Origin of the sequence: Mesobacillus maritimus (genome assembly GCF_019749255.1) — a bacterium.
GTDB classification, from domain to species: Bacteria; Bacillota; Bacilli; order Bacillales; family Cytobacillaceae; genus Mesobacillus_B; species Mesobacillus_B maritimus_A.
Genome location: NZ_JACWFH010000016.1, coordinates 1 through 57671, shown reverse-complemented (window position 1 = coordinate 57671; position 57671 = coordinate 1). Strand labels below are relative to the sequence as shown.

Genomic DNA, 57671 nt, shown 5'->3' with positions numbered 1-57671 from the left:
GGCTTTCATGCCTAAACGTTCCTTTGAGGCATTGAACAAGGCGAAAGCTGAAAAGGGCGAAGAGCCATTTGCAAACCCACGCAATGCAGCGGCAGGCTCCTTGCGTCAGCTTGATCCGAAAATAGCTGCATCTAGAAATTTAGATGTCTTTTTATATGCGATAGCAGAACTCGGAGAGATTGGGGTTTCTTCGCACAGCGCTGGATTGGATTATCTTGAAACATTAGGGTTTAAAACAAACCCTGAACGTCGTAAAGCAGCGAATATTGATGAAGTGATTGAATTCATCAATGGATGGGTTGAAAAACGTCCCAATCTCCCTTATGAGATTGATGGAATTGTCATAAAAGTAGATTCACTTGAGCAACAACGTCAGCTTGGTACGACAGCAAAAAGTCCTCGTTGGGCGATTGCTTATAAATTTCCTGCAGAGGAAGTCATTACGACCTTAAAGGCTATTGAATTAAATGTTGGCCGCACGGGTGTGATTACGCCAACAGCTATCTTAGAACCTGTTCAGGTTGCAGGAACCACTGTCCAACGTGCATCCCTTCATAACGAAGATCTGATTCGTGAAAAGGATATTAAACTTGGGGACCAGGTTGTGGTCAAAAAAGCGGGAGATATCATCCCAGAAGTCGTGAATGTCTTGGCTGACAGGCGTACTGGGGATGAAGTGGAATTTAAAATGCCAACTCACTGCCCAGAGTGTGAAAGTGAACTTGTCCGCATTGAAGGCGAAGTAGCGCTTCGCTGCATCAATCCTAAATGCCCTGCGCAAATCAGGGAAGGGTTAATTCACTTTGTTTCACGGACGGCAATGAATATTGATGGACTTGGTGAAAAAGTGATTTCTCAGTTATTCGCGGAGAAGCTAATTGAGGATGTCGCTGATTTGTACAAGCTGACGAAAGAGCAGTTGCTCGGACTTGAGCGAATGGGAGAGAAATCCGCTAATAACCTTTTGACTGCCATCGAAGCATCCAAAACAAACTCATTAGAGAAACTAGTCTTTGGCTTAGGTATTCGTCTTGTCGGAGCAAAGGCAGCAAAGACACTTGCCCAAGAATTTGAAACAATGGATTGTTTAATGGAGGCAACACTAGAAGATTTGGTTGCCATCAATGAAATTGGCGATAAAATGGCCGACTCAGTTGTCACTTTTTTCGAAAGTGAAGAAGTTCAAGAGTTGGTAGCTGAATTAAAAGCGGCAGGTCTTAATATGGAATACAAAGGTCCAAAACCGGTAGCGGCTGAAGAGTCTGATTCCTTCTTTGCTGGTAAAACAGTTGTGCTAACAGGAAAGCTTGAACAAATGGGCAGAACAGAAGCGAAAGAGAAGATTGAGGCTCTAGGTGGCAATGTCGCGGGCAGTGTTAGTAAGAAAACCCACTTAGTGGTTGCCGGTGCCGATGCAGGTTCTAAGCTTGCTAAAGCGGAAAGCCTCGGAATCGAAGTGTGGGATGAAGAGAGACTGCTCGAGGAACTAAGTAAATAGGCTAAAGCAGGCTTTGATAAAAAAATAATGTTTGGCGATTAAAATGAGGTGGAAACGGCATGAATAAATTCTTCACGGTAATCGCTGTTTCTGTAGTCCTGCTCCTCGCAGCTTGCGCACCTAATTTTCAACAAGAAGATAAGATTGTTCAAGAAGAGGACGCAGAAACCAGTGAAAAAGCGATTATTCCTAAATATAAAATATCGGATGACTATTACCGGACTTTTATGCCATTTGAACCAGGGGAAGCACGTGGTTTGGTCGTAAATAATCTTAATACTCGTTATGATATTCATGAGTTTGAAACAGGTTTGTTGCGCATCGCTCAAAATACCTTTGATACAAACAAATTTGTTTTTAAAGAAGGGCAGTATCTTGATAGTGCAACCGTCAGTTCCTGGCTCAACCGAAAGTACACAAAAGAACAGTTAAAAGACCGTGACATGAAGGAAGAGAACAATGTTGGGTTAAACCCAGTTGATCCTGGTTCTGGAGATATCGATACTCGGAATGAGGAAAACCCAATCTACCTCGCACACATCCTTGAGCACAACTATCTCGAAGAAGTGGGTGGAAAAGAAGGGACTTATAAGCTGGGTGGAGTGGTCATTGGTCTTGCGATGAATTCTATTCATTATTATCAAAAAGAGGCCTATGGAGCAACGTACGATACTGAAATTCCGCATTCAAAATTGGAAGCGGAAGGGAAGAAAATTGCTGCAGAGGTGATCAAACGTTTAAGGAAGATGGATGATTTAAAAGAAGTGCCTATCACCATCGCCTTATTTGAACAGAAAAGCAGGTCGTCAGTGGTACCAGGAAACTTCTTTGCATATGCAGAAGTGGGCAAGGGAAGCAGCGAGATTGGCGGCTGGCAGAATGTAAAGGAAAAGTATATCCTATTTCCTTCTGAAACAGCCTTGCAAAATCATCGTGAAGACATGACCTGGTTCCAAAACTTTAAACAAGATGTCGAGGAGTTTTTCCCAAACTACAACGGTGTTGTGGGCAAAGGTTTTTACCTCGATGATCAGTTGCAGACTTTAACGATTAGCATCCCTATCCAATTCTATGGAAAATCTGAAGCAATTGGATTCACCCAATATGTAACGGGACTCGTAATGGAACACTTTCCAGATTACGTCGCCGTCGAGGTCAATGTATCCTCCGTCTACGGACAAGAAGCCGTAATCGTACGAAATCCAAACCAGGACGAACCATTTGTCCATGTATATCAATAAAGGGGAAGAGCCTGACTATTTAGTTGGGCTCTTTTTTCTGTTTTTGAAATAGGAAATTGGAAGGTGCAAATAGAAGGTCTGAAGGTGCAAATAGGGTAGGGTTTTCTGCAAATAGGAAGGGGGGAAGTGCAAATAGAAAGAGTGTCTGCAAATAGAAATGGGATTGTTGCAAATAGGAGGAGTAAAGGTGCAAATAGGGTAGGGATTTCTGCAAATAGGAAGGGAGAAAGTGCAAATAGAAAGAGTGTGTGCAAATAGAAATGGGATTGTTGCAAATAGAAGGAGTGAAGGTGCAAATAGGGTAGGGATTTCTGCAAATAGGAAGGGAGAAAGTGCAAATAGAAAGAGTGTCTGCAAATAGAAGAGGTGAAGGTGCAAATAGGGTAGGGATTTCTGCAAATAGGAAGGGAGAAAGTGCAAATAGAAAGAGAGTCTGCAAATAGAAATGGGAATGTTGCAAATAGGAGGAGTAAAGGTGCAAATAGGGTAGGGATTTCTGCAAATAGGAAGGGAAAAAGTGCAAATAGAAAGAGTGTCTGCAAATAGAAATGGGGTTGTTGCAAATAGAAGGAGTGAAGGTGCAAATAGGGTAGGGATTTCTGCAAATAGAAAGGGGGGAAAGTGCAAATAGAATGGGGGTCTGCAAATAGACTGGGGAATGGTGCAAATAGAAATGGGTTTTCTGCAAATAGGAAGGGAAAAAGTGCAAATAGAAAGAGTGTCTGCAAATAGAAAGGGGATTGTTGCAAATAGAAGGATTGAAGGTGCAAATAGGGTAGGGATTTCTGCAAATAGAAAGGGGGGAAATGCAAATAGAATGGGGGTCTGCAAATAGACCGGGGAATGGTGCAAATAGGATTGGGATTTCTACAAATAGGAAGGGGGAAGTGCAAATAGAATGGGGGTCTGCAAATAGACCGGGGAATGGTGCAAATAGAAATGGGTTTTCTGCAAATAGGAAGGGGAAAAGTGCAAATAGAAGTGGGAATTCTGCAAATACCCCCTGCCACTCACGAACACCTTACACTAGAAAACTACCTTCCATCCAAAAAAGTCTTAGTTTATACATAATTCTACCAAAACAATGCAGGTGATTCTTTTTCAAACAACGAACCTCATAAATATAAAAAGGAGGTTTGTTTTATTTGATAGTAAAACCTAGAAATGTTCCACTCATAATGCAAAAGACCAAAACATTACTCCGTAGATTGCCAGAACACCATCCTACACGTCCTGAAATTGAGCAAGATTACTCGTGGAGAAAGGCAGGGTTGAAAGGGGAAATAGAGATTGACTATTATATTAGTCTCCTTCCAGAGGCGGATTATCTAATTTTTAATGGACTTCGTCTACCGTATGGTTCACATCACTTCCAAATAGATACTCTTCTTCTTTCCTCAAATTTTGCTCTTCTTATCGAAGTAAAGAATCTCGCAGGAGAACTCTTTTACGACCAACATACCAAACAATTAATTAAAACACTTAATGGAAAGGTGGAAGCATTGTCGGATCCAATTGCCCAAGTAAAGCGACAGAAGTATCAATTCAAGCGAATGCTTGCTAATTTGTTACCAAATTCCTATCCAATAGAGCATCTAGTGGTGCTGAGTAATCAAACTTCTATTCTTAAAACAAATCCAGGAGGAGAATCGATTTTTAAAGAAATTATGTTTGGTGAGAGTCTCATTTTTCGGATCTCTGAAATGGAGAAGTCTCATAAAAAACAACTACTAACATCTCCCCAATTGGGAATAGTGAAAAACAAATTAACAGAGTGTCACCAGCCATTTGACCAGGATATCCTTGAGCATTATTCCATTATGAGTAAAGATGTTTATTCAGGAGTACGATGTCCCAATTGTGACAGTCTTCCTATGGAGTGGAATAGGGGTCTTTGGTTATGTGCTACTTGCAAACATTCTTCGAAAACAGCACATTTAACCTCCATACAGGATTTTGTCCTGTTATATAACGAGCCTTTTAAAAATTTTCAAATACGTAGGTTTCTCCATATTCCTTCCATCTATCTTACTTCAAGGCTTCTCTCCAAAGCCAACCTCCCTTCCACCGGTGAAAAAAGACATCGTACCTATCACCTAGAACTAAATGATTAACAAAGAATACCAAATTGCCAACCTTTGAACTGGGAATTTGTCCCATGCTACACTTAAAGTGGAAAATTGGAAACGCTACAACAACAGGAGGGGATCATGTGGTTCAGCCTTACAGACACGAGCCTTTTACTGATTTTACGATTGAGGAAAATCGGAAGGCGTACTTGGCAGGGCTAAAGACAGTTGAGAGGTATTTAGGCAATGAATATGACCTTTTAATCGGCGGCGAGCGTGTGACAACGGCGAAAAAACTAGTTTCCTATAATCCTGCAAATAAGAATGAAGTCATTGGGCGGGTGTCCCTGGCAAACAGAGGCTTAGCAGAAACTGCCATGCAGGCAGCTCAAGAAGCCTTTAAAACTTGGAGAAAAACGAAGGCTGAAGTGCGCGCAGATATTTTATTTAAGGCTGCAGCAATTATTCGCCGCCGAAAACATGAGTTTTCCGCATTGTTAACAAAAGAAGCCGGTAAACCTTGGCGGGAGGCTGATGCCGATACGGCTGAGGCCATCGATTTTCTTGAGTATTATGCAAGGCAAATGATAAAGCTTAAGGACGGCGTCCCGGTCGAAAGTCGTCCAAACGAATATAACCGTTATCACTATATCCCCCTTGGAGTTGGGGTGATTATCCCTCCTTGGAACTTTCCTTTCGCGATAATGGCGGGAACTACTGTGGCTGCTATCGTGACGGGGAATACCGTTCTACTAAAACCAGCCTCCAACACGCCAATTGTTGCGGCAAAGTTTGTTGAAGTCCTACAGGAGGCGGGACTTCCAAAGGGGGTACTCAATTTTATTCCTGGAAGTGGCTCGGAAATTGGGGATTATCTAGTTGACCATAAAAACACTCGATTTATCTCGTTTACCGGCTCACGTGATGTAGGGGTTCGAATCAATGAGCGTGCCTCCAAAGTGCAAGAAGGACAGATATGGCTAAAGCGAGTGATTGCCGAGATGGGTGGGAAGGACACGATCGTAGTTGATAGTGAGGCCGATTTAGAGTTGGCCGCGCAGTCTATCGTTACGTCTGCCTTTGGCTTTTCCGGTCAAAAATGTTCGGCATGTTCTAGAGCCATTGTGGTCGAGGAGGTTTATGAGAAAGTATTAGCTCGTGTTATTGAATTAACAAAGGCGCTAAAAATGGGGGACCCGACGAATGTCTCCAATTTTATGGGGCCGGTTATAGACCAGAGTGCATACGAGAAAATTATGAACTACATTGAGATCGGAAAAAGCGAAGGAAGACTCGTTGCTGGAGGAAAAGGCGATTCTTCAACAGGGTACTTTATTGAACCAACTGTTGTTGCGGATCTAGCACCAGATTGTCGCCTCATGCAAGAAGAGATATTTGGTCCTGTTGTTGGGTTTACAAAGGCCAAAGACTTTGATCAGGCAATCCAAATGGCCAATCAAACAGACTATGGTTTGACAGGAGCGGTCATCACTCGAAACCGTGAGAAGATTCAAAAGGCCCGTGAAGACTTTCATGTAGGGAATCTCTATTTTAACCGCGGATGTACCGGTGCGATTGTTGGGTACCAGCCATTTGGAGGATTTAATATGTCTGGAACGGACTCGAAAGCAGGAGGACCAGATTATTTGCTCCTTCATATGCAAGCACAAACCACCTCAGAAATGTTTTAGTTAAAAAAGGAAGGTTGTTGGCATGATGCCCAACAGCCTTCTTTTAAGTATTCTCCCTTTTGTCAATTCAATATTTTGGGGGCCGGATAAACGGTAACTCCGGACTGTCTTTAGACTGAAATTTATTAAAATATTGAATGATTAGCAAACTTAAAATATAATGGTAGTTATATTTAAAAAATTCTGTCACTATACCTTCCGCTTATCTGCTTTAATAAGAGCGTTTTTGAAAGGTAGGTATTTTTACTACTTCCAGATACCCAGATAGGAATTGGCTACATCTCATCATCCTAGATTGGATGGGAGAAAGACACTTAATCTATTACTCTTTTTCTTTTTAAAAAGTATTTGCCCTCACATAATTGACTCTTTTACTCATCTTTAATTATTTACTAATTTCATGAAAGGCGTGTTGTTATGAAGAAAATAAATAAGGTGTTAGTAGCAAATCGTGGCGAAATTGCGATTCGGGTGTTTCGGGCCTGTACGGAGTTACATATTCGCACTGTAGCGATTTATTCAAAGGAAGATTTAGGAGCTTACCACCGTTATAAGGCGGATGAAGCGTATCTTGTAGGAGAAGGCAAAAAGCCGATTGATGCCTACTTGGATATCGAAGACATTATTCGAATTGCGAAACAAGCTCAAGTTGATGCCATCCATCCAGGTTATGGATTTTTATCAGAAAACATTGAGTTTGCGAGAAGATGTGATGAAGAAGGAATTATTTTTATTGGACCTGAAACAAAGCATTTAGACATGTTTGGTGACAAAGTTAAAGCAAGAACGCAAGCACAATTGGCAGGTATTCCTGTTATCCCAGGAACGGATGGGCCGGTATCCTCTGTGGATGAAGTCATCTCCTTTGGTGCTCAACATGGTTTCCCAATCATCATTAAAGCTTCACTCGGTGGCGGTGGCCGGGGAATGCGGATTGTAAACAAGATTGAAGATGTTAAAGAAGCATATGCACGAGCAAAATCAGAAGCAAAGGCTGCTTTCGGAAATGACGAAGTATATGTTGAAAAATTAGTTCAAAATCCAAAGCATATTGAAGTACAAATTTTAGGGGATCACGAAGGGAATATCGTTCATCTATATGAGCGCGATTGTTCTGTACAGCGTCGTCACCAAAAAGTGGTTGAAGTGGCTCCATGTGTGTCTTTGCCAGAGAATCTGCGGAATGAGATTTGTGATGCAGCTGTTAAACTAATGAAGAATGTTGACTATTTAAACGCAGGAACAGTGGAGTTCCTTGTATCTGATAATCAATTTTACTTTATTGAAGTCAACCCGCGCGTTCAGGTTGAGCATACAATCACGGAAATGGTTACTGGAATTGACATTGTTCAATCCCAAGTGTTAATTGCGCAAGGACATGCATTACACAGTGAAAAGGTTGGAATCCCAGCGCAAAAGGAGATCTTTACACATGGCTATGCGATTCAGTCACGTGTGACAACGGAAGACCCATTGAATGATTTTATGCCAGATACAGGAAAAATTATGGCTTACCGTTCTGGTGGTGGCTTTGGCGTTCGTTTGGATGCAGGGAATGGCTATCAAGGTGCCGTCATTACCCCTTATTACGATTCGCTTCTTGTAAAAGTGTCTACACATGCGATGACATTTGAGCAAGCAGCTTCGAAAATGCTTCGAAACTTAAAAGAGTTCCGAATTCGTGGAATCAAGACGAATATTCCGTTCCTCGAAAATGTTATGGTTCACGAGAAATTTATTACCGGAAATTATGATACGTCCTTTATCGATACTACACCGGAACTGTTTATTTTTCCTAAGCGAAAAGACCGCGGAACCAAATTGCTTAGCTATATTGGCAATGTTACGATTAACGGTTTCCCGGGGATTGAAAAGAAACAAAAGCCTATGTTTGATGAGCTTTACATTCCAAAGTTTGAAACGTTAGATTCAGCACCTGCAGGAACAAAGCAAATTTTAGACGAAAAAGGGGCAAGGGGACTGGCAGAATGGGTGAAATCACGTAAAGAAGTGCTGTTAACAGACACGACGTTCCGTGATGCCCATCAGTCCTTACTTGCAACTCGTGTACGGACCAATGATCTAACACATATTGCTGAGCCAACCTCAAAATTGTTACCAGACTTATTTTCACTTGAAATGTGGGGTGGGGCAACGTTTGATGTATCTTACCGCTTCTTGAGTGAGGACCCTTGGAAAAGGCTGATTACATTAAGACAGCAAATTCCGAATGTGCTATTTCAAATGCTTCTACGCGCATCAAATGCGGTAGGATATAAAAATTACCCTGATAACGTCATCTATGAGTTCGTCAAGCAGTCAGCTGATGCTGGAATTGACGTATTCCGTATCTTTGATAGCTTAAACTGGGTAAAAGGAATGGAAACCGCCATTGATGCGGTGCGCCAAACAGGAAAAATTGCTGAGGCGGCGATCTGTTATACAGGGGATATCGATGACCCAGCACGTCCTAAATACAATATTCAGTATTATAAAGACATGGCAAAAGAACTTGAAAATCAAGGGGCACATATTTTAGCGATTAAGGATATGGCAGGTTTATTAAAACCACAGGCAGCATACAGGTTGATTTCGGAGTTAAAAGATACGGTTGACCTTCCAATTCACCTACACATGCATGATACAAGTGGAAACGGGATTTACACGTATGCTAAGGCAATTGATGCCGGTGTAGATATCGTTGATGTCGCTGCAAGCTCAATGGCAGGAATGACGTCACAACCAAGTGCAAATTCACTTTATTATGCACTTAAAGGCACCGAGCGAGAGCCTGCTTTAAATATCGATAACTTGGAACAGGTAACAAAATATTGGGAAGGTGTCCGCAAATTTTATCAGGACTTTGAAAGTGGCATGATTGCGCCACATCCTGAAGTTTATCAGCATGAAATGCCTGGTGGACAATATAGCAATCTGCAGCAACAAGCAAAGGCTGTAGGTCTTGGCGAACGCTGGGAAGAAGTAAAAGAGATGTATAAGCGTGTTAATCTCATGTTTGGCGATATTGTGAAGGTAACTCCTTCGTCAAAAGTAGTCGGAGATATGGCTTTATTCATGGTGCAAAATGATTTATCAGAACAAGACGTCCTTGAAAAAGGAGACAAGATTGACTTTCCTGACTCTGTCATCGAAATGTTTGAAGGCTATTTAGGGCAGCCGGCAGGAGGATTCCCTAAGGAACTCCAAAAGGTGATTTTAAAAGGAAAACAGCCAATTACGGTTCGACCTGGTGAGCTTCTAGAGGAGGTTGATTTTACAGCACTACGAAATCAACTTTATCAAGAGCTTGGTCGTCAAGTTACAGACCATGATGTCATCACGTATGCTCTATATCCAAAGGTGTTCCAGGACTACACCAAGAAAATAGAGAATTTCGGAGATGTCTCTAAGCTTGATACCCCAACGTTCTTCTACGGCATGAATTTAGGAGAAGAAATTGAGGTTGAAATTGAAACAGGTAAGACTTTAATTGTAAAACTAGTTTCCATCGGTCAGGCACATGCTGACGGTACTCGCGTTGTTTATTTTGAATTGAACGGGCAGCAGCGGGAAATTGTCATCAAGGATGAAAGTGTGAAATCCTCAGTGACATCTAAAGTAAAAGCGGATCCTAAAAATGAACAGCATATTGCAGGTACAATGCCTGGTACTGTCATTAAAGTTCTTGTTGAAAAAGGAGAAAGTGTGAGTCAAGGGGATCATTTAATCATTACAGAGGCAATGAAGATGGAAACAACCATTCAGGCACCTTTTTCAGGTGTGGTCAAAGATATTTACGTTCAAGGTGGCGATTCCATCGCACCTGGGGATCTGCTTATTGAGGTAGACAAACAAGCTCAAGCTGTGGCAGAATCGAAACCGAATCAAGACGTACTAAGCACAATTTAAAAAGTTTTATAGATAGCCAAAAAAGCGTGTAAGGGACTCCCTTATACGCTTTTTTTCGCCTCGAAATAGCATGTTGATTCTTAGCCCGATTGAAAATTGTTTCCCTAACTCAAACAATTGTCGAATGAATATTCAAAAAAAATAGTGTAAAACCGTTGCAATTTAAATTACCTGTTATATAATACAAATAGTTAAACAATTAACTGTAATATAACAACATGAACTTACTGATTAGTTGGTTAATCTAAACAGAGACTTTAAGCCGTTTCTGTATTTTAACCAAGATTAATAGAATTATATTTTGTTAGGAGGAATTATTGATGACAGATTTAAGAGCAAAGCAATTACAGGAAAGCTGGGAAATGGATGCACGTTGGAAAGGGATTGAAAGACCTTATTCTGCCGAAGAGGTTATTAAACTACGAGGATCTATTGACATTGAATATACATTAGCGCGTCGTGGTGCAGAGAAGCTATGGAAGCTTGTGAACGAAGAGGACTTCGTAAACGCACTTGGCGCTTTAACAGGAAATCAGGCTGTTCAGCAGGTGAAAGCTGGGCTAAAGGCCATTTACTTAAGCGGGTGGCAGGTAGCTGCCGATGCCAACCTTTCAGGTCAAATGTATCCAGACCAAAGTTTATATCCAGCAAACAGTGTTCCATCTGTAGTAAAGCGAATCAACCAAGCGCTTCAACGTGCAGATCAAATTACTCATTCTGAGGGAGACGACTCTATCGACTGGTTCGCTCCAATCGTGGCTGATGCTGAAGCAGGTTTTGGTGGCCAGTTGAACGTTTTCGAATTAATGAAGGGGATGATTGAGGCAGGAGCAGCAGGCGTCCACTTTGAAGATCAGCTTTCTTCTGAAAAGAAATGCGGTCACCTTGGTGGAAAAGTATTGCTTCCAACTCAAACAGCGGTTCGTAACTTAATCTCTGCCCGCCTTGCAGCTGATGTAATGGGAACGCCAACACTTGTTGTTGCTCGTACAGATGCAAATGCAGCTGACTTAATCACAAGTGATGTGGATCCAGTTGATGCACCGTTTATCACTGGCGAGCGTACTCCGGAAGGCTTCTTCCGCACAAAAGCTGGTCTTGATCAGGCAATTGCTCGCGGGCTAGCATATGCGCCATATGCAGACTTAATCTGGTGTGAAACTTCTGAACCAAGTCTTGAAGAAGCAAAACGTTTTGCTGAAGCTATCCATGAGAAATTCCCTGGTAAGCTTCTCGCATATAACTGCTCTCCTTCTTTCAACTGGAAGAAGAAATTGGATGACGAAACGATTGAGAAGTTCCAAAGAGAGCTTGGAAAAATGGGTTACAAGTTCCAATTCGTTACACTTGCAGGTTTCCATGCGTTGAACCACAGCATGTTCGAATTAGCTCGTGGCTACAAAGATCATGGAATGGCTGCATACTCCAAGCTTCAACAAGCTGAATTTGATAGCGAGCAATATGGCTATACAGCTACAAGACACCAACGTGAAGTTGGAACAGGTTATTTCGATCAAGTAGCTATGACCATCACTGGCGGAACATCTTCAACGACCGCCCTTAAAGGCTCAACTGAAGAAGAGCAATTCACCACTTCTTCTAAGTAATCTTTTCGTCTGAACTAGTTGTTATACAATCACTACGTTGTGTTATGTTGATTTTCACCTATATATCTCCTATTTGCCTTCTCCAGTATGGAGAAGGTTTTTTTTCTTCCTTAATAGGTTAAAATTAGGAAGCGAGGGGTAGGTTAGAGACACCTATAAAAGGATTCTGATGAAAACTGTAGTAGCGTGAGTGAACAGCGAAAAGATGTTAATGGAGAGCAGGAATCTAGTGAAGCTAGTGGGGGGGATGAACCTGGAATCGAGCTGAGAAACAGGAAGAACCCCACTTCATAAAGGCGTATGAACCTGGAATGCAGCTGAGAATCAGGAGAAACCCTGCTTCATAAGGTGCATGAACCCGGAATCCAGCTGAGAATCACAGGGAATCCCGCTTCATAAACCATATAAACCCAGTACGTGGTTTAGTGCCAAAGCAAAGCAAGAAGCACTTACCAACAATTACTATAGTTAGACCTAACTAGTTGAAGGTGTGCACCTTTTTTGTTTAACATCATAAATAAATAGGGAGATATTGGGGGTGACAAAGTGGGCAAGCAAAATTTGGATGATATCCTACAGCAGGGAATTCATGGGGCGAAGCAGACTAAACCTGACGAAAGACGGAAATTTCTTGGAACAATCCGCGAGAGGGTGGTCGTCGCGCTGTCAAAGGCAGAGGTTAGAAAAAAGCAAATTGAACCTGAGTTTAAACAACTACTAGAAAGCAACAAAGGTGCCCAGATTTACCTAAATGGAAATATGAATTATACTTTTTATTCAAAATACATTGCGTTAGCAGATGGCATGAAGGTTCCCTATAAAATTGTGACCAACAAAGAGCATGACTCTGAGTACGGTCTTGTACTTGCTTATGATTATGCAATTGATAAAGAGGATATAAGTTTATCAAAAAAACCAATTGTAAAAATAGAGGAAGCACCACATGAAGGTACTGGTTTTTTTACCAAAGTGAAAACGCTGTTTAGCAAAAAATAAAACTGACCTCACCCTGGCCTAGCGATCGATGCCGGGGATTATTTTTGAAAACATAAAGAGGTTCAAAGTAAATACCAATATAGAGGGTAGATTATGTTGCTTTAGTGTGGAAAAGTCTGATATCATCAGTATTATTGCGTATTGTGCGAATTTTCAAGGAGGTGGCATTTTATGTCAAGGATTTCAACCGATCAAGTAAAACATGTAGCAAATTTAGCAAGGTTGGCGATAACGGAGGAAGAGGCGAACACTCTCACTCAGCAGCTAGATAAAATTATTACATTTGCCGAGCAGTTAAATGAAGTAGATACGGATCATGTAGAGCCAACTTCTCATGTCCTCGAAATCAAGAATGTCATGAGAGAAGATGTTGCGAAGCCAGGCCTTCCAAATGAAGAAGTGTTGAAAAATGCTCCAGAACATCAGGATGGTCAGATCAAAGTACCACCGATTATTGAGTAAGGAGGAGAAGCCATGAGTTTATTTGATCAGAAGGTATCAGATCTTCATGAACTATTACATAAAAAAGAAATTACTGTTTCAGATCTTGTTGAGACTTCTTATAAACGAATCAGCGAGGTAGAAGGGAAAGTCCAAGCTTTTCTAACATTAGATGAAGAAAATGCTCGTAATAAGGCAAAAGCTTTAGATGAAAGAATTGGCCAAGCAGATGAAAAGGGTCTTTTATTTGGGATGCCAATCGGGATCAAGGATAATATCGTGACTAAGAATTTGCGGACAACCTGTGCAAGTAAAATTCTTGAAAACTTTGACCCCATTTATGATGCGACGGTTATGGGGAAATTGCATCAGGCAGAAACTGTTACAATCGGTAAGCTGAATATGGATGAGTTTGCTATGGGTTCCTCAACAGAAAACTCAGGATTTAAAGATACAAGGAATCCGTGGAATCTTGACAGAGTTCCTGGAGGATCTTCTGGTGGTTCGGCAGCGGCTGTTGCTGCTGGCGAAGTGTTATTTTCTTTGGGGTCTGATACAGGTGGGTCTATTCGTCAGCCTGCATCATTCTGTGGAGTTGTTGGCATGAAGCCAACATACGGTCTTGTATCCCGTTTCGGATTGGTTGCCTTTGCGTCTTCCTTAGATCAAATTGGACCGGTGACAAGAACAGTTGAAGATAACGCTTATCTTTTAAAAGCAATTGCTGGTCATGATGAAATGGATTCAACCTCTGCGAACGTTGCAGTTCCGGATTATGTTAGTGCTTTGTCAGGAGATATTAAGGGGTTGAAAATTGCCGTTCCGAAGGAGTACCTCGGTGAAGGGGTCAAAGAGGAAGTAAAACAATCTGTTCTGGATGCCTTAAAGGTGTTGGAGAAGCTAGGCGCCTCATGGGAAGAAGTATCACTGCCTCATTCCAAATATGCATTATCCACTTATTATCTATTATCTTCTTCAGAAGCATCGGCGAATCTTTCACGTTTTGACGGAGTTCGTTATGGCTATCGTTCACCAGATGCGCAGAACTTATTGGATATGTATAAAATGACCCGTGAGCAAGGCTTCGGAGATGAGGTCAAACGCCGGATTATGCTCGGAACCTTTGCGTTAAGCTCTGGTTATTATGATGCCTACTATAAAAAGGCACAAAAAGTACGTACTTTAATCAAGAAAGACTTTGAAGATATTTTTCAAAAGTATGATGTCATTATTGGACCAACAACACCAACGCCTGCTTTTAAGATTGGTGAAAATCTTGCAGATCCAATGACGATGTACGTGAACGATATTTTAACCATTCCAGTCAATCTTGCTGGTGTACCTGGAATCTCTGTGCCATGCGGCTTTTCAGAAGGACTTCCATTAGGGTTGCAAATCATTGGAAAGCATTTTGATGAAAGCTTAGTGTATAAAGTGGCGCATGCATTTGAACAAGCAACAGACTATCATAAACAAAAACCACAATTGTAAGGGGTGAAAAACAATGGAATTTGAAACGGTAATTGGACTTGAGGTCCACGTTGAATTGAAAACAAACTCAAAGATCTTTTCAAGCAGCCCAAACCATTTTGGAGCAGAGCCGAATACCAATACAACGGTTATTGACCTTGGATATCCAGGGGTATTGCCTGTTGTAAACAAAAAAGCGGTCGACTATGCGATGAAGGCATGTATGGCTTTGAATTGTGAAGTTGCAACGGAAACAAAATTTGATCGGAAGAATTATTTTTACCCAGACAACCCTAAGGCTTATCAGATTTCTCAGTTTGATAAACCTATTGGCGAGCACGGTTGGATTGAGATTGAAGTTAACGGTGAAAAGAAGAAAATTGGCATTACTCGGATCCATATGGAAGAGGATGCGGGAAAATTAACACATGGAAATGGCTATTCCTTAGTAGACTACAATCGTCAAGGAACTCCGTTAGTAGAAATCGTTTCTGAGCCAGATATCCGCACTCCTGATGAAGCCTATGCTTATCTCGAAAAATTAAAATCAATTATTCAATATACAGGGGTATCCGATTGTAAAATGGAGGAAGGGTCACTTCGTTGCGATGCCAATATTTCTCTTCGTCCGGTAGGTCAAAAAGAATTTGGTACAAAGACAGAGTTAAAGAACCTGAACTCATTTAACTTTGTTCGTAAAGGGCTCGAATATGAAGTAAAGCGTCAGGCTGAGGTTTTACGGGCGGGCGGTGTCATCGAGCAGGAAACACGCCGTTTTGATGAGGCAACCAATACAACTGTCTTGATGCGTGTTAAAGAAGGCTCCGATGACTACCGTTATTTCCCTGAGCCAGATCTACCCGACCTTTATATTGATGAAGAGTGGAAAGCGCGCGTTCGTGCTGAAATCCCTGAACTTCCAGATGCTCGTAAAAAGCGTTATATAGAGGAACTTGGTTTACCTGCCTATGATGCAAATGTTCTAACTGTCACAAAGGAAATGTCCGATTTCTTTGAAGCAGTATGTGCGGCAGGAGCAGAGCCGAAACAAGCTTCAAACTGGGTAATGGGGGATGTTTCAGGTTACTTAAATGCAGAAGGCAAGGAATTGCATGATGTCCCATTAACCCCTGAAGGCTTAGCTGGAATGATTAAGCTGATCGCTGATGGTACAATCTCATCTAAAATTGCCAAGACCGTTTTTAAAGAATTAATTGAAAATGGCGGAGATGCTGAGAAAATCGTCAAAGAAAAAGGCCTAGTTCAGATTTCAGATGAAGGCGAATTAACGAAAATCATCAACGAAATCATTGATGCCAATCCAAAACCATTAGAGGACTTTAAAGGTGGAAATGAAAAGGCAAAAGGCTTCTTTGTTGGACAAATTATGAAAGCGACAAAAGGTCAAGCCAACCCACCACTGGTAAACAAGCTGTTAGTACAAGAACTAAATAAAAGGTAAGCAAGAAAAGCTGGCGGATCATCGTCAGCTTTTTCTTATGGACTTTTTCATGTGAAATTTTTGTTTAAAGTGATGATTAAAGCGTTGATTGGAAAGGATCTACAAAGATTACATCACTAAAGATTATGGTGAAGAGAGTGATAATGATTATCAGTATCTACAATCATTATTAAATTATAATTATTATTGTTTATTGGTGATTCCTGTGTTAATATATTCTTATGAAAGCTTGTTAGAATCAATTTTCTTCTGTTAATTCATTTTATTAGGATAAAAACAATTAAAGGTAAATAATACTTACTCTCAATTAGGGAAAATCAAGTGAGAATAATTATCGGTTTAGAACAAGATAAGGAGGAATCTTCATGCTCGCAGAAACGAAATCATTACACCAGCCTACCCAAGTCGATACGAATAGGTTTGAAAAAGTGAAACCACATCTTGAACTGATTGCAGCACTCTTTAGTGGGGTGTTAATTATAGCAGGCTGGCTTATGGCAAAATATGATCTTGGAACGGCATCGGTCATGACCTATGTTGCAGCCTATGTCATCGGTGGATTTGCGAAAGCAAAAGAAGGTATTGAAGATACAATTGCTGATAAAGAATTAAACGTGGAGATGCTGATGATTTTTGCAGCAATAGGGTCAGCGCTTATTGGTTATTGGACTGAGGGAGCTGTGTTGATTTTTATCTTCGCTTTAAGTGGTGCTCTTGAAACGTATACGATGAACAAAAGTCATAAAGAAATTTCAGCTTTAATGGATTTACAGCCTGAGGAAGCAATTCGCGTTCAAAACGGTGTAGAGGAAGTTGTTCCTGTTGCTACCTTGACGGTGGGGGATTTTATTTTAGTAAAACCTGGTGAAAGAGTCCCTTCAGACGGAAGAATCATTGAAGGACATACGAACCTAGATGAAGCTGCGATCACCGGGGAATCGATCCCTGTTAGTAAATCCTTAGATGATGAAGTTTTTGCGGGAACGGTTAATTTACGAGGATCCATTACGGTGAAAATTACGAAACCGAATAATGAGACACTATTTCAGAAGATCATCAATCTTGTTCAAACGGCTCAAAGTGAAAAATCTCCTTCCCAACAATTTATTGAGCGCTTTGAAGGAAAGTATGTTAAAACCGTGTTGGTTATCGTTGGGTTAATGATGTTTGTTCCTCATTTTGCGCTTGGTTGGAGCTGGCAAGAAACATTTTACCGTGCGATGATTTTACTTGTAGTTGCATCACCTTGTGCTCTAGTGGCTTCAATTATGCCAGCCACTTTATCAGCCATTTCCAACGGAGCACGTCATGGAATTTTATTCAAAGGTGGAATGCATCTTGAAAATCTCGGAAACTTAAAAGCAATTGCTTTTGATAAAACAGGTACCTTAACGAAGGGAAAACCCGAAGTAACGGATGTCATCGTAAGGGGCGATTTGACGGAGGAAGACCTACTACAGAAGGTGGCTTCCATTGAAAAGTTTTCAAATCATCCGCTCGCATCGGCCATCGTGAACTTTGCAAACGCAAAAGGTAGCAGGTTAATTAAGCCAGAAAATATGCAGGATGTCGCAGGTTTTGGCGTTCAGGCAACTATAGATGGTGTTGAATGGAAAGTCGGGAAAACAGATTTTGTTGGTCGAAATGAAGCTGAGCAGTTCCAGAATGGCAAGGCTCTTGCTTTTGCGGATGAAGGCAAGACCGTCGTTTTCGCTAGAGATGAAAAAGGAATCGCCGGGGTTCTGGCATTAAAGGATACTGTTAGGGAAGAAACAATCCGTGCAATTCAAGCCTTAAAACAAGAGGGAATTCACACCGTTATGCTGACTGGAGATAGTAAAAAAACAGCGTTAGCAATCGCTTCAGAAACTGGTATGGATATGCATATTGCTGAGTGTCTTCCTGAGACGAAGGTCGAGGAAATGAAAAAGTTGAAAGAGAGATTTGGAACGGTAGCGATGGTTGGGGATGGGATTAATGATGCCCCAGCGCTAGCGACAGCTTCAGTGGGAATCGCGATGGGAGAAGGAACAGATGTTGCGCTAGAAACAGCGGATATCGTGTTAATGAAAAATGACCTGCCTAGAATTGCAGAGGCAGTGAAGCTATCCAAAAAAATGAACAAAATCATAAAACAAAACATAATCTTCTCCATTACCGTTATTATGATTTTGATTGCCTCAAACTTTATGCAATCTCTGGCCTTACCAATGGGAGTCATCGGACATGAAGGAAGTACCATCTTAGTGATCTTGAATGGGCTTAGATTATTACGATCATAGAATAACAAACGGCGGCTGTTTAGCTGCCGTTTGTCAATTTTAGTAGGGCCTATGGGGCTTTTAACGTTAATAGGTCAATTCTGTTTTAATCAAACGTTTGATTAGCGAGTAATAACGAAGAAATAGTAGTATAATACCTCAGGCAGATACTTCCCAATGCTATATAAGGAACTACAAATTTAACAGGTAATAGTCCAAGCTTTTTATCTTCTATCTACATAGAATACTGAAAGAGAACCTAGATTGAAAATTGCTAAACAGGTAACTTTTAGGATATGATGATATGGATGAAAAAGATTACGTTGAAAAACAAAACTATTTACTTATAGGATGATGGGATATGAAAAGAGCGAGAATTATATATAATCCTACATCAGGACGGGAAATTTTTAAGAAACATTTGCCTGAGGTTTTAATGAAACTTGAAAAGGCAGGATACGAAACTTCCTGTCATGCTACTACTGGTGCAGGTGATGCAACCTCTGCCGCCTTAGTAGCGGTGGAAAGACGATATGATTTAGTCGTAGCTGCCGGAGGAGACGGAACGATTAGTGAAGTGGTCAATGGGTTTGCGGAACAAGAATATCGCCCTAGACTTGGGATTATTCCGACTGGGACAACCAATGACTTTGCCCGTGCCCTTCATATTCCACGGGATATCGAGCGAGCTACGGATATTATTGCTAAAGGTGAGAGCATTCCAGTAGATGTTGGGCGCATGAATGATAAATATTTTATCAATATTGCCGGAGGCGGACGGATTACCGAATTAACGTATGATGTTCCGATTAAATTAAAAACAATGCTTGGTCAACTGGCCTATTATTTAAAAGGCGTCGAGATGTTACCATCGATTCGAGCAACAGAAGTGACCATTGAATATGATGGGAAACTGTATGAAGGGGAGACGATGTTATTCCTTATTGGTCTAACGAATTCAGTTGGGGGCTTTGAAAAGCTTGCCCCGAATGCTTCCATTAATGATGGAATGTTTACCCTCCTGATTTTAAAGAAAACGAATCTTGCTGATTTTATTCGTATCGCATCGCTTGCCCTTCGCGGAGAACATCTCAATGATTCAAAAGTGATTTATACAAAGGCCAATCGAATTCGAGTAAAATCGAAAGATCGTGTTCAAATTAACTTAGATGGGGAATATGGTGGCGATATCCCTGCCGAATTTGAAAATCTTTACCGCCATATTGAGGTTTGTGTACCACTTGATCAGATACGTCCGGAAGACCGCCCGGAATCCTTGGAGGACATTGCGAACGAAGAATAGCTGTGAGCCGCTCCTAATGGGTGCGGTTTTTTCTAATCGAAAAGCAATAAGCATACAATTAAAAAAGGAAGATGGGGACAGTATAAAACTAAGCAGGTAAAAGGGAGTGTCGGCTTTGGAGAAGAAGGCATTGATCAATATTGACTACACATTTGACTTTGTTGCAGATGAAGGTGCATTAACTTGTGGCCAACCTGGTCAGGAGATTGAAGGGGAAATTGTACGCCTAACAGAAGAGTTTATCAATCATGGGGACTATGTTGTATTTGCGATTGATGTACACGATGAAGGAGATCAATTCCACCCTGAAACAAAACTCTATCCTCCTCATAACATCCGTGGAACGAAGGGCCGAGAGTTATATGGTCGCTTAAAAGATTTATATGAGGACCATCAGGATAAAGCGCATGTTCAATACTTAGATAAAACGCGTTATTCGGCATTTGCAGGTACAGACTTGGAAATTAAGCTGCGTGAACGTGGGATTACTGAAGTTCATCTTGTCGGTGTATGCACCGATATTTGTGTCTTACATACGGCCGTTGATGCCTTTAATCGGGGATTTAAGATTGTTGTCTATAAGGATGCTGTTGCCTCGTTTAACCAGGATGGACATACTTGGGCACTAGGGCATTTTGAAAGTGCGATGGGGGCAATGGTAAAATAAAAACTTCAACTTGAATAGAAGCTGAAGCTGACGTTGAAATCGGAGGAGTATAATGGCTACGAACTATAATGATGATAGCTTTTTAATTCATACAGACTTATATCAAATTAATATGGTCGAAACTTACTGGCGGGACGGAAAGCACAATCGGAAGGCAGTATTTGAACTGTTTTTTCGAAAGCTCCCTTTTGGGAATGGTTATGCGGTGTTTGCTGGACTAGAGCGAGTGATTAATATTGTAGAGCAATTTAAATTTAGCCAAGATGATATTGAATATTTGAGGACCGAAGGAGGTTTTCAAGAAGATTTCCTTGATTATCTAACAGACTTGCGATTTACAGGAAAGATTCGCTCAATGAAGGAAGGGGAAATTGTTTTTGCCGGAGAACCTTTATTGCGCATAGAGGCACCGTTGGCAGAGGCGCAGCTGGTTGAGACGGTTCTGTTAAATATTGTAAATTACCAAACGCTTATTGCGACCAAAGCTTCTAGAATTAAGCATGTAATTCCCGATGAATCGGCATTGGAATTTGGTTCGCGCCGAGCACAGGAGTTGGATGCAGCAGTTTGGGGAGCGCGAGCGGCCTATATTGCTGGGTTTGATGCAACAAGTAATGTTCGAGCTGGGAAACTATTTGGTATTCCAATTTCAGGAACTCATGCCCATTCCATGGTTCAAGCCTATCGAGATGAATATACAGCGTTTCATAAATATGCCGAAACTCATAGAGATTGTGTTTTCTTGGTTGATACATACGATACGCTCCGCTCAGGAGTTCCGAATGCCATTCGTGTGGCAAAAGAATTTGGCGATAAAATTAATTTTATTGGGATCCGTTTGGATAGTGGAGACCTGGCTTATCTGTCAAAAGAAGCTAGAAGAATGTTAGATGAAGCAGGGTTTAAGGATGCAAAAGTCGTGGCATCAAGTGACCTTGATGAATATACGATTATGAACCTAAAAGCTCAGTCAGCTAAAATTGATGTTTGGGGAATTGGGACCAAGTTGATTACCGCATTTGAGCAGCCAGCACTTGGAGCTGTTTATAAGATAGTCTCGATTGAAGACGGGAACGGGCAGATGAACGATACAATTAAAATTTCCTCCAATCCAGAGAAAGTGACGACTCCTGGGTTGAAAAAGGTTTATCGTATCATAAATGGAACAAATGGAATGTCTGAGGGCGATTATATTGCCATGGAAGATGAAAATCCGCAAAAAGAAGAACGTCTAAAAATGTTCCATCCAACGCATACCTACATTAGTAAATTTGTCACGGATTTTGAGGCAAGAGACCTTCACCATGATATCTTTGTCGATGGGAAGCTTGTTTATGATCTGCCTTCCTTAGAAGAAATCAAGAATTATTCTAAGGATTCCCTTGGATTACTTTGGGATGAATACCAGCGGTCCTTAAATCCAGAAGAGTACCCTGTCGACCTGAGTGAAAAATGCTGGGAAAACAAAATGCGCAACATTGATGAAGTAAGGAAAAAAGTCAAAGCGTTAAAAGGTACGTTGGAATAAATGTTTCTTTGAAATAGAGCTCTCATGATGAACGATGTCATGAGGGCTTTTTATTTTAGGGTGGATGGTTACCTAGAAAGAATGAAGAAGGGGGGGGAAGGGTATCAATGGGTTTGATAGGTGACCTAACTTGGAGGAAGAAGAGCAAGAAGGGTGGCCAATAGTGTTGATAGGTGACCTAACTAGGATGGAGAAGAGCAAGAAAGGTGGCCAATAGTGCTGATAGGTGCCCTAACTAGGAGGAAGAAGAGTAAGAAAGGTAGCCAATAGTGTTGATAGGTGACCTAACTAGTAAGAAGAAGAGCAAGAAAGGTGTCCAATAGGTGTGTTAGGTTACCTAACTATGGAGAAGAAGGGCAAGAAGGGTCATCAATAGGTGTGATAGATGACCTAACTAGGATGAAGAAGAGCAAGAGGGGTGGCCAATAGTGTTGATAGGTGACCTAACTTGGAGGAAGAAGGGCAAGAAGGGTCGTCAATAGGCTCGATAGGTGACCTAACAGGGATGAAGAAGAGCAAGAAAGGTGGCCAATAGTGTTAATAGGTGACCTAACTAGGAGGAAAAAGAGCAAGAAAGGTCATCAATAGGTTCGATAGGTTACCTAACTATGGAGAAGAAGGGCAAGAAGGGTCATCAATAGGCTCGATAGGTGACCTAACTGCGCTGAAGAAGAACGAGAAACGTCATCAAATACAGGTCCGAATCTAGTATGCACTGAATCAACCACGATTACGAATCCCAGCCGCCCCATAGTGATAAAGCCAATAACATGTTAAAATAAATCAATAAAAATAAAACAAACTCCTCAACCCAAATTCCTCTTAAAAAGAAAGGAGCCTATCATTTTGTTAGAAAAAGCTCGTGAATTACTACAAACCTATTTTGGTTACCCTTCCTTCCGTATTGGCCAGGAACAGGCTATTTCATCTGTTTTACAAGGAAACAACACAGTCTGTGTTATGCCTACTGGTGGCGGCAAGTCGATTGTCTACCAAATCCCAGCACTCATTCTACCAGGAACAACTCTCGTGATCTCGCCGCTCATTTCCCTCATGAAAGATCAGGTTGATACACTACATCAATTAGGAATCTCAGCTGCTTTTATCAATAGCTCGCTTAGTGCCCAGGAGGCTGCGGAAACGATGGAGGAGGCCGTGCATGGTGGGTACAAGCTATTGTATGTGGCTCCAGAGCGACTTGAATCTTATGAATTTCAGGAAATGCTAAAGAACCTTCAAATTCCACTAGTTGCCGTCGATGAAGCGCATTGTATTTCGCAATGGGGCCATGACTTCCGCCCAAGCTACTTGCAGATTGCTCGATTGATGGACAAGCTTCAAGATAATACGGTGGTGCTTGCTTTAACAGCCACAGCGACACCGAAGGTTAGAGATGATATTTGTGATTCACTAGACATTGATCCTACAAATTCAGTTCTAACAGGGTTTGAACGTGAAAATCTATCTTTCTCTGTGATTAAAGGCCAGGACCGGTTAGCTTTTTTAAAAGACTATGTTAAAAAGAATCGGAATGAAGCGGGAATTATTTATGCTGCGACAAGGAAGACCGTTGATCAGTTGTACGAATGGCTCAAAAAAGAAGGAATTGATGCTGCGCACTATCATGCGGGGATGAAAGATATTGACCGAGCAAATGAACAAGAACGATTTCTTAAAGATCAGGCGGATGTTATGGTTGCGACCTCTGCGTTTGGAATGGGGATCGACAAGTCCAATATTCGTTATGTGGTCCATTACCAAATGCCAAAGAACATGGAAAGCTACTATCAAGAAGCTGGTCGTGCTGGTCGAGATGGACTCCCAAGTGAATGTACCATGCTGTATTCACCACAAGACGTACAGATTCAACGTTTTTTAATTGATCAATCATCTGAACAGGGAAGAATGTCGCAGGAGTTGGAGAAACTGCAACAAATGGCAGATTACTGTCACACTGAGAATTGTCTCCAAGCTTATATTCTCGAATACTTTGGTGAAAGAGAAGCAGAACCCTGTGGGCGATGTGGAAATTGTACGGATACCAGGACCAGCGTTGACGTGACAAAAGAAGCGCAAATGGTGTTAAGCTGTATTATTCGGATGGGACAGAAATATGGAAAAGCCATAACCGCTGCCGTACTAACAGGATCACGTAATAAAAAAGTATTGGATTTTGGATTTAACAAGCTTAGCACCTATGGCATTTTAAAAGAGCAGAGTGTAAAACAGGTTACAGAGCTTATTGAATTTCTGATTTCTACCAATCTAATAGGTGTTGAACATGGGGCCTATCCAACGATTTATGTTTCTCCGGCGGGCAAGGAGGTTCTAACAGGAAAGCAGCAGGTTTTCCGAAAAGAAGCGGTGCAAATTAAACAAGTATCTAATGATGATCCCTTGTTTGAAGAGCTTCGTCAGTTGCGTAAAACTGTTGCGGAAGCTGAACATGTTCCACCATTTGTCATATTCTCAGATTCCTCTTTAAAGGATATGTGTGCTCGGTTACCTCAATCGGAAGAAGAATTTCTGCAAGTGAGCGGTGTTGGGCAACACAAGTTAGAGAAGTATGGAGAAACCTTTATTAAAGCAATTAGTGAATATGTAGAGGCAAATCCAGATAGGGAAAGAGTCCTTACAGCTGCCACTCCTTCAGCAAAAACAACAAAGCCCGTTAAAAAGGGAATAAATGACTCGTATCTAGAAACATACAAGCTCCATCAAGAGGGCCTTACGGTGACTGAAATTGCAGCAAAACGAGAATTAGCTGTGAGCACAATGGAAACTCATTTACTTCAATGCATTCAAAATGGAATGAACGTAAATTTCTCTTTGTTAATCCCGGATGAATATCTTGCTGATCTAGAAAAAGCCGTTTCAGAAGCAGGACGTGACCGGTTAAAACCAATTAAAGAAAGACTACCAGATGAAGTCAGTTATTTTATGATAAAAGTGTTTTTATACAGTTTACGAAAACAAGAAAAACTAAGCGTGGAATAACAGGTAGAGCGTTTTTCGCATTCTAAGCGCCAGTGTGTTAAAATCTTCCTTAGCGAAATCACTGTAAAGGAAGATCATATGAGCAAAACATTGCCAGTTCAGAAAAACGATTATATAGATGTAGAATTTGAAGATTTAACCCATGATGGTGCCGGTGTCGCCAAGGTGGATGGATATCCTATCTTTGTACAAGGTGGGCTGCCCGGTGAAAAGGCGAATATTAAAATCATCAAAGTGAACAAAGGCTATGGGATTGGCCGTCTGATTCAAATAAAAGAACAAAGCCATTTTAGAGTGGAAATTGCCAAAGAAGATAGCCATAAATACGGCGGCTGTCAGATCCAGCATATTAGCTATGAAGGACAGCTTAAATTTAAGGAAAACCAGGTACGCCAAGTGCTAACGCGAATTGGGAAGCTTGAAGATGTGAACGTCCATCCTGTATTGGGAATGGAGCATCCATGGCAGTATCGAAATAAAGCTCAAGTTCCTGTTGGAGAAAAAGATGGGAAGTTGATTTCAGGGTTCTTTAAACCGCGCAGTCATGAAATTGTTGATACAAATGAAAGCTTAATCCAGCTAGCTGAAGTGGATGAAGCGATTCAGGCTGTAAAGGAAGTTTGTCGTGAGCTAGGTGTCAAAGCGTATAATGAAGAAACCCATAAGGGCGACCTCCGCCATATTATGGCGCGCTATGCGAAGCAAACGGGAGAGTTAATGGTTGTGATGATCACAAGAACTGCAGACCTTCCATCCAAAAATAAACTTGTTGAAGAAATCGTTTCTCGTCTTCCAAAGGTGAAGTCAATCATTCATAATATCAATTCAAAAAGAACAAATGTCATTATGGGGGATAAAACGAAAGTCCTTTGGGGCAGTGAAGTTATCTACGACTATATTGGTGATGTGAAGTTTGCCATCTCTGCATTGAGTTTTTACCAGGTTAACCCTGACCAAACAAAGGTACTCTATGATAAAGCTTTAGAGTATGCAGAGCTAAATGGGGATGAAACCGTGATGGATGCTTATTGTGGAATAGGTACGATTTCTTTGTTTCTCGCCCAAAAGGCTAAAAAGGTATACGGAGTGGAAATTGTTCCTGAAGCGATTGAGGATGCAAAGCGTAATGCAGAGCTGAATGCTATCACCAATGCTGAATTTGCTGTTGGCAAAGCGGAAGAAGTTATTCCTAAATGGTATGACCAGGGAATTCGAGCGGATGTTCTTGTCGTCGACCCTCCACGTAAAGGCTGCGATGAAGCTCTGCTCCACACCATTATTGAAATGAAACCCAATAAGGTTGTCTATGTTAGCTGTAACCCAGCAACATTAGCAAGGGACCTTCGTATTTTAGAAGACGGTGGATACAAAACAGTAGAAGTACAGCCTGTCGATATGTTTCCTCAGACGACGCATTGCGAAGCTGTCGCGAAGTTGGTCCTAAATTCTTAACCATAGAAAACTTTATCAGTAATCCTACCCTGAATTCACCGAATTCGGGGTGTTTTTTTGCCTCAACCCTTGCATTTCAAGCTTCAATTAAAATTCTTTTGAGATAGATTGTTGCAATCAAAATTAAGGAAAGAGACTTACTATTAGTAAAGATAATTTATGAGGTAACTAAGTATTTTAAGCTTATCTACATATTTCTGATGCAAAAGTACCGTGTAGGGATAGTTATTTATGTCCTTTTTTTACAAATTCATAATTTTTTACAATTAATTTACAGGTTCTGTGCTACTATTATCTCCGTACAAGATTTGCTATAAAGCTTTAAACAACAGCGTGCATCTTTCAAAGGTTGATCCTTTTATGGAATTGGGTCAGCAATTTTACTAGTTTGGAAGGATATAAAATATGGGGCAGAAGATAAAAAAGTTAATGCTAGTAAATATTCTCTTTTACATAAATAATTTTATTTTAATCATTCTTTCAAATACCTCTGGACTAGAGGATCTTGCAGCGATTTGGTTTTTTACACCCTTCGTGTTAATCTTATTTACCACTTCTATGCTTGAAAGTTCAAGGAGAACACAGGTAAAACAACTAAAAAGGTTCTCATTACTGGATTTCATATTAAGATGCATCATTGTCATTATAAACTTTCTCGTTATTAGTGGATTCATTAAGCTTGAGTATCTTTATTTAATTGTCTTAGGAATCATTTTTATGATTGTGAATCTCTATTTGGAACGGAAAATAAATAAACAAATACAACTTCATCATTTACAAAATAAAGATGAAATTGGGTTAACGAAAAAAGAAATCGATGATTTGTGTGAAGACTACGCCACTGACCAATCGATTCTATACAATAAAACCCCTAATGAAAAAGAGGAAATTAAAGGCGTTTATAAATCAACCTTCTTTGTAGGTTATTCGTATGTGTTGATCTTTTTATTAATAGGTATAGGGACTTTTGCCTTTAACTTTTTTGGTGAGCAAAATAGAATCATAATCTTAACCATCGCTTTTCTTTTATTAGGAATCTATTTTTACCTAACAAATAAAAAATTTACGTTGTTTTTAACGGATCGTAAACAACGGAAAAAAATAAGTTTGAGAGATAACATAAGCTTTATCGTTGGATTATCTATTATCTATATCATGCAGGGGTATATCCATATAGGAACAGGGACTTTTAATTTCTTAGGAATCTTTGTTGCAATAATATTCTTTATTCCAACGATAAAAACAAATCAGTTGATAAGAGATGAATTTTACAAAATTAACAATAAATATCTTAATAGATAATGTTCCTTTATGTTCTTATCAATATTGAAAAGCCTCCTCTCCTGCTTTATCAGTATACTTATTTGTCCCAGTAGATAGCTGGGTCTTTTTGTGTTCAATAAAGACTTGTTTTCGTATAAATTATGGTTCGCCAGAGTTTGTAAATCTAGTTAAAAGGTTTTGATTTCACTCACAAGCTCTTCTCTCTCTTTAAAATAAAGAGGTTTAAGTAAAATTCAATATCTATCCTACAAAAACAATAAAGTCTGAGAAAAGATCCTGAATAAACAACAGGAAATTTTATGCTTATCACGAAATGAATAAAGTACGCATCAAACCTGATACTGTGTCTAATTACATATTCAATTCAAATCAGAATAAAAGAGGGGATTTTATTGAAACCAAAAGTACTTGTCTATTCGAAAGTTGACCCGAAAGTGCTAGATTTTGTTAAACAAACCTGTGAGGTTGTTTATTTTGAAGGATTAGAAGAAGAGACCTTTCCTACGTTCCTACATGAGTTAAAAGATGCACATGGCATTCTTGGAGCTGGGTTAAAAGTAGATGATGATTTACTAAAGAATGCTCCCCAATTAAAAGTAGTAAGTAATATTTCGGTAGGTTATGAAAATCTACATTTACCGGCAATATCAGCTCGAGGTGTTATGGCCACGAATACACCTGGTGTATTAAATGATACTGTAGCTGACCTGATTATGGGGTTAATGCTATCTACTGCTAGAAGGCTACCAGAGTTAGATCAATTTGTGAAAACAGGACAGTGGGATTCAAACCTAGGAGAACAGTATTTTGGACTTGATATCCATCAAAAAGTTTTAGGCATTATTGGGATGGGAGGAATTGGCTCTGCGGTGGCAAAAAGAGCGCACCATGGATTTGATATGGAGATCCTGTATCACAACCGTTCTAGAAAACCGGATGCAGAGGAAAAGTATGCAGCTAGCTATTGTACGATGGAAGAACTATTACAGAACTCCGATTTTGTTTTACTCATGACACCACTCACACCTGAGACGGAAAAACTTATGGGAGAAAAGGAATTTTCACTCATGAAAAAGTCAGCCATCTTCATTAATAGTTCAAGAGGAAAAACAGTAGATGAAGAGGCATTAATACAAGCTCTCCAAACAGGCGAAATTTATGGTGCAGGATTAGATGTGTTTGTAAATGAACCGGTAGAAGTGGACAATCCTTTACTTTCTATGAAAAATGTCGTTACTCTGCCGCATATTGGGTCCGCTACGTACGAAACGCGCTATAAAATGGCAATGAGTGCAGCTACTAATCTTGTAGCTGGACTAAAAGGTGAAACACCAACAAATTTGTTAAATAAACCAGTGAATATTTAGATTAAACAGGTGAATAATAGAGTTAGATTTGGCCCAGGTGATATGAACCTGGGCTATTTTTCATAGAATCTACTTCCGCTGTTTCTTTTGTTTTTACAGAAACAGGAAGATATCTGATGCTTGAATAGGAAAAGTAGTCTTAAAATTCTACATAAAGTTACAATTATATTACATTATCGACTGATTCATTGTTTTTTAGTCTACTAGGAAGATAAACTAGTAATATCGAATTAGATTGAGAAACAAAGAGGAGATAATGTGATGATTAAAAAAATTATTAAATATACAGTATCAGCAGCTATTCTCGCCACAATGATTCAGGTAACGCCAGCTTTTGCAACTCCAGATGATTCACAAGAAGTGACACAAGAACAAATTGCTAATACACAAGGACAAATTCAGGCATTTGAAACGAAGATGCAACAATTAGATGATCGCATCTCTGTCTCTATGGATAAGAGTCAAAAGTTAAACGATGAAATTAAAAAACAACAAGGAAAAATTGAAGAAGCTGAGGCTGAAATTGACAAATCTAAAAAGGATTTGCTTGCCCATGAAGAGATTCTTGCTGAACGCCTAAAAAGTCTACAGTTGGACGGACAACAGTCAGTAGTCGCATATGCAGATGTTTTATTATCATCAGGGAGCATCTCAGAGTTTTTCAATCGTTTTACGGCAATTTCACAAATTATCCAAAGTGATAACGATTTAATGAGTGGTCTTAAGGAAAAACAGCAAGCGTTAGTAGCTGCAGAGGACCAATTACATAAAGAACTTGAGCAACTAAATAAGAATCAAGATGAATTAGCGTCTGAACAAAATAAGATTGCAGAAGACAAAAAGAAAATTGAAAAAGAATTAGCGGTTGCAGAGAAATTATTACAAACGCAAGAGGCTAAACTTGCACAACAAGCCCTAGAAGCGCAACAGGCTTTAGAAGCTCAACGTGCTCTAGAAGCGCAACAAGTGCTAGAAGCGCAACAAAATCAACCAGCTCAACAAAACAGCCAACAAGTTCAACAAGTCCAGCAACCACAACAACAGTCCGAACAGGCTCAACAACCAGCTCAACAATCAACAACAAAAAGCAAAGCATCAAATTCAGTTTCAACTGCATCGGCTCCTGCTGTTAAAGCAACAAACGCTGATGCGGCAAGTCAAGTGATTGCTTATGCTAAACAATTTTTGGGCGTTCCTTATGTTTGGGGTGGGTCAAGCCCTAAAGGATTTGATTGTTCAGGATTTGTTCAATATGTGTATCGTAATTCAGTTGGCACTAGCCTACCGAGAGTATCACGTGACCAGCAAAATGCAGGGACAAGAATTTCTCCTAGCCAAGTTCAACCCGGAGATTTAGTGTTCAATGGTTCTCCTGCTTATCATGTTGGGATTTATATTGGCGGAGGAAAATATATCCATGCGCCGCAAACAGGCGATGTTGTGAAAATTGCTTCATATAATCCGTCTAAGTTCTCTAGTGCTGCTAGAGTATTGCGTTAATGAAGGAAGTCATAATCTACTGCTAAATCACATCCTAGAAGAGGATAAAGATTTTTTATATTTGCTTGCTCGTGTTAAGCTAATAAGGCTCTGAGGTCGCAAAATTCACTTTGCGACTTCAGAGTCCTTTTTCATTTTCATGGCCACATTCCTATATGTTCAGTTCATAGCCATGTATGAACGATGAGCGTTAAATGAATGTAAAACCGTGAAAAATGATTATACTTGAACATATGGGCATGATCATTAAAACTATAATTAGACAGAGGGACGTGCACCTTGTCCCACTTAGGAGGTTTATTCATGGAGAATAATGATATATTAATTCGATTAAGATATGCGCTTGATATTAAGAACAAGGATATGGTTGAAATTTTCAAACTTGGTGGGGTTGAAGTTACAAAGGAAGAAGTGTTAAAGATACTTACAAAAACAGATGACAGCTATGATTATGACGAGGACGAGCCTATAGCTGAAGATGAGAACATAATAAAATGTAATAATCGGATGTTTGAATCCTTCTTAAATGGTCTTATTACATTTAAACGAGGGAAACAGGAGCCAAAGCCAGGACAACCTGAACGACCAGCGTTTTCAAATGAAAGTGTGAACAATATCCTGCTGAAAAAGGTGAAAATAGCATTGGCCTTAACGAGTGAAGATATGATTGATCTCTTAGCCAAGGCAGGGGTTACCATTACCAAGGGTGAGTTAAGCGCGATTTTAAGGAAAAAAGGACATAAGAATTATAAAGAATGTGGCGATAAATATGCTAGGAATTTCCTGAAGGGGTTAGCAATAAAATATAGGGGATAAGGATGCTCTTATAAGTTTCTAAATAGATAAGAACTCTTTAATAAAAATCAATCAGCCCAGTTTCTGACTGGGTTTTGATTTGTTTTCGACCCAATTCTTGCGATAAAAATTCGAGAAAGTAGCCAAATCCTTCCGCCCAAAAATTGAACGGTTTAGGTGGTTTAACCATAAATTACAATGTTCACTTATTAAAATAATGGATGGCAAAGTCCTAAAGTCGATGTTAACGAACGAAAAGCTACTTTTAAGGTTAAAGGTAACTTTGTAAGCTCTTTTCTTATTGTTACCCTAGTTCTAGCTTACCTTAATGATAAGAAAAGAGCCTAAAAAGATGAGGTGAAGAGTGTGTCGAAACAGATGATTACCCCTGCAGCTTACAAATCCAAGTTAGGTATAGTGGAAACCGAAATGGCCATTAAAAAGGTAAAGGATTATTTTGAGAGCAAATTATCTGAAGTGTTAAAGTTAGTTCGAGTTTCTGCTCCGTTATTTTTACAAGAGGGAACAGGGCTTAATGATAATTTGAACGGAACAGAACGTGTGGTATCCTTTGATGCGTTAGATATAAAAAATGAAAAACTAGAGATTGTTCAATCCCTTGCAAAATGGAAAAGGAGTGCCCTAGCTAAATATCAATTCCCGGTCGGAACCGGCTTATACACAGATATGAAGGCAATTAGACGAGATGAAATCCTTGATAATTTGCATTCCATGTTTGTGGATCAATGGGATTGGGAAAAAGTCATTGTACAGCAGGACCGTACAGTTGGGACATTAAAGGATGAGGTGGAGAAAATATATAAAGCCTTAACCGCTACTGAACAATATGTACACCAATTGTATCCATCCCTTCAACCGATATTACCAAAATCCATTCACTTCGTTACCTCTCAAGAACTTGAAAATATGTACCCATCCCTTACACCTAAGGAAAGAGAAGATAAAATAGCGAAGAAACATGGAGCTGTTTTTCTTATGCAAATTGGAGGCATGTTGAATTCCGGAAGAAAGCATGACGGACGTTCTCCAGATTATGATGATTGGTCATTAAATGGAGATATCATCGTATGGTTTCCCATCCTCGAAAGAGCATTCGAATTATCTTCAATGGGCATAAGAGTAGATAAAAAGGCGTTGTTAAAGCAACTTAAAGAATCCAATTGTGAAGATCGTAAAAATTTAGCTTATCACCAAGCCGTTTTACGAGGAGAGCTCCCGTTTACAATAGGCGGAGGAATCGGCCAATCAAGATTATGTATGTTTTTTCTTCAAAAGGCTCATATTGGGGAAGTTCAAGTTTCGGTTTGGAATGACGAAATCCTTAAAGAATGTAAAGAAGCAAATATTCAGCTTTTATAAAGGGAAAACTAAAAGGGTCTTGTATATTGATATAGAATAGTAACAGAAGACATGAATGATCTTAACAGTAGAAAAGGAGATACAATGACAATCAATCAAGAAACAGGATGGAACTTTGATAATAGTTATACCCGGTTACCAAAACCCTTTTACACTAGTCAAAACCCTGCGCCAGTACGTTCACCAGAACTTGTGATTTTTAATGAAGCGCTAGCCCAATCTCTAGGGCTTAACCCAGTGGCGTTGCAAAGCGAAGCGGGAGTTCAAGTGTTTGCCGGAAACCAGGTCCCTAAAGGCTCATCCCCTCTTGCTCAAGCTTATGCAGGCCATCAATTCGGACATATCAATATGTTAGGGGATGGTCGGGCGATTCTGCTAGGGGAGCAGATTACGCCCAAAGGAGAACGAGTGGATATTCAGCTGAAGGGTTCAGGGAGGACACCTTTTTCACGAGGAGGAGATGGTCGGGCGACTCTTGGACCGATGCTTCGTGAATACATCATTAGTGAAGCGATGCATGCACTTGGGATTCCGACAACTCGTAGTCTAGCGGTTGTATCAACAGGAGAGACAGTGGTTCGCGAGACGGGATTACCTGGTGCCATCCTGACCCGTGTGGCTGCAAGTCATATCCGTGTCGGCACCTTCCAATATGCTGCTGGAAAAGGCGGCGATGACAATGGGGATGACTTACGGGCTCTAGCGGATTATACGATTGAGCGCCATTATCCAGAAATAAAAAAGGATGAACACCGGTACCTATCATTTCTCAAAGAAGTCATTAAGCGACAGGCAAAACTGATTTCTAAGTGGCAGTTGGTTGGCTTTATTCACGGTGTAATGAATACCGACAACATGACGATAAGCGGTGAATCCATCGATTATGGTCCTTGCGCTTTTATGAATGAATATGATCCAACAACGGTTTTCAGTTCCATTGATACTCAAGGTCGGTATGCGTATGGGAATCAACCAGCTATTGGTGGGTGGAATCTTGCGCGATTTGCAGAGAGTTTAATCCCGCTCTTACATGAAAATGAAGAGGAAGCTGTTAAACTGGCTCAGGATACGATATCAGATTACCCTGAACAATATCGTAGGAACTGGTTAATGGGAATGAGAGCAAAATTAGGTCTCTTTCATGAAGCACGAGAAGATGAAGCGCTCATCGAAAACCTTCTTAATATGATGAAGAAATACAGAGCGGACTTTACAAACACCTTCCGTGATTTAACCTATGATAGCAAGGAACAATCAACTTTGTTTCAATCTGAGGAATTTATTCAATGGAATCATGAATGGCAGGAAAGGTTGAGTAATCAGGAGGAATCGGAAGAAGCATCTCGCCAGTTAATGCGGAGCAATAACCCGGTTGTGATTCCACGTAATCATAAAGTAGAAGAGGCACTAGAAGCTGCGGTGAACGATGGCGATTATCACGTCATGGAGAAACTCCTTAATGTTCTTGCAAGTCCATATGAGTTATCGCCTGATAAGGATGAATATTGTACACTTCCCGCACCTTCGGCTAAACCATACCGAACCTTTTGCGGAACGTAACATAAACGTAGAAAGAAGTAGGGATTCATTTCAAGGAGTCCCTGCTTCTTTGTGATGACTGTTTTCAAAAAGATTGTTGTAAAAACTTAATATCTTTTTTATGTGGAGTGTAGTGTTAAAAGAGGGGAGTAGAGAATACAGCTAGAAATGAAATACATAAGTATCCATTTGTGTAAATAACCATCTTAATAAGGGGAAATCAAAATGAAAAACATCATTTTGGCATTAGAAGGGAAAAGCTTAAGTTATTATGTGGGAGGGGATCCTGAAAAGCCAACGGTTATCTGTTTCCATGGACTAGCAGGTAGCTCGCTTTATAGTTTTGCCCAGCTGGCTAATCAATTAAAGGAGCACTTTCACCTTATTTTAATCGACCAACCAGGGCATGGGAAGAGCTCACCCTTTGAGAAGGAGAAGGACTATACATTTTCTAGCTTGGCTAAGTGGTATGAAAAGGTATTTGAGTTTCTTCAGCTGAATGAATTTTATTTAATAGGTCATTCCTGGGGAGCTGACGTTGCCCTCCATTATGCAAAACAGTACCCATCTAAAGTGAAGGGCGTTATTTTATTGGATGGCGGTTTTACTTTTCCGGTTTTTCAGGAAGAGATGACATTTCAAAAGGCATATAATGGGTGGAGTACATATATGGACAATCATGCCAAATTTACGAGTTGGCGGGAAGTGGTGGATGAGTTTAAAGGTTACACAAAAGCTTGGAACACCATACATGAACAGTCATTGTCTTCGATTTTCATTAAAAAGGTAAAATATGAATTAATTTCTTCCAAGTTTACTATACTCTCAATAATAAAGGCTTTTTTTAACGAACCATTTACTAGTACATATACACATATTAAGTCCCCATTATTATTGGTTCACGCAACAGAACCACAAGAGTTAGATGAAGCAAGGAATAAAGGAATTGCGCAAATCAAACAGGAAATTAAAAATGCCTCAATTGTCTCAATGGAGAACACGGGTCACATGCTTCAATGGGATAAACCGAAGGAAGTTGGGGATGAAATAATCAAATGGGTCCAAAAAAATTAGAATAACCAAGTTTATTTCGATGAGTTCTCTACTATAATGCCAAGGAAGCGGTTATCCTATTTTAGTAGATAAAATGTTACTGTTTGCTAAAATATTGATTTTGAAGAGAAAATTTTTTTAATAGAGGTAGAGGGTGGATAGTATGAATGAGGAGTTAATGAACAATGCCGATGCATGCTATCAGCTAGCGGAGCAGAAAGCGACTGAATATTTTAGGACACTTCAGGCACAAGTAAAGGAAAAATCGTATGTCGAAACACTAACAGAAGATTTTCAAGCGTGGAAGCATGAACATATTCGTCATCCATTCTTATCCCTGTTTTCACGTCAAAAGGGGAAGCCCACGTCAAAGGAATATGAAAAGTATATTCAATGGCTTAATTACCGAGGGAAACTCGAACCATACCTGGATCGAAGTATTTCCTATATTTATATGCGAGACCTAGGAAAATCCTTGGAATCAGCTGATACACAAAAACGAGTTCAACGAACAGTAGCTTATTTGAAAAAACACCTAACCTCTGCCAAGGAAAATAAAGGCTTTAGCATGGCTGATTTGTATAGGTGGGCTCAAAAGGAAGAAGTTGAATCCACAGTGATTTGGCTGGTAAGCAAACTAAAAAAGGTAACCAAGATGATTCCGGATGGAATGGATGCCGAGCATGCTCAGCGGAAATTAATAAAAATTATTGGTGGAGTCATGATTCATGCGTATGAAGAGATGGAGGAGGGCCAGGGCCTTTCACGCGACAAACGAAGGGAAAAACTAGCGAGTGCATTGAAGCTAGGCTATTCCTATGGGTTAACCTATCCCTTCATCGACGACCTTTTAGATGCCAATATCTTATCGGAGGATGAGGAGAGAAGATATACAGACTTAATTAGGTCCACCTTAATCACAGGGATTGTACCAAAATTAGGGGTATGGAAGGGAAAAAACGCAAACTTAATCAGATTTATTCATTCAGAACTACGAGAGGCATTTGAATACATACGTTCTAATCAGAATCAAGAAACTTTGAAATCCTTTTACGAGGAATCTTATATCTTTTTTCATTCACAAGAAGTAGACCGAAACAAAGATTTATCCAACGCTACTTACAAAAATGAAGAAATTTTCATACCGGTGATTTTAAAATCTTCCTCTTCCCGATTGATTGTTCGCTCTGTAATTGGTGCTTCTGAGGATGAAGGCTTTGACAAGCGAACTTTCTTTTATGGAATTTACAATCAACTAGCAGATGACTTGGCTGATATGTTTGATGATTTCAAGGAAGGAGCCGTAACACCTTATACGTATTACTTAAAACACCATAAAACTCGGTCGGACCTAATTAATCCGTTTGAGCTCTATTGGACAGTTATTTCTTACCTTATTCATCATGTATACCATTCCAATTTGAAAACGAAAGAAGTCATCTTAAATCGTGCGATAAATGGGCTTAAACGCTTGAGAGAGAAACTAGGGAATCAACGATATCAGGAAGTTATGGACCCTTTCGCTTCTGGGATTCCAGAATTTAATAAAATGGTCCAACTGATGGTTCGAAAGGGAGATGATGTGGATTTCTTTGATAAGCTACTTCGTGACCACATCATTACCACTCTAAGAAACGACCGCAGCGAACAAGACAACTTCTTAGATACAATTAAAACTGTTCGTCATCAAGTAAATAACCTTTTAAGTATTACAAAGAACGAGACTCTTCCGCTAATAGAAGAACCGATCATTGATGCAGCCAATTATAGTTTAATGGGCGATGGAAAACGTTTAAGACCGATTATGACATGGGTATTGGGGATTGACCATTATGGACTAGATGAGTCAGCGATTGTCCCACTATTAAGGTCATTAGAGTATATGCATACGGCGTCGCTCATTTTTGATGATCTGCCTTCACAGGATAATGCATCGACCCGCAGGGGGCGTCCAACGCTTCATCACGTTCATAATACTGCGATTGCTGAACTAACTGGTTTGTTTCTGACGCAAAAGGCAGTGGAAGAACAAGCTTCACTTGACCAGTTTGATTCAAAATCGGTCCTTAAATTGGTTCAATACTCTGCACGGACTACAACCAAAATATGTAACGGGCAGGTAATGGACCTCGAATCAAAAGGGAAAAGCTTGACTCTTGAACAATTGAACACCATGTGTTTTTATAAAACTGGAATTGCGTTTGAAGCATCTCTCATTATGCCTGCCATTCTTTCGCAAGCAAATCAAGAGGAACTAGAAGCTTTGAAGAAGTTCTCCTACCATGCCGGGATTGCTTTTCAAATTAAGGATGATCTGCTTGATGTTGAAGGCGACCAGAATATACTTGGAAAACCTAGTGGAAAAGACGCGGTAAACAAAAACGCTACCTTTGTGTCAATTATGGGCATGGAAGGTGCTAAAAAAGCGATGTGGGAACATTATTGTCAAGGAATGGAAGTTTTAAATGAGATTCCACTTAAAACCCCTTTTCTCAAACATTTATTAAACTATATTGTGAACCGGGATTATTAACAAACAGCAGAGCTACTCACTTGGATGCTCTGCTATTTTTGTTTGTTCCAATACGTCTTTCACCTTTGAAACAACCTCTCCAGGACTAAAGGGTTTGGAGATAAATCCACTTGCTCCTAAATCATGTCCACGTTTTTGGTCGTTTGCTGCATTTTGAGCGGAAAGAAATAGGACAGGGGTGTTATTGTGCTTTCGCAATTCTTCCAGAACCATGAATCCGTCTTTTCCAGGCAGAAAAATGTCCAAAATGATTAAATCGTAGACTTCTTGAATAGCTAGATTTAATCCATCATCCCCATTTTCAGCAACATCAACTTGAAAGGATTCGCGTTTTAAATACATCCTTAAAAGATTGCTAATCCTAACTTCGTCTTCTACAATGAGAATCCTCAAAATATCCCCCCTAAATAAATTGAACATGTGGTCAATATCCACTATATAAACATAGCCTATGTTGTAAAATATCTTCTTCATTCAACATAACAAACTTATAATCTTTAAGTAAACACTATTATTGGTTTGCTAACTGTTTTCTTGAGGCTGCTTTAACTGTTTAAGTCTGGTATTTTTAGAAAATACAGTAAGTTATATTGAAAGTTTGCACCATAGAAGGTATTATAGGGGATGGATAGGAGAAAAAAGCTCTGGTCTATTTAACGATGATTATAATTTTAAAATATGATGGAAATGATTCTCTAGATGATGCTAGAAATTAAAGCCAAAGCAAGAGTTAGCCATGCCTACTCTTACTTTGGCTTTTTTATTTTTGGGGGTTCTTTTCTCAAACTAAGGATTTTAGCAACAATCTTTAGAGTAAGTTAGATTATCTTGTTGATTTCACATTTCATTGGAGCAGGGTGCCATGAGTGTGAATCAACAGCTAAGGTTGATATAGTTATTTTAAAAAGAAATGGAGGACCTTATCTGATGACATCCACTTATGATGATCAAAGTAGAAATCTTTTACAATTATACATAGATTCAAATATAGATAAGGAGTTCTTCATTTTATCCAATAAAAAGAATGCATTTTTTATCATAGATAAGCAAGGGAAAATTGTTTATGTGAATCAATTGTGTGAGGAGAAGCTCGGTTACTCATCCACAGATATGCTCGCTATGAGAATAAGAGATCTTTTTGCTGAAACTGAGTTGGATAAAGGCCAGATATTCTTTAAAGATAAGGTCCCTGAAACACTGAGTACTTTTAATACTCAAATCTACGTTAGCCCTGGTGAGTGTCTATGGGTAAAGCTGACCTTTTTTCCCATCTACTATAGCGGAGAATATCTCGGAACTTTTATTATCTTGAGGGACCCACAATCAAAGTGAACACTCTAGTAAAGAGCTTAACAGGAGATGCCCGGATAGAAGTGGTCTTGTTGCTGTTATAAAACAATTATGGTAATATAAGTATGTCTAATGTCTAGCAGTCATTGGAAAAGCGGATTTAAATGGTCTTTGTGAATAAAGAGTTAATTTAATATATTTTTGTTTGGTAAATGGAAGAAACTATAAAAATAGTCGTCTTAGCCGTGGCCTAACTTCTTTAATATAAAGGGGTTAGGCCTTTTTTTCATTTAAAAATGAAAGTTTAAAAGGTTTAAGACTTAAAGAATTGTCCAGCTCCAGCGCCTTAGCGGCTAGTGTCCTTCGCTCTCCAAGTAAAGATCGGTTTTGATTTTTACCTCCCATGATAAGTCAACATCGAATGCGCTATGGCTCTTCATGTTTCCTTTATCTCGATTGGAGCGCTCCAGGCCATACGCCACTGAGCAGGGCGCTTGCGATTTTCTTATTAAGGGGGATTACAATGGGTAGTGCCACTCAAGATGATTTGCTCTATCTTAGCAGTAAGTTTAGCAAAACATTAAAACGCAAGTTTGGAAAAGGACCTGAAACTTGTTATGTGGTGTTTAAAGAAAATAGACTTTTTATTTACATCAGTAATTTTATGACTTCTGCAGAGGAAGTTTTAGTAGAAAACAATCAAGTAAATTTGGCTAATAAATTTCGAACGGCTGTAATTGATTTGATTTGTAAGGAATTCCTTCCAGAGGCATCAAAGGTTACTGGCCTTTCTTTTCATGCCTTTTATCACGATTGGAATTACGGTACAAATAAGGGAATTGTCATTATCGAACCAAGAAATATCCGTTCGGAGGAATCTGGCGAGTTCTTTTTTAATGAAAAAGATTTATTCAAATTAATGGAACAGGTATGTGCGAAAATACATAAGGTCCCAGAAGAATATAAAATTGTAAAGTGGAATCAAAATGTCTGTATCGTAGAATGTAAAGGTGTGTTGCTGTTGATGGATAGATATCTTTACCAACAGGGGTTAACGGATATTTTGATTGAACACTCAAGGGAAATGAAAATGTATTATCTAAACCGTAAAAACCAGTTTGAGAATGTATTTAACCGAGTAATCAATGATTTATTTATTACATGGGATTATGAACAAGATAAAAACTTTATTGTTTTTAATTTTAGTTAAACATTGGGATTTATCTTTTGTTTGGATGCTTTTGGTCAATAATAGAAATATTGGAGAAAGATCCTTATTCTATTTTTATTGATTTTGATCAATCTGAACGAAAGAAGGTGTAAACGATTGATAAAAATAAATTAGATTATATAAGTAGCTATATTAGTAAGATATTGAGAAAAAATTTTGGGAAAGGCCCTCAATCTTGCCAAACCAATCTAAACGGAAAGCACCTGGTTACTTATATTCGTGGGTTTGTGTCTCCTATGGAAGAGATTCTATTGGAGAGTGGGCAAACCAAAACAGTTGACGATGCCCGAACCTTGATAATGGACCATTTACTAGAGGAGATAAAAGGGGTTGTTCAAGTCTCGATTAGTGTGGATGTTAATGAGTATTATCATGACTGGAACTTTCCGAATAACTCGGGCATCATTATTTTTGTTTTAGAAGAGGCGTTACCTGAAATCGCTCTAGAGTTCCAGGTTGATTCCGCTAGCTTGGAAAAGGAAATAGCTAGAATTAGTATGCTCGTTCAAAAAGTGCCTGATCAAATACATATATATCCGATTTCACCTACTGTATGTTTAGTTGAAAGGAAAGGCATTTTAATTCAAATCGAAAAAGCATTAATTTCAAAAGGATTTCAGCAAGAGCTGAAATTTACGAAGGATGAGTTAGAAAAAGAGTATTTTCATCGCAATGGAAGGTTTGAGGTTCTATTTCAAAAGTCTGTTAAGGATATTTTTGTTGATTGGAATTTTAAAGATGACAAGTCGATGATGGCGTTTATTTTGGATAAATGAGGAATGAGATTTTACTGTTTTACCCATAGCAAAGCCCAGTCTATATCACGTAGGCTGGGCTTTTAATGTGTAAATTATCTTACACTAAGGTTGGATAACAACTTGAGTCCCGATGGGGATCGTCCTTGCCAGTTCTTCTACATCTTGGTTATACATTCGGATGCATCCCGCTGATACTGCTTTCCCTATCGAGCTTGGATCATTTGTTCCGTGAATTCCATAACTTTGCTTGGATAAACTCATCCACATCGTGCCAAAAGGTCCTCCAGGATTAGGTGCTTTATTAATAATAATAAAGGTCCCTAATGGTGTGTTGTGGAGGATTCTTCCGACAGCAATCGGGTATTGCTTTTGTAAAACCCCATTCCGGAATAATCTGAGTTGGCGATTATTGACGGACACGACAATACGATATGGAAGGCTATTCGGATCTGGAAAGCCGGGAATCACAATGGATTGACCAGGATAAAGGATGTTTGGATTAATCGATGGATTGGCGTTAATGATTGCAGATAAGGGCGTACGATAGTCCCTTGAAATCAGAGTTAAAGTTTCACCAGGTTTAACCGTATGAATCAGTGCTAACACCTCCATAGGCATTTAGTTTCTAACTATATAGTCTATGACAGAGATGTAAGGTGTGTCATTGGTTTCCTTCTTGGGGACAGTGCAAGGCACGAGAAGGCGATCCCGGTATGAATGAGGGTAGAGTTCGGACAGTGCGAGGCATGAAAAGTCAAGCAGAGTCCGAATGAGGGATGACTTCGGACAGTGTTAGGTGTGAGAAGGCAAGCAGAGTCCGAATGAGGGATGACTTCGGACAGTGTTAGGTGTGAGAAGGGAAATAGAGTCCGAATGAGAGATGACTTCGGACAGTGCGAGGCATGAAAAGGCAAACAGAGTCCGAATGAGAGATGACTTCGGACAGTGTTAGGTGTGAGAAGGGAAACAGAGTCCGAATGAGAGATGACTTCGGACAGTGCGAGGCATGAAAAGTCAAGCAGAGTCCGAATGAGGGATGACTTCGGACAGTGTTAGGTGTGAGAAGGGAAACAGAGTCCGAATGAGAGATGACTTCGGACAGTTCAAGGCATGAAAAGTCAAACAGAGTCCGAATGAGAGATGACTTCGGACAGTGCGAGGCATGAAAAGGCAAACAGAGTCCGAATAAGAAAATAGAGCAAGGAAGTCTATCACCCTCTCCTTACTCTAAATAAAGCACCAGTTTAAATATCTCGAAAAACACTCTCTAAACTATCATACCCTTTTAAGTCCTCTTTGTTTGGTTCATCCGGCTCCGCTGTCCACGACGTTTGCTGGCTTGCTAGTTCTCCATTTTCATTTTTGTGATAGGGAGTATGAATATGATAGGTTCTTCCGTTTTTCTTCACTGTATACCCCATATAATATACATCCCCTTGCCCTTGCTCTTCGTATAGACCAATATCGTCTAAATTGTATTGATTGATAAAGGCCGGCATTGATTGCTGTAAATCATTAAGAATTTCTTCTCGTGATAAAAAGTCCATTTCATCTTCTCCTTCCGTTTAAATACTATCCTTAATATGTCTTTCTTTATTTTAATTAAACACTCCCAATAGATTAAGTTTGTCCATTTGAGATACATTAGATAAAAAGGATGTTGAACAGGGAAGAAGGAATGAGTTTGAAATTAAGTGTCTTGGATCAATCGGTCATTCGTAAAGGCGAAAATGCTAGCGTGGCTTTACAAAATACCGTAAAACTTGCGCAATTGACGGAAGAACTAGGGTATACCCGTTTTTGGGTGGCTGAACATCATAATACGATTGGCATTTCCGGTTCATCCCCGGAGGTGTTGATTTCTCATATTGCTTCAAAAACAAAAAAGATACGTGTTGGCTCAGGTGGTATTCTCCTCCCGCAGTATAGCCCTTATAAGGTAGCTGAAAATTTCAAGATGTTAGAAACACTTTTTCCAGACCGTATTGATTTAGGCATCGGCCGTTCTCCGGGCGGATCGCCTACTACAAGATTAGCGTTAACCGATGGAGTAAGGAGAAGTCTAAACGATTTTCCTCGGAAAGTTCAAGACTTGCAAGGGTTTTTAAGCAACCAGTTGCCACTAGACCATCCATATCACGAAGTGACCGCATATCCAGTTTCAGGGAAGTCTCCAGATATCTGGGTTTTAGGAATTACCCATCGAGGTGCTCGAGTAGCAGCAGAAAATGGAACAGCTTTTACATATGGCCATTTTATTAATCCAGAGAATGGTCAAAAGGCAATTGATTATTATTACGAACATTTTCAGCCGTCGAGTTTACAATCAACCCCCAAGGTCAATGTTTGTGTGTTTGTGATTTGTGCTCCTAAACAGGAGAAAGCAGAAGAAATGGCTTTAAGTCTCGATCGGTGGTTGCTTTCCGTTGAACAGGGGAGTGATACGAGAATTCTTTCCATAGAAGAAGCGAAAAGAATGAAGCTAACGGCAGAAGAACAGAAAAGAGTAATAGAAAATCGAAAGCGGATGGTGATTGGAACACCAGCTAAGGTGAAGGATGAGCTACAAAGACTGAGTGAAAAGTATCAAACAGAAGAAATCATGATTATCACCAATGTGTATGATTTTCAAGATAAGGTTCAATCTTACACCTTGTTGGCTGAGGCTTTAAAATAATCACAGACTACAACCTTTTGCTTCCAAGCAACCAAAGTCCCTGTGATAAAATGACAGTATAAAATTTACGGAGAAGGGAATCTGAGGTGTAGTGAAGATAAACACTGTATCAATTGTTGGCCTAGGGGCGCTTGGAATTTTATTTGGGCATCATTTATCGAAGAGAATGCCAAAAGGAAGTTTACGGATTGTCGCAGATAAGGAGCGAGTGGAAAAATATTGTACCCAACAAGTTTATTGTAATGGTGAACGCTGTGATTTTCATTTTACAACACCCGAAGAAAGTGTGGAGCCTGCTGATTTAGTTCTTTTTACGGTTAAAAATGAGGGCTTAAAGAACGCAATCCATGCAGTTAGAAACCATATAGATAAAAACACGATACTATTATCCGCATTGAATGGAATAACTAGCGAGGCTGTTATCGGTGAGGCCTATGGTATGGAGAAGACTTTGTACTGCGTTGCACAAGGGATGGATGCGGTTAAGGTGAAAAATGAACTCACCTATGAAAATATGGGGATGCTCTGCTTTGGCGAGCGCAATGGGGAAGTGGATTCTGAAAAGGTACGGGCAGTTGCAACTTTCTTTGATGAAATGAACGTCCCGTATGAAGTTGTACCGGATATGTATAAGAAGCTCTGGAGCAAATTCATGCTGAATGTGGGAGTGAATCAAACAGTTGCTGTACATGAAAGCAACTATGGGGAGATTCAAAAACCCGGACCAGCGAGAGACATGATGATCGGTGCAATGCGTGAAGTTATGCTCCTATCTGAAAAAGAAGGCATACCTTTAACTGAAGAGGATATAAATTATTGGTTGATTGTATTAAGCAAATTGAGCCCAGAGGGGAAACCTTCTATGGCACAGGATGTAGAGGCAAAGCGCTACAGTGAAGTTGAGTTATTTTCTGGTACAGTATTGGAGTTAGGAGAGAAACACGGTGTATCCACACCGATTAATCGTGAACTCTACGAACGGATTAAAGCCAAAGAGAGTAGCTACAACTAAATGATTCTTTAAGACATTACGAAAAGTACCTAGGGAAGCCCTTAGGTATTTTTTTGATTCCTCGTTTCTCCACCTATATATTTCCAGGAAAAATAAAAGGAAGTTTCTTGAAAATACCTATCAGATAGTGCAAATGTTTGTCATAATAGAATGACCTACTTTTTTACTATATTCACATTGTTTATATAATCCTTTAGTAGGGGGTCATAAACAAATGGTAGTGTTTAAGTATTATCAAGATAGGGGAAGAACAGGAAGCATTTGGGTTTTGTCTTGTTTTGTCGAAACTCTATCGGTTCATGTGATTATTTGTAATACTATTAATATATTTGTAATAAAAATTGGTGAACAATATCAGATTTATACATGACTTGAACGTAGAGATAAAGAGTAAAGTAGGTTTACTGACGGTAGAGAGGATAATTGAAATGAACAACATTGAAAAAGTTAACATTCTCTTAGTAGATGATCGTCCAGAGAATCTATTAGCGTTAGAAGCGATTATTGAGCATGAAGGATTGAATCTAGTCACTGCTTCTTCTGGAGAAGAGGCGTTAAGATCTCTTTTAAAATATGATTTTGCGGCAATATTGCTGGATGTTCAAATGCCTGGCATTGATGGCTTTGAAACGGCAAAAATTATTAAAGCACGTGAAAAAACTAAAAATGTTCCCATCCTCTTTATTACGGCAAATAATATGGAGTCCGAGCATATCTTTACTGGGTATTCAATGGGAGCAGTAGATTATATCTTAAAGCCATTTGACCCGATTATTTTAAAAGCAAAAGTGGATGCTTTTGTCGAGATATATAAGATGAATCGCATTCTGATTAAGCAAGCAGAGATCTTAACCAATAAAACGATCGAATTGGAACAATCTTATCAGGAGCTTTCCAAGATAACCTCTGATTTACGAGTATCTGAGGCATTAGCCAATGTCATTAGTGAGACATCCATTGATTCAATGCTTGTAATTGATCAAGCTGGCAGGGTCTTAAAAGTTAACCCAGCTGTTGAAAAAATGTTTGGGTACCAAGCCACGGAGATCTTAGGTCAAAATATCCTGATGTTATTTACAGGTGATGAGTCACAAGAATATCTATTGTTTGTATTAGATACCATTAATAATCTTGAACATATTTTAGGAAATCATAACCTACGGGAACTAACAGCTACTAGAAAAAGCGGGGAAGAATTCCCGGTAGAAATACAAGTAGGAAAGCGATTTGTCCAAGATCAGTGTATTGTTGCTTGCACAGTCCGGGACCTTACGCATAAAAAAGAATATGAAAATGAAATTACTCATATGGCCTACCATGACTGGCTAACGGACTTACCTAATCGGAGGAAGTTCAATGATGAACTGAAAATTCAATTACAAGCAGCAAAAAGCAATAACCAACCTCTTGCTCTCTTGTATGTGGATATGGACCACTTTAAGTCCATTAATGATTCCCTCGGTCATATCGTTGGAGATACAGTCATACAAAAAATGGCTAAACGACTGAAGAATTGTTTGCGTAACGAAGACTTCGTGGCAAGGGTAGGGGGAGATGAATTTAATATTCTTTTGCCTAAAACAAATCGGGAGTTAGCGGTGGAATTGGCTGAAGAAATTATGGAAGTGTTTAAAGAGCCGTTTCTTATCGATAACTACGAATTATTCATCACAGCTTGTACTGGGGTTAGTATCTTTCCTTACGATGGAGAAGATGCAGGCACATTAGTGAAGAATGCAGATGCTGCCTTATATCGAGCAAAAGAACACGGCAGGAATAGTTTTAAAGTGTTTCACTCGGGTATGAATATTCAATCTTACCGAAGCTTCCAACTTCAAAATGATTTGCGAAAAGCATTGGAGCGCAATGAATTTAAACTAGTTTACCAGCCACGGATTCATATTGGATCCAGTAAAATCACAAGTGCAGAGGCTTTAATACGTTGGGATCACCCAAATTGGGGAATGATCCTCCCTTCAGAATTTATTCCTTTAGCAGAAGAATCAAATCTAATTGTCGAGATTGGGAAATGGGTATTAGCGGAAGCTTGCAGGCAAAATAAAGCATGGCAAGAGGCTGGCTTAGAACCGATTCGAATTGCAGTGAACTTCTCTTCCCAGCAGTTTTTACAAAAGGATCTGATAGAAACCATCTCGTCCATTCTAACCGACACGGGAACCGCCCCAGGTATGATTGAAATTGAAATTACAGAGTCTGTCATTTTTAAGAATGAGCTTGCGATGACCCAAACCTTAAAAAAACTGCGGAACATGGGAATCTACTTAAGCATGGATGATTTTGGGATGGGATACTCGTCCTTGAAATATTTACGACAGTTTCCTGTTCACTCATTAAAAATTGACAAGTCCTTTATCCAAGACCTTAGTAGTAGATCACCAGAGAGCCTCTCTTTAGTCTCAGCTATTGTCTCACTAGCTCATAGTCTAAAACTGTCTGTTGTTGCTGAAGGTGTGGAAACGGAAGAGCAATTAAACCAATTAAGAGATTTGGATTGTGAAGAATTTCAAGGCTATTACTTTAGCCCTCCAGTCTCCGCTAACGAATTTGAAGACTTTTTATTTAAAAGTCAGGACAAGGCAGTAGAAACGAACATTAAACCTATTGCCTACAAGCCTACTAAAAGCGTCATTCATAAAGGTTCAGCCTTTGATGAATCGGATTTAAATCCAAATGGAGCTATTCTGAATGCTGCATTAACTCGTATACAAACGATCTATTCTATTTCAACTAGGGAAATGGATGTTTTTAAGTTAATTGTAGAAGGACTAAGCAATAAGGAAATCTCGGAGCAGTTATTTATCAGTGAACATACCGTTAAAAATCATATTACCCGTATCTTTCAAAAACTAACGGTTAATGATCGTCTCCAGGCGATGGCAAAAGTCTATCAAACTTGTATTGACGAAGGGGAAGGGTTACTCCTTTCATAATGATGAATGGGAAAAGACAGATTTAAATTTGCCTAAGGAGCATGAGCATGAAGATTAAAACAAAGTTATTACTGGGGCTTAGTACCTTTCCAATCCTCATCTTTCTTGTAATTGGAGTTGGTTGGTTCCAACTTTCTAGTATTAATAAGATGAAGGCCATTTCGCAAAATGGGTATGATTTATCATTATTAGCTGGGGAGATTCATATCGGTGTTAAAAATCAAGCCATTTCGATTCGAAACCTTGTCCTCAATAATGAAGAGGAAATCATTAGCGCAGAATTGGCCAGGTTACAACTGGAAAGTGATGGTGTCAGTCAGAATATCTCTGAATTGGCATCAAAAGCATCTGCTGAGGAAAGAGCAATGATTACGGATCTAGAAGATGTAAATCGATCGTTTAATGTTTATAAAGAAAGTCTAATAGCCTTGGTATCTGGCGGAAAAAATGAAGAAGCTCTCGATTTGTTAAATCGTAATGGACAAAGGATTCATGATGAGCTTTTTGATGTTACGTCTGAAATTACTACCCATTATGAAAGGCTGAATAAAAGTACATTTGAAACCTTTGCTCAAAACTCTGAAAGAAACATGTTGATTGGAAGTACCATCGCAATTTTGGGACTATTGATTGTTATTGCGTTCATCACGCGGATGATCTGGAACATAGTAAATCGATTAAATAGAGTTTCTAAGATAATGAGCAGTGTGGCAAAGGGAAATTCGGATATCAATACAAGAGTTGAGGTTCAAAAAGAAGATGAAATCGGTGAGGTTTCTGCCTCCTTTAATACGATGTTAGACTCGCTAGAAACGCAACAGCAAAAAGAACAAAACCTTCTTTGGAGCAAATCGAATATTGCTGATGTGACAACAAGCTTATATGGGAAGCATGATTTAGAATCACTTAGTCGTACATTTCTTTCCAAAATCGTCCCTCTGACAGAGTCTGGTCATGCTCTCCTTTATGTCAAAGCAGTAGAGCAACAAACACAAGGCAATGCACACAAGTACAATCTGCTTGCATCGTATGGATTTAAGGAAAGAAAGCATTTATCTAACAGCTTTGCGCCTGGAGAGGGGTTAATTGGACAAGCCATTCTTGAGAAGACACCTATTATTCTTACAAACGTACCATCTGACTATGTTCAAATAAACTCAGGATTAGGAGAAGCCACTCCATTACACCTTTATGTGTTGCCTGTTCTCTATGAAGGCGATGTAAAAGCTGTTCTAGAAATTGCCTCTTTCAAACCATTCGATGATACTCAACAAACCTTCCTTGAAGAAATGGTAGGTGGTCTTGGAATTATCATTGATAGTGTGATGGGCCGAATTCAGTTAACGAAGGTATTGGAGGAAACGCAAACCTTAATGGAGGAAGTCCAAGCGCAATCAGAGGAACTACAGGCCCAACAAGAAGAACTAAGAGTGACCAATGAAGAACTAGAGGAACAAACGCAGTCACTTCGAAGATCAGAAGAGCGACTTCAAGTCCAACAAGAAGAATTAGAGCAAACGAATGAAGAGCTACAAGAAAAAGCAAATCGACTAGAAGAACAGAATGAAAAATTCGAAATAACCAATCGGGAAATGGCTAAAGCACGTGCGGAACTAGAGGAAAAAGCAAAACAACTTGCAATCAGTTCAAAATACAAATCTGAGTTTCTCGCGAATATGTCGCATGAACTACGCACACCTTTAAATAGTTTATTGATTCTATCAAAATTGCTTGCAGATAATAAAAATGGGAATCTCACTAGTAAACAGATCGAGTATTCGAAAACCATCTATTCCTCTGGTCAAGACTTACTTATTTTGATTAACGATATTCTTGATTTAACCAAAATTGAATCAGGGAAAATGGAGGTAGTAAAAGGACAAGTCTCCATTAAAGATATTGCCAAGTTTGCCGAGCAAAGATTTAGACCGATAGCAAATGAGAAAAATGTAAAGTTTCATATCCAGATTAGTGAAGGTACACCGGCCTTTATTATTAGTGATGAACAGCGGGTAAAACAAGTTTTAAAGAATCTGCTATCAAATGCATTCAAGTTCACTCATCAAGGGGAAGTACGTTTAGAAATCAAGTATGATAATGGCTTCTCCTTTTCAGTTGTGGATACGGGTATTGGAATCCCTTCCGAAAAACAAGAACTTATTTTCCAGGCCTTTCAGCAAGCAGATGGTACGACAAGCCGCAGGTATGGTGGAACAGGGTTGGGCTTATCTATTTGCCGTGAACTGTCTGTGTTATTAGGTGGAGAAATTAACGTTGAAAGTGTTGAAGGCAAAGGAAGCCGATTTACGTTTTTTGTAGACGATTATCAAGAACAAAATGCGGAACTGGTTGTGGATGAAGTAGCTGTAGCGAAAGAGGTACCGCTTGAAGAAGAGATAGTTGAAAGTAGCAATCACCTTCCACCAACCCAAGCTGAGCCTGTCGTTCTTTTAGAAAAGAACAAGGATATTAAGAGATTGCTCATCGTAGACGATGACCTTAAACAACGCAATAGTTTAATGGAACTCATTGGGAGTATGAATGTCATTATCAAGGCTGTATCGACAGGGAAAGAAGCAGTAGAAGAGCTGAAAGTAAATCAGCTTGATTGCTTAATTCTAGACTTGGGGTTGCAGGATACAACTGGATTTCAATTATTAGAGGAAATTAAACCGTATATCCTTACTAACAACCTAAAAGTTATTATCTATACTGGACGGGACTTATCCTCGAAGGAGGAGATGTATCTGAATCACTTATCGCATACGATTATCATTAAAGATGCTCTTTCCCCGCAGCGGTTAGTGAATGAGCTAGAATTGTATTTAGCTTCTAGTACTAAAACAGAAAGTGATGAAGGCACTGAGATGATCGATGTGAATAACAGCAAAAGTCTGCCGGCTTTAAAAGGGAAAAAGATCCTTTTGGTAGATGACGATGTTCGTAATATCTACGCGATTTCGAGCATCCTTGAAATGTATGGGCTAAATATAGCCTTTGCTGAAAATGGTGCCGAGAGTTTAGAGGTAATGGAGAAAAACCCTGATGTTGATTTGGTTTTAATGGATATTATGATGCCTGAGATGGATGGGTATGAAGCGATCCGGCGAATTCGTGCACAAGAATGTTTTAGTCAGTTACCAATTATTGCCTTAACAGCAAAGGCCATGAAGGAAGACCGTGAAAAGTGTCTAGCAGCAGGTGCATCCGATTATATCGCTAAGCCTGTCGATCCGGATAAGCTAGTTTCCTTAATGGCGGTGTGGTTATACCGGCAGGAAGGAAACTAATCCGAAATGGTCAACAATCAACCTGATGATTATAATGAAGAACTCGAAAAACTCGAGATAAAGCTATTGCTAGACGGGCTATATGCATGGTACGGATATGATTATCGTAACTATGCATATAGCTCGATAAGAAGAAGAGTTTGGCATCGAATTCATGCGGAAAAGCTTTCGAGTATTACAGGCTTACTTGAAAAAATCCTCCATGATCCAGCCTGCTTACGCAGGCTTATGGCAGACTTTTCGATTAATGTGACTGAGATGTTCCGTGACCCATTGTTTTTCTTAACTTTTCGGGAACAAGTGGTACCAATGTTACGTACGTACCCATCTGTACGTATTTGGTTAGCAGGTTGTTCAACTGGAGAAGAAGTATATTCTATGGCGATTTTGCTTCAAGAAGAGGGAATTTACGATAAAACAAAGATTTATGCGACAGATATCAACGCCGATGTGCTAAAGGTGGCTAAGTCAGGAAGATACTCTTTAAACCAAATGCGCAAGTATACGAACCATTATTTTCAAGCAGGTGGGAATGAGTCTCTTTCTGATTATTATTCCGTACATGGTGAGGGCGTAGTCTTTAATAATGATCTAAGAAAAAATATCGTTTTCGCCCAACATAATCTAGTCACAGATAAATCGTTCAATGAATTTCATGCTATTCTTTGTAGAAATGTTCTCATCTATTTTGATAAGTCGTTGCAAGAAAGAGTTCATCGGCTTTTCTATGAAAGCTTGGGCTCACTTGGGGTACTTGGATTAGGAGACAAGGAAGCGCTTGGTTACACTGACATTGCCAATCGATATGAAGAGATAGCCTATAACCAAAAGCTGTATAAAAAGGTGAAGTAAAAGACCCAGTGTGAGCTGGGTCTTTTTCCTTTGGCTCTTTTCTCAAGCTTTGTTGCTTTTATAGAGCAAAAAAAGAAGTGGGAGTAATAGGGGACTTTCATAAGAACAATCTTTCTCCAAGCAAAAAAAGAAGCATCTACCACAACTGGTAAATGCTTAATATGAGGGGGAAGACGTTACTAGAATATCCAGATAATGATAGGTTTATACAAATAAACTCTATTTGTATGAAAAATTTTAAATGAATAGGATTTTGTTATTTTCAATGTATAAGAGGTTCACGCTGTGGAGATAATACAAATATACATGAAGGGGAGGGTCTTAAATGGTCAAAAATACTGAAAAGAAATTAATAGATTTTATGAATCATAATCAGTTTGAACTACAATCCTATCTAACTTATATAATTAAAAACCAAACACAGACGGAAACAAATGAGAGAGGTGCAATCCTTCCCACTGGATGATGCACCTCTTTTTTTGTCCTGTTAGTAGAGATCCCTCTGCTTTTTCTCAAACTTTATTTGTTGTATTCTAAAGATATTAATTCAGTGAAAGTGAACGGATAGGAGTACAACAATGAACGAAAGTCATTATGATAAAAAGCTGAACATCAAAACAGGACAAGATATGAAAAAACTTCATCCTATCACACATTATCATCCTTATGAACCGACCCCATACAGTGCATTAGAGGAACTTTTTCGGCACTATGAGGTGAATAAGGAAGACAGTATTGTCGATTTTGGCTGCGGGAAAGGTAGGCTAAACTTTTTTGTCCATTATTTTTATGATGCAAATGTAACTGGAATTGAAATGGATGAAAGCTTTTACCAAGAAGCATTGGCAAATACCGAACGATATTTTGAAAAAAACAAGAAAAAGAGCGGTCGTATTCAATTCCATTGTTGCCTAGCTGAAGAATATCCTATCAGTGGGGGAGAGAATCGTTTCTACTTTTTTAATCCATTTTCTGTCCATATCTTCAAGAAAATCATTCATAATATCTTAAGCTCTTTAGAAGCGCACCCTCGCGAAATGGAAATTGTTTTATATTACCCATCCGAAGACTATATTAACTTTTTAGAAAATCAAACGGTCTTTGAATTAAAACAAGAAGTGATTCTGCCAGATGTTTACCCTCGGAATCCTAATGAGAGATTCTTGATCTATCGATATGGATAGTAAAAGAGAAGGGCACCCAAAATGGAGTGCCCTTTAGTTTTGTACCTCACGTAGTTTTTGATTAAGATGACTGAGTTCCTTTTCAATTTCTGCTATTTGTTTTTCCAAAGGTGATAGTCTTCCATCCACATACTCTAATTTTTCCAAATCATGTTGGAGGCGAACATATTCTGCCTTTAATTCTGTAATTTGGTATTCAATTTCCTTTTTCGTCATGCTAGCTCCTCTTTTCTTACAAGAATGTAAAAATAGTATACCATCTACTTGGATGGGAATAGGATAGGTGAAAACGCATTTACTTTGGGGGTACCTTGGATAAACGTTGATATACCAAGGGCAATTCAATCAAACGTTTGATTAAATAGGTTTCCGTAAAGGAAATTTTCCTCATTCTTATTACCGTATGGCTGGAATTTTAATTTTAACTGTGAATTCCTCTTCTTTATAGATAAAGTCCAAAAACCCCTGATTTTCATCGACAATATCTTGGATTAGCTTCGTACCTAATCCTTCATGACTTCCTGATTTTGTGGTCTTCCCGTACGTTTGAAAAAGCTCATCCAAAATGCTAGTAGGAATAGGGAGGCTATGGTTTTTACAGATTAACAAATTCAAGCCACTTCTTTTATAAAACTGCAAGGATATTTGGGCCTGTTTTTGATAATGACGTTGCCATTCCTCACAAGCATCAATACTATTAGATAAAAGATTGCCAACCAAGGTAACCACTTTTTTATCACTCAATGGCAGGCTTGAGAGAGGAATGTCCAGGTCATAGACAATAGATATTCCAGCTTTTTGGGCACGTCGATACATCTGGTGCAGCACTCCAGCGACCACACCGCGTTCTCCCTTAATGGATAAATTTGTTTCCTCATAACCACTGACCAACTCGTTGAGATAGTTTTTAGCTTCCGCGTTTTGATTATTTTCCAACATGAAGTGAATCGAAGATACATGCTTTAGAAACTCATGACGTTCGCTACGGACAATTCGAAACGTCTCATTGAAATGCTCCCGTTGTTCCGCAAATACATTCAATTCATTAGTAAGTGATGTAAGCCTTCGTCCACCTATAAGCCGGGTTAGCTCAATCCCAATAAAAAGAAGGAAAGTTGGTAGTGCAATCCAAAATGGCTGGTCGACGGTATAAATGAGAAGCAGCGCCAGTTGAAGAAAAACGAGAAACCCATTCCAGAGGCTTCCTAAAGCAGAAATCTGTACTAGTTGATTTTTAGAACATAGATAAGTCAAAAATATTGCTATTAATAATGGAATGAAAAAGGGGGGATCCCAAGCTAGATTCATAAACTGGGCTTTTAGATGAACAAACCCTAGGAGGCCAAGGTATCCCCAATATAAGTTTTGATAGTTCAATCCACTTCCACCTTTAAAAATAGAATTTTTGTAGGAAATCTACTTTTTCCTTCGTGATCATTGCCTGTCCATCGGTTGCTTCAAAGTTCACAACATATGAATTTTTAGCATAAAGCGAGAAGTTTTTTACATAATGGATATTAATGATAAAGGAACGATGGGAGCGAATAAAATCACGCTCGCGCAATTCTCCTTCTAATTCATTAAGTGTTTGATAGGTTTTAATTGTCTCAGTTTTCGTATGGATGGTCGTCGACCTCCCAGAACGTTCAATAAAAATAATGTCCTTTTTTTGAATGATATGAATATCATTTTTCTGTTTTAAATAAAGTCTACCTGCAATCTCTGACGACTTTGATTTTTCCAATAGTCGTTGTATGGATTTAATTAGTCGGTCCTTTGGATAAGGCTTCATGATATAATCGTGAACATTTAGCTCAAAGGCATGGACGGCATACCCACTATTCCCTGTAACGAAGATGACCGATATGTTTAAAGCATGCGAGTGAATGATGTCTGCAAGTTCATACCCAGATAAAGTGGGCATTTCGATATCAGCAATGAGTAAATCAATCGCCTCTTTTTTTATTTGCTCATAGGCCAGCTCAGCAGAGGTTGTCGCAAAAACGATTTCCACATCCTCTAGCCCCGACACAATGGCTTTCAATTTGTCTAAATCAATTGGACGGTCATCCACAAGACCAATCTTCATTTTTCCTCACCTGCTACTTAATCAATGGGATTTGGCCCCTTAGTTTTAAAAAGGCAATGGAAACTTCTAACAGAAGTCCAATGTTTATTTATTTTACCATTAATTCAGGCAAATTTGACACTTTCACGACAATAAGTGGAACATTCGCGACATAACTGAAGACTCCTATTGTAATAGTTTGTATGATAAAAACATGAAATCAACCAAACGGGGTGAAGTAAACGTGATTACGATAAATGAAGTGACAAAACAATTTAAGGATAAAAAGAAATATGTGACGGCTCTCAAACATGTATCCTTTTCCGTTAAACAAGGAGAAGTAGTTGGTTTACTAGGCGAAAATGGAGCAGGAAAGACCACATTATTACGAATGGTTGCAACCCTGCTGACGCCAACGGATGGGAAGATCAAGGTTGCTGGGTTTGACACCCAAGAAAATGCCAATCAAATTAAGCATAAGATCGGAGTTCTTTTCGGTGGTGAAACAGGGTTGTATGACAGGCTGACAGCTAGAGAAAATCTCGTCTATTTTGCGACACTTTACGGGCTGGGAAAGCATGAAACCAAGGTGCGAATTGATGATCTAGCAAAAATGTTTGGGATGAGAGATTATTTGGATCGTAAAGTCGGGGGATTCTCAAAAGGGATGAGGCAAAAAGTAGCCATTGCTAGAACCCTTATTCATAATCCGGACATTATCTTATTTGATGAACCAACAACGGGTCTAGATATTACCTCTTCAAATGTGTTCCGTCAGCTTGTTCACCAATTAAAGCGCGAAGGCAAAACGATTATCTTTTCTAGCCACATCATGGAGGAAGTGTCTATGCTGTGTGATACCGTAGCGATGATGCATAAAGGAGAACTTGTTTACCACGGAAATCTTGAAGAACTTTACCGGTCGGAAGGAAGTTCTGACCTAAATTATATCTTTATGAGCAAACTTGTGAGGGGGAATGAAAATTATGCTTCTTAAAATATATTTAAAAGAAATGAAAGACTGCTTCCGTGACAGCCGGACCTTGCTATTGACTGTGCTTCTTCCAATTATTATGATGACGGGTTTAACCCTCTTTTACGAAAAAATGATTTCTGACGGTGAAGGAGAAACCTATACACTTGCGGTGGAGAATTCGTTTGATACGAAACATGAAGAAATATTTGCTGGTTTCGATACTATTGAGTTAGTTCGCTCTGCTAATCCTGAAGAAACTCTTCAAGATGGAGAAGCGGTTGCTGCACTTGTGTTAAGTGCTAATTTCCTTGAAAGTATCGAGAACGGAGAAAAGGCATCCGTTACGCTTACTGGAGATTCCTTTAGTCAGAACTCATCGAACTTAATGAGTATGGTAACCAATGCCCTTGCTGCTTACGAAAAGACAATTACAGCTTCCCGGTTACAGGCCCAGGGAACAGATTTATCGGTGATTCAGCCGTTTACAATTGAACAGAAGGAAATGTCTGAAGAAGACCCGAATATCAACTTAATTGCGATGCTGATTCCATTGATTTTAGCCCTGGCCATCGGAGTTGGCGCTGGTCCGTCGGCATCAGACTTATTTGCTGGTGAAAAAGAACGTAAGACGATGGAGGCGCTGTTAATGACTCCAGTTAGTCGATCAACTCTGTTGTTTGCAAAATGGCTTACCATTTCTTCAATTGGTGCATTAACGGGGATTATCACTCTAGTCGTTGTTGCTGCTGAAATCAATTTCTTAACAGAAAACCTAAAGAAGGCAGTTACATTTGGGGATAATGCTGGACTAATCGTTGGACTAGCGGTATTAATCTCGGTAATTTATGCAATGTTTAATGCTTCGCTCCTTATGATTACGAGCATTATCGGTAAAACAGTGAAAGAATCACAAAGTTATAGTACGCCAGTCATGATGCTGGCAATGTTCCCAACGTTAATCATTACTGGAATCGGAATCAATGAACTAGGCTTCGCGCATTTCGCGATTCCAATTATGAATTTGTTTACCTTAATAAAAGAATTGCTGTTCGGCATCGTCAATTACGAGCATATCTTGATTACAATTGGTAGTAACTTAGTTGGTATGGTGATTCTGTTTATAGTCGGACGAATTATGTTTATGAAGGATAAATGGGTAATGAATTAAGGGTATGTGGAAGTGTCCCAGGAGTTGAGGGGCACTTTTTTTCTTTTGGTTTTGAGGTTAGGAAAGGGGAGAAGTCACAATTAAAGGTCTACGTGCCCATAATTTGGGGGAAACCAATGAAAAGGTAACGGAGGAGATTCCAGCGTGCCCAAATAGAAGGGGAAATCACTG

Annotated in this window: 42 protein-coding genes (1 of these 42 running past the window's edge); 36 read left to right on the top strand and 6 right to left on the bottom strand. The window is 39.4% G+C overall.

The window, feature by feature from the left end; genetic code table 11:
- The 24 genes from ligA to H0185_RS13885 all read left to right on the top strand — a co-directional run.
- Positions 1-1498, top strand: partial view of an NAD-dependent DNA ligase LigA gene (gene ligA, locus H0185_RS14000; protein WP_221874128.1) — the 3' portion only. 509 nt of this gene lie to the left of the window's left edge; 1498 of the gene's 2007 nt are visible here — the last part of the coding sequence; its start codon lies beyond the left edge, outside the window; its stop codon occupies positions 1496-1498.
- A 59-nt stretch (positions 1499-1557) separates the two neighbouring features.
- Complete coding sequence (locus tag H0185_RS13995) at positions 1558-2739, top strand: CamS family sex pheromone protein (RefSeq protein ID WP_221874127.1); 1182 nt, start codon at positions 1558-1560, stop codon at positions 2737-2739.
- 1145 nt (positions 2740-3884) lie between these two features.
- Positions 3885-4853 carry a nuclease-related domain-containing protein gene (locus H0185_RS13990; RefSeq protein WP_221874126.1) on the top strand — a complete coding sequence of 323 codons (969 nt, stop codon included), beginning with the start codon at positions 3885-3887 and terminating at the stop codon, positions 4851-4853.
- Positions 4854-4951: 98 nt separating this feature from the next.
- Entirely contained in the window at positions 4952-6499 is a 1548-nt protein-coding gene (gene pruA / locus H0185_RS13985; RefSeq protein WP_221874125.1) for an L-glutamate gamma-semialdehyde dehydrogenase, read from the top strand.
- Between the two features lie 417 nt (positions 6500-6916).
- The gene (pyc, locus tag H0185_RS13980) at positions 6917-10408 is read left to right on the top strand and encodes a pyruvate carboxylase (RefSeq protein WP_221874124.1); all 3492 of its coding nucleotides are present in this window, start codon (positions 6917-6919) and stop codon (positions 10406-10408) included.
- Positions 10409-10728: 320 nt separating this feature from the next.
- The gene (gene aceA / locus H0185_RS13975) at positions 10729-12015 is read left to right on the top strand and encodes an isocitrate lyase (protein ID WP_221874123.1); all 1287 of its coding nucleotides are present in this window, start codon (positions 10729-10731) and stop codon (positions 12013-12015) included.
- Between the two features lie 546 nt (positions 12016-12561).
- Complete coding sequence (locus H0185_RS13970) at positions 12562-13011, top strand: YueI family protein (RefSeq protein ID WP_221874122.1); 450 nt, start codon at positions 12562-12564, stop codon at positions 13009-13011.
- A 171-nt stretch (positions 13012-13182) separates the two neighbouring features.
- Positions 13183-13473, top strand: coding sequence for an Asp-tRNA(Asn)/Glu-tRNA(Gln) amidotransferase subunit GatC (gatC, locus tag H0185_RS13965; protein WP_221874121.1), 291 nt, complete (start codon positions 13183-13185; stop codon positions 13471-13473).
- Positions 13474-13485: 12 nt separating this feature from the next.
- Complete coding sequence (gatA, locus tag H0185_RS13960; RefSeq protein ID WP_221874120.1) at positions 13486-14943, top strand: Asp-tRNA(Asn)/Glu-tRNA(Gln) amidotransferase subunit GatA; 1458 nt, start codon at positions 13486-13488, stop codon at positions 14941-14943.
- A 13-nt stretch (positions 14944-14956) separates the two neighbouring features.
- Positions 14957-16384 (top strand): Asp-tRNA(Asn)/Glu-tRNA(Gln) amidotransferase subunit GatB, encoded by a 1428-nt coding sequence (gene gatB / locus H0185_RS13955; protein WP_221874119.1) that lies wholly within the window; start codon positions 14957-14959, stop codon positions 16382-16384.
- Positions 16385-16749: 365 nt separating this feature from the next.
- Entirely contained in the window at positions 16750-18666 is a 1917-nt protein-coding gene (locus tag H0185_RS13950) for a heavy metal translocating P-type ATPase (protein ID WP_221874118.1), read from the top strand.
- A gap of 340 nt (positions 18667-19006) precedes the next feature.
- Positions 19007-19948 carry a diacylglycerol kinase gene (locus tag H0185_RS13945; protein ID WP_221874117.1) on the top strand — a complete coding sequence of 314 codons (942 nt, stop codon included), beginning with the start codon at positions 19007-19009 and terminating at the stop codon, positions 19946-19948.
- 115 nt (positions 19949-20063) lie between these two features.
- A complete protein-coding gene (locus H0185_RS13940; RefSeq protein WP_221874116.1) occupies positions 20064-20615 on the top strand; it encodes a cysteine hydrolase family protein in 552 nt (183 codons plus the stop codon).
- A gap of 52 nt (positions 20616-20667) precedes the next feature.
- Positions 20668-22143: a nicotinate phosphoribosyltransferase gene (locus H0185_RS13935; RefSeq protein ID WP_221874115.1), complete on the top strand. Its 1476-nt coding sequence runs from the start codon at positions 20668-20670 to the stop codon at positions 22141-22143.
- An 846-nt stretch (positions 22144-22989) separates the two neighbouring features.
- The gene (gene recQ / locus H0185_RS13930) at positions 22990-25140 is read left to right on the top strand and encodes a DNA helicase RecQ (RefSeq protein ID WP_221874114.1); all 2151 of its coding nucleotides are present in this window, start codon (positions 22990-22992) and stop codon (positions 25138-25140) included.
- Between the two features lie 78 nt (positions 25141-25218).
- A complete protein-coding gene (gene rlmD, locus H0185_RS13925) occupies positions 25219-26592 on the top strand; it encodes a 23S rRNA (uracil(1939)-C(5))-methyltransferase RlmD (RefSeq protein ID WP_221874113.1) in 1374 nt (457 codons plus the stop codon).
- A gap of 405 nt (positions 26593-26997) precedes the next feature.
- Positions 26998-27894: a hypothetical protein gene (locus H0185_RS13920; RefSeq protein ID WP_221874112.1), complete on the top strand. Its 897-nt coding sequence runs from the start codon at positions 26998-27000 to the stop codon at positions 27892-27894.
- A 374-nt stretch (positions 27895-28268) separates the two neighbouring features.
- Positions 28269-29243, top strand: coding sequence for a 2-hydroxyacid dehydrogenase (locus H0185_RS13915; protein ID WP_221874111.1), 975 nt, complete (start codon positions 28269-28271; stop codon positions 29241-29243).
- Between the two features lie 261 nt (positions 29244-29504).
- On the top strand, positions 29505-30743 hold the full coding sequence (locus tag H0185_RS13910; RefSeq protein WP_221874110.1) for a C40 family peptidase: 1239 nt from the start codon (positions 29505-29507) through the stop codon (positions 30741-30743).
- Positions 30744-31046: 303 nt separating this feature from the next.
- Entirely contained in the window at positions 31047-31559 is a 513-nt protein-coding gene (locus tag H0185_RS13905) for a YehS family protein (RefSeq protein WP_221874109.1), read from the top strand.
- A gap of 357 nt (positions 31560-31916) precedes the next feature.
- On the top strand, positions 31917-32918 hold the full coding sequence (asnA, locus tag H0185_RS13900; RefSeq protein WP_221874153.1) for an aspartate--ammonia ligase: 1002 nt from the start codon (positions 31917-31919) through the stop codon (positions 32916-32918).
- Between the two features lie 84 nt (positions 32919-33002).
- Positions 33003-34478 (top strand): protein adenylyltransferase SelO, encoded by a 1476-nt coding sequence (locus H0185_RS13895; protein WP_221874108.1) that lies wholly within the window; start codon positions 33003-33005, stop codon positions 34476-34478.
- A gap of 204 nt (positions 34479-34682) precedes the next feature.
- Complete coding sequence (locus H0185_RS13890) at positions 34683-35531, top strand: alpha/beta fold hydrolase (protein WP_221874107.1); 849 nt, start codon at positions 34683-34685, stop codon at positions 35529-35531.
- Positions 35532-35673: 142 nt separating this feature from the next.
- Positions 35674-38043 carry a polyprenyl synthetase family protein gene (locus H0185_RS13885; RefSeq protein WP_221874106.1) on the top strand — a complete coding sequence of 790 codons (2370 nt, stop codon included), beginning with the start codon at positions 35674-35676 and terminating at the stop codon, positions 38041-38043.
- A gap of 12 nt (positions 38044-38055) precedes the next feature.
- On the opposite strand, the gene H0185_RS13880 is transcribed toward H0185_RS13885, so the two are convergent.
- On the bottom strand, positions 38056-38436 hold the full coding sequence (locus H0185_RS13880) for a response regulator transcription factor (protein WP_221874105.1): 381 nt from the start codon (positions 38434-38436) through the stop codon (positions 38056-38058).
- Positions 38437-38970: 534 nt separating this feature from the next.
- Between H0185_RS13880 and H0185_RS13875 the strand changes: the two genes are divergently transcribed.
- The 3 genes from H0185_RS13875 to H0185_RS24480 all read left to right on the top strand — a co-directional run bounded on the left by H0185_RS13875 (position 38971) and on the right by H0185_RS24480 (position 41340).
- Complete coding sequence (locus H0185_RS13875; protein WP_221874104.1) at positions 38971-39375, top strand: PAS domain-containing protein; 405 nt, start codon at positions 38971-38973, stop codon at positions 39373-39375.
- A gap of 481 nt (positions 39376-39856) precedes the next feature.
- Positions 39857-40543, top strand: coding sequence for a Na-translocating system protein MpsC family protein (locus H0185_RS13870; RefSeq protein ID WP_221874103.1), 687 nt, complete (start codon positions 39857-39859; stop codon positions 40541-40543).
- A gap of 116 nt (positions 40544-40659) precedes the next feature.
- Entirely contained in the window at positions 40660-41340 is a 681-nt protein-coding gene (locus H0185_RS24480; RefSeq protein ID WP_221874152.1) for a Na-translocating system protein MpsC family protein, read from the top strand.
- 84 nt (positions 41341-41424) lie between these two features.
- Here the strand turns inward: H0185_RS24480 and H0185_RS13860 are convergent, their stop codons facing one another.
- Entirely contained in the window at positions 41425-41919 is a 495-nt protein-coding gene (locus H0185_RS13860) for a L,D-transpeptidase family protein (protein ID WP_221874151.1), read from the bottom strand.
- Positions 41920-42566: 647 nt separating this feature from the next.
- Positions 42567-42869, bottom strand: coding sequence for a DUF5634 family protein (locus H0185_RS13855; protein WP_221874102.1), 303 nt, complete (start codon positions 42867-42869; stop codon positions 42567-42569).
- A gap of 137 nt (positions 42870-43006) precedes the next feature.
- On the opposite strand from H0185_RS13855, the gene H0185_RS13850 reads away from it, so the two are divergent.
- The 7 genes from H0185_RS13850 to H0185_RS13820 all read left to right on the top strand — a co-directional run bounded on the left by H0185_RS13850 (position 43007) and on the right by H0185_RS13820 (position 53288).
- Entirely contained in the window at positions 43007-43999 is a 993-nt protein-coding gene (locus tag H0185_RS13850) for an LLM class flavin-dependent oxidoreductase (RefSeq protein ID WP_221874150.1), read from the top strand.
- A 91-nt stretch (positions 44000-44090) separates the two neighbouring features.
- Positions 44091-45011, top strand: a complete 921-nt coding sequence (locus tag H0185_RS13845; RefSeq protein WP_221874101.1) for a ketopantoate reductase family protein — start codon at positions 44091-44093, stop codon at positions 45009-45011.
- Positions 45012-45439: 428 nt separating this feature from the next.
- On the top strand, positions 45440-47962 hold the full coding sequence (locus tag H0185_RS13840) for an EAL domain-containing protein (RefSeq protein WP_221874100.1): 2523 nt from the start codon (positions 45440-45442) through the stop codon (positions 47960-47962).
- Positions 47963-48009: 47 nt separating this feature from the next.
- Complete coding sequence (locus H0185_RS13835; protein WP_221874099.1) at positions 48010-51252, top strand: response regulator; 3243 nt, start codon at positions 48010-48012, stop codon at positions 51250-51252.
- Between the two features lie 6 nt (positions 51253-51258).
- Positions 51259-52104 carry a CheR family methyltransferase gene (locus H0185_RS13830; RefSeq protein WP_221874098.1) on the top strand — a complete coding sequence of 282 codons (846 nt, stop codon included), beginning with the start codon at positions 51259-51261 and terminating at the stop codon, positions 52102-52104.
- Positions 52105-52429: 325 nt separating this feature from the next.
- Positions 52430-52570 carry a hypothetical protein gene (locus H0185_RS13825; RefSeq protein ID WP_221874097.1) on the top strand — a complete coding sequence of 47 codons (141 nt, stop codon included), beginning with the start codon at positions 52430-52432 and terminating at the stop codon, positions 52568-52570.
- Positions 52571-52682: 112 nt separating this feature from the next.
- A complete protein-coding gene (locus tag H0185_RS13820; RefSeq protein WP_221874096.1) occupies positions 52683-53288 on the top strand; it encodes a methyltransferase in 606 nt (201 codons plus the stop codon).
- 33 nt (positions 53289-53321) lie between these two features.
- Here H0185_RS13820 and H0185_RS13815 read toward each other — a convergent pair whose 3' ends face one another.
- From H0185_RS13815 to H0185_RS13805, 3 genes are all read right to left on the bottom strand, one after another.
- Positions 53322-53504 carry an SE1832 family protein gene (locus H0185_RS13815; RefSeq protein ID WP_221874095.1) on the bottom strand — a complete coding sequence of 61 codons (183 nt, stop codon included), beginning with the start codon at positions 53502-53504 and terminating at the stop codon, positions 53322-53324.
- Between the two features lie 180 nt (positions 53505-53684).
- The gene (locus tag H0185_RS13810) at positions 53685-54665 is read right to left on the bottom strand and encodes a sensor histidine kinase (protein ID WP_246629192.1); all 981 of its coding nucleotides are present in this window, start codon (positions 54663-54665) and stop codon (positions 53685-53687) included.
- A gap of 13 nt (positions 54666-54678) precedes the next feature.
- A complete protein-coding gene (locus H0185_RS13805) occupies positions 54679-55377 on the bottom strand; it encodes a LytR/AlgR family response regulator transcription factor (RefSeq protein WP_221874094.1) in 699 nt (232 codons plus the stop codon).
- A 223-nt stretch (positions 55378-55600) separates the two neighbouring features.
- Here H0185_RS13805 and H0185_RS13800 point away from each other — a divergent pair, with 223 nt between their 5' ends.
- Both H0185_RS13800 and H0185_RS13795 read left to right on the top strand, forming a co-directional pair.
- On the top strand, positions 55601-56353 hold the full coding sequence (locus tag H0185_RS13800) for an ABC transporter ATP-binding protein (protein ID WP_221874093.1): 753 nt from the start codon (positions 55601-55603) through the stop codon (positions 56351-56353).
- Positions 56343-57500: an ABC transporter permease gene (locus H0185_RS13795; RefSeq protein ID WP_221874092.1), complete on the top strand. Its 1158-nt coding sequence runs from the start codon at positions 56343-56345 to the stop codon at positions 57498-57500. Before H0185_RS13800 ends, H0185_RS13795 begins: the two co-directional genes overlap by 11 nt.
- Positions 57501-57671 lie beyond the last annotated feature (171 nt).

What these genes read in the sequence shown, in the direction of transcription:
- H0185_RS13995 (WP_221874127.1), top strand. Translation starts at nt 1,558, where the DNA reads ATGAATAAATTCTTCACGGTAATCGCTGTTTCTGTAGTCCTGCTCCTC.
- pyc (WP_221874124.1), top strand. Translation starts at nt 6,917, where the DNA reads ATGAAGAAAATAAATAAGGTGTTAGTAGCAAATCGTGGCGAAATTGCG.
- aceA (WP_221874123.1), top strand. Translation starts at nt 10,729, where the DNA reads ATGACAGATTTAAGAGCAAAGCAATTACAGGAAAGCTGGGAAATGGAT.
- gatC (WP_221874121.1), top strand. Translation starts at nt 13,183, where the DNA reads ATGTCAAGGATTTCAACCGATCAAGTAAAACATGTAGCAAATTTAGCA.
- gatA (WP_221874120.1), top strand. Translation starts at nt 13,486, where the DNA reads ATGAGTTTATTTGATCAGAAGGTATCAGATCTTCATGAACTATTACAT.
- gatB (WP_221874119.1), top strand. Translation starts at nt 14,957, where the DNA reads ATGGAATTTGAAACGGTAATTGGACTTGAGGTCCACGTTGAATTGAAA.
- H0185_RS13950 (WP_221874118.1), top strand. Translation starts at nt 16,750, where the DNA reads ATGCTCGCAGAAACGAAATCATTACACCAGCCTACCCAAGTCGATACG.
- H0185_RS13945 (WP_221874117.1), top strand. Translation starts at nt 19,007, where the DNA reads ATGAAAAGAGCGAGAATTATATATAATCCTACATCAGGACGGGAAATT.
- H0185_RS13935 (WP_221874115.1), top strand. Translation starts at nt 20,668, where the DNA reads ATGGCTACGAACTATAATGATGATAGCTTTTTAATTCATACAGACTTA.
- rlmD (WP_221874113.1), top strand. Translation starts at nt 25,219, where the DNA reads ATGAGCAAAACATTGCCAGTTCAGAAAAACGATTATATAGATGTAGAA.
- H0185_RS13920 (WP_221874112.1), top strand. Translation starts at nt 26,998, where the DNA reads ATGGGGCAGAAGATAAAAAAGTTAATGCTAGTAAATATTCTCTTTTAC.
- H0185_RS13910 (WP_221874110.1), top strand. Translation starts at nt 29,505, where the DNA reads ATGATTAAAAAAATTATTAAATATACAGTATCAGCAGCTATTCTCGCC.
- H0185_RS13905 (WP_221874109.1), top strand. Translation starts at nt 31,047, where the DNA reads ATGGAGAATAATGATATATTAATTCGATTAAGATATGCGCTTGATATT.
- asnA (WP_221874153.1), top strand. Translation starts at nt 31,917, where the DNA reads ATGATTACCCCTGCAGCTTACAAATCCAAGTTAGGTATAGTGGAAACC.
- H0185_RS13895 (WP_221874108.1), top strand. Translation starts at nt 33,003, where the DNA reads ATGACAATCAATCAAGAAACAGGATGGAACTTTGATAATAGTTATACC.
- H0185_RS13890 (WP_221874107.1), top strand. Translation starts at nt 34,683, where the DNA reads ATGAAAAACATCATTTTGGCATTAGAAGGGAAAAGCTTAAGTTATTAT.
- H0185_RS13885 (WP_221874106.1), top strand. Translation starts at nt 35,674, where the DNA reads ATGAATGAGGAGTTAATGAACAATGCCGATGCATGCTATCAGCTAGCG.
- H0185_RS13875 (WP_221874104.1), top strand. Translation starts at nt 38,971, where the DNA reads ATGACATCCACTTATGATGATCAAAGTAGAAATCTTTTACAATTATAC.
- H0185_RS13870 (WP_221874103.1), top strand. Translation starts at nt 39,857, where the DNA reads ATGGGTAGTGCCACTCAAGATGATTTGCTCTATCTTAGCAGTAAGTTT.
- H0185_RS13855 (WP_221874102.1), bottom strand. Translation starts at nt 42,869, where the DNA reads ATGGACTTTTTATCACGAGAAGAAATTCTTAATGATTTACAGCAATCA.
- H0185_RS13840 (WP_221874100.1), top strand. Translation starts at nt 45,440, where the DNA reads ATGAACAACATTGAAAAAGTTAACATTCTCTTAGTAGATGATCGTCCA.
- H0185_RS13835 (WP_221874099.1), top strand. Translation starts at nt 48,010, where the DNA reads ATGAAGATTAAAACAAAGTTATTACTGGGGCTTAGTACCTTTCCAATC.
- H0185_RS13830 (WP_221874098.1), top strand. Translation starts at nt 51,259, where the DNA reads ATGGTCAACAATCAACCTGATGATTATAATGAAGAACTCGAAAAACTC.
- H0185_RS13825 (WP_221874097.1), top strand. Translation starts at nt 52,430, where the DNA reads ATGGTCAAAAATACTGAAAAGAAATTAATAGATTTTATGAATCATAAT.
- H0185_RS13820 (WP_221874096.1), top strand. Translation starts at nt 52,683, where the DNA reads ATGAACGAAAGTCATTATGATAAAAAGCTGAACATCAAAACAGGACAA.
- H0185_RS13815 (WP_221874095.1), bottom strand. Translation starts at nt 53,504, where the DNA reads ATGACGAAAAAGGAAATTGAATACCAAATTACAGAATTAAAGGCAGAA.
- H0185_RS13805 (WP_221874094.1), bottom strand. Translation starts at nt 55,377, where the DNA reads ATGAAGATTGGTCTTGTGGATGACCGTCCAATTGATTTAGACAAATTG.
- H0185_RS13795 (WP_221874092.1), top strand. Translation starts at nt 56,343, where the DNA reads ATGCTTCTTAAAATATATTTAAAAGAAATGAAAGACTGCTTCCGTGAC.